Source organism: Streptomyces sp. NPDC059008 (assembly GCF_042749045.1).
Classification (GTDB): domain Bacteria; phylum Actinomycetota; class Actinomycetes; order Streptomycetales; family Streptomycetaceae; genus Streptomyces.
The window spans coordinates 373,385-431,055 of sequence record NZ_JBHYJC010000003.1; the positions used below are offsets into that span (position 1 = coordinate 373,385).

Consider the following 57,671-nt stretch of genomic DNA (forward strand, 5'->3'; position numbering starts at 1 on the left):
GCCAGCTCGGATACCCGATCACCACCGTCCACGGGCCCGATGGCGGTTACCAGCTCGGCGCAGGGCACACCCTCCCTCCGCTGATGTTCGACCACGATCAGGCCCTTGCGGTCGCGGTGGCCCTACAAACCGCGCCCAGCACGGTGTTCGGCCTGAGAGACGACGCGGCGCGGGCACTGGTCACCCTGGAACAGGCCATGCCCTCTGCGCTGCGGGAATCGATGAAATCCCTGCGCCTCACCAGGTTGCAGAACTACTGGGAGTTCTCGGCACCCCCCATCGACTCGGCCGCGCTCACCGCAGTGGGGGCCGCGGTACGCCACCGCCACGTACTCGTCACCGAAATGCTCCGCGCCGACGGCTCACGCCCCGAAACCGGCGACGACGACTTCCTGCCCGCCCGCCGCATCGAGCCCCACCATCTGGTCGTCTGGGCCGGGCGGTGGTACCTGGTCGCCTACGACCTCGGAGACCACCAGTGGCGAGTGCACCGTGTCGACCGGCTCCGTCCTCGTCCCACGACCCACCGCTTCAGTCCGCGCCAGCCTCCCTACGACGACCTCGCCCACTTCGTCATGAGCAGTCACGACCGCGGCGACACCCCCGCCGCCTGGCAGTGCACCGGCAAAGCCCGACTCAACTTGCCGGCCGGCATCGTCGCCCGCTGGGCACCAAGCGGTTCGGTCGTGGAACACCTCGACAGCGAGCACTGCCGCCTCACCCTCGGCGCCTGGTCCTGGGCCGGCATCGCCGGAATCCTCGCCACCTTCGATACCGAACTCACCGACCTCCACCCGCCCGAACTCGCCCATGCGTGCCGCCGACTTGCCGACCGATTGGCATTCGTCGCGGACACCGAAGGAAAACCGTAGTCGTCTCTCATAGACGGTCCCTTGCCCGAGCGAGATGAAGAAGAGCCGTGCGGAGATCGCGAGTGCCGGATTCGTGCGGAGATCGCGAGTGCCGCATCCGTTCGCAGAACTCGTTCTCGCCGAGGCGAGTTCGGCGCACCTCAGAGAAATGTTCGTAACAGCTTCGTCCGTGGGCATGACGGCCCCTCAAGGAGTTCTCCCGCTACTACGCCGTCCGATCGATCAATCCGGGCTCGGTGTTCGCGAAGCCGCACCGCCAAGGCGCGGAGGCACCTCTGTCGGATCGGGCGGCGATCGGTTGCGGTAGCGGACGTGCTCGTTCTGGCGCCGGAACCCCACGCTCTCGTAGAGGTCGTAGAGGTCGTAGGGGCCGTAGGGGCCGTAGAGGTCGTAGGGCCGGAGCGGATTTGCGGTCCCGGTGTCCAACCGGGCGGTCTCGGCACCGTGCTCGCGAAGGCATCGCAACCCCACCTTCCACAACCGAGCGGGCGTCGATCCGGTCCCGCTGTGCACAGCCCAGCCGCACAGTGGCCATGGCGCCGTGGTCTTCGTGGCCGTGATATGGCCGGAAGACGTAGCCAGACATCCGTTCCCACGATGCAAGGCCGTTGTCGCTGTTCACGCCCGCACCAAGACCCCCGTTACTGGATATGCGGTGTCGTCGATCACGGGAGCGTAGGCCGTGCGCTCGGTCGAGGCCCTGTTGCCGGTGCGGGCGATCTCATCGGGCGCGGCGATGCAGCGGTTTTCCGGAGCTCGATGCGCTCCTACGTCAGCGTCATCATGGATGCGCGCGTGCCTCTGGGAGTGTCCCGCTCCTCAGGCAGTCGACAGCAGGTGCGCGAGCCGGTCCAACTCTTCTCTGATCAGCTGCCCGTATTCGTCGTCACCGAGTTCACCGACCGCAGCACGCCCGCGCGCGAGGTGATCGCGGGCACGGTCGAGATCGCCGACCCGTCGGTAGACGTCCCCGAGGTTGAGGTGCAGAGACGGATAGAAGATCGCGACTGTGCCGCCGACACCCCCCTGCCGCGCCCGCTCGTCCGATATCAGGTCCGCCGCCTCCAACGCCCGCAAGTCCCAGACCAGTTCCTCGCGCGGATCGTCCTGGACATCGGCCATCGAGTGGGCGAGCACGCAGCGATGGAAGGCGTCGCCGGTGGCGCCGATCGCGTCCCAGAGGCCGGCGAACACGCGGTGGGCCGCTTCCCGTTCGCCGCTGTGGCTCAGGTCGATACCACGGCCGATCTCGGCCATCACCGGGTCGGGCTCGGTCATACGGGTCCTCCTCGTCAGCGTGGACGGCAGCGCACACGAGCGTAGGTGGCACGGCGGGCCGTCGAGCCGTCGACCGGTGTTGATCGGACAGCGGGGTCGCGCCACTGGATGTCGCAATGACGGCGATCACGGCGAGCCTCCGAGGAGCGTTACGTTGGCTGGCGATGTCGTCGCGGTGGGGGAGTGGACGGGTCGGCGTGGTAGAGCCCCTAGGCGGTTTCGTTTGGATCACGTGATCGTCGGTTCGGGTGTGCCGTTGACTGACGCACCAGTGGATGCGGATCGAGCCGTTGCTCCGGGACCGGACGTCGAAGCGGGGCGGCCGGTGGCGGGACCATCGTGAGGTGATCGATGCGCCCGCCTGGAAGATCCAGACCGGATCGCAGTGGGTCCATGGGTCCACCTGCCGGAGAAGTACGGCAACTGGAGAGGCGTGTGCAACGGGCTGCGGATGTGGGCTTTTGACGGCACCTGGGAGCGGGTATTCACTGCGCTGATGCCCCAGGCCGACGCTGACGAGGATCTGAACTGGGCGGTCGCGGTGGACTCCACGTGGGTGAGGCGGCCGAGGCGCTGGGTGCGAACTGCGCGACGTCGGCAACAGAGAACCGGCAACAGAGAAGGCGAGGGTTGTCGTCGTGCCCGCCGCTGCTGTCGAGCGTTTCACGTTCCTCTCCTGTTCTCCTTCGACTGGCGGAGGTCGTGATCCACGGTCACGGTAGGAACCGGCGAAGTGGCCTCGACACTTGTATTTCAGCCCCGTGTGGCTGAGACCTCTCGCCAGGAGCGCGTCGTGTGGTCTCGTTCCACAGGCCGGCGGACGACGTCGGTCGAGCTGGTGCGGACAAGTCCGCCGGCTGGCCGGTGCCGGAACGTCATACCTGGTCAGGGCCTCGTAAGTCCGAGGGAGTTCGCGCGGTCGGTGAGACCTGTGTGACAGCGCGGGAGACACACAGGCACCGCTGGAACGCTCCGACGGGGCCTCTGCGCGGTGTTGATCGACGTGGGAACTCCGCTCTACTGTCGGTGGGCGCTTTGAGCTCGTGTGGGCGCACCGGGTGCCGTATGGGGAGGTTGATGTGTCGTCTGCTTCTGTCGGACCGTCGGAGCACGAGATCGCGGTGCTGCCGGAGCCTCGGGGGCCGGTCACGGAGGACTTGTTTCACGCGCTGACGGGCCGTCCAGGAGATTTCGCCTGCGCCGAGGCCGTCGAGGGCGACGCGCTGGTCGACGACGATCTGCATCTCGCCCTCTATACGTGTTACGAGCTGCACTACCGCGGGTTTTTCGGAGTGGACGACCGTTGGGAGTGGCACCCCGCGCTGATGCGGCTTCGCGGACGGCTGGAGGAGAGGTTCGAGGCCGCGCTCCGGGAGCGGTTCGGCGGTTCCGAAGCGCTGGACAAGCCGGACGTCGTGGCTGCCCTGACGGCGATCGCCAACCAGTCCGGGCCGCCGCTGTCGCGCTACCTTCGCGACGACGCCGGCCTGGCGGAGATGCGCGACTACGTCATTCTGCGCTCCGCATATCAGCTCAAGGAGGCCGATCCGCACGCCTGGGGCATTCCCCGTATGACGGGCAAGGCCAAAACGGCCCTGCTGGAGATCGAGTTCGACGAGTTCGGCAGCGGACGGGCCGAGCGCATACATGCGGTGCTCTACCGGAACACCATGGACGCGTTGGGGCTGGACGGCCGCTACGGCGCCTATCTGGACCTCGTCCCCGGCCCGATCCTGGCGACGGTCAACATTATGTCGATGTTCGGGCTGCACCGGCGGCTGCGCGGAGCCCTGGCGGGTCATCTCGCGGTCGCGGAGATGACCTCGGCGCTGGCGAACAAGCAGGTCGCGGAGGGAATGCGCAGGCTCGGCCTCGGCCGGCAGGCCACCGGCTTCTTCGACGAGCACGTGATCGCCGACTCTGTGCACGACATGATCGCTCTGCACGACCTGGTCGGCGCCGTGCTGGAGCAGGACTCCTCCCTTGCGACGGAGGTGCTCTTCGGCGCGTCGGCATGGACCGGCCTCGACGGTATGTCCGCCGAGTACCTGCTCAACCGCTGGGCGGAGGGCGATCCCTCCCTGCGGACGCCCGGCCGTGCGGCCGGGACGTCCTCAGTGGGTTGAGCGGGTTGAGTAGGTCGATCGGGTCGATCGGGTCGATCGGGTTGAGCGGGTCGAGCGGGTCAGCGGTGTCCGGTGGTCGCTAGGAGACCCCCGGGCACCTTCTAGGACTTGTCCGGTCGATCACCTGCCGGTGATCCGGTGATCCGGTGATCCGGTGATCCGGTGAACGTCCACCGACCGCAACGCCTGTTGCTCACCGGCAGTCGAGCGGCCGCAGCCGTTCCCGCTCCGCGTCACTCAGATTTCCTCGCTCCGTGCCCAGAACAATGATCTGGGCTCAAGGCAGTCAGGGCGGCGGTCAATGGCTAGGCCCTCGGCTCTGCCAGTCGTTGCGGACCACGTGTGTGATCTTGAGACCACGAGCAGCCCATGGCAGGCTCATGCCGCATGATCGATGACTTCGCGAAAGACAACCTGCACGGGAGACTGCGGCGGGACCGCAAGGCGCTGCTCTGGAAACTCGACGGCTTGTCCGAATACGACGCCCGCAGACCTTTGACGGCGACCGGGACGAACCTCCTCGGCCTGGTCAAACACGTGGCCACCGTCGAGGCCAGGTACTTCGGCGAGGTCTTCGACCGCCCTTCCCCGGAACCGCTGCCCCGGTGGCAGGACTCCGACGGCAGCGATCTGTGGGCGACCGAGGACGAGACCCGTGATCAGATCATCGGGTTCTACCGGCGCACGTGGGAACATTCGGACGCGACGATCAACGAGCTTCCCCTCGACGCCCCCGGCCACGTGCCGTGGTGGCCGGAGCCTTCTCCCAACACGAACCTGTTCGCCGTCATGGTCCATGTCCTCGGCGAGTCCATCCGGCATGCCGGGCACGCCGATATCCTGCGCGAGGGCCTCGACGGCCGGACCGGGTTGCGTGCCGAACACGAGAAGCAGATCGACGAGCAAGCCCGTGCGGCCTACTGCGCGAAGATCGAGCAGGCCGCTAGGTCGGCCGCACCAATCAAGGCTTAGAGGCTGTCTCACGTGACGTGATGTTCGGGCGGCATGATGCCGGTCGTGGGTGTGGGTGCTGATTATCGAAGCGTCTGGTCCCTGATGAACTCCGGGAGCCGGCCGCCCCGTTGCTGCCGTTGTTCGCTGATCGTCCGCAAGGTGGCCACCATGGGACCGCTCCGTGTGACGCGCGGACCGTGTTCACGGCAGTGGTGTACGCGCTGACCAGCGGCTGTGCCTGGCGGCATCTGCCGCCGACGTTCGGCACGTCGCCCGCCACCGCGCATCGCCGCTTCACGGTAGGGACCGGGGCCGGCCTGTGGCGTCGACTGCACCGGGCGGTGCTGGACGAACTCGGGGCCCGGGGCGAGGTGGACTGGACCTCGGTGATTGTCGACGCGGCCTGCGTTCGCGCCAAACGGGGGGATCGCTGACCGGGCCGAACCCGGCCGATCGCGGCAAGAAGGGCAGCAAGCGCCGACCCTTCAAACTCCTCGACCGGGTGCTCCTGAGTGGTGCCGTGGCCGCAGTACGGCCACAACGGTGGGGCGCTCAAGGGGTGCTCGAGGGGAGTTCGGACGCCTTCTAGTCCGCGTCGCGTCGGCGGCGGTGGGCCGGGTCACGGAAGCGGGTCAGCTTGTGTGTGCTGTCGCACCACGGCTTCTGGCCGGAGTGTCCGCAGCGGCACAGTGCGACTATCGGCTGGGTGACCTCGATCTCGTTGCCGTCGACGTCGACGATGCGGTGTGCACCGCGTACCAGGAGCGGCCCGTCCGGGTAGGCGGTGATCACACATTCGGGCAGGTTCGGCATGGCGTTTCCTCCTTGCTCGTGATCCCTCAGCGGGACTCGGTGGCCATGGTCTCGGTGATCAGCAGCTCGACCACGTCGGCGACGCGGCGGCTGCGGGTGAGGGCGCGACGTTGGCGGTCGGCGGAGTTGCCCCGGCGGAGCGCTCGGCTCACCAGGCCGGTGGTCTCGGCCCAGTCGCCGGCGTCCGTGAGCGGGACTCGCACGTGGTCGAGGAACCGGTCCACGAGCACGGCGGCCGGGACGAGTTCGGCCGCCAAGGGGTCGACCAGTTCTCCGCTGAGCCCGAACCTGGCCGCGCGCCACTTGGCGATCACCAGCAGTTCGGGGTCCGCCGGCGGAGCCGGTTCGCCGCGTGCGATCTCGGTCAGGCAGCGGTGGACCAGGGCCCGGGACAGCCCGGCCTGGAGAACGGCTTCGTCGACCGTGGTGCAGGCGTCGGCTATGCGGAACTCCACGGTGTCGTAACGGGTGCCCGGTCGGACGTCCCAGAAGAGCTGACCGGCGTCGGCGCTGATGCCCATGTCGATGAACCGGCGCACCCGGGCGCGGTGGTCGGCGTAGGAGGACAGGGTCGGCGGGATGCCCGCCATCGGCCAGCGCGCCCAGAGTATGGTTCGGTAGCTCGCGTAGCCGGTGTCCTCGGCTGTCCAGAACGGTGAACTCGCTGCCAGCGCCAACAGCGCGGGAAGCCATGGGCGCACCCGGTTGATCACGGCCACAGCGGTGTCGCGATCCTCCACACCGACATGGACCTGGCAGGCACAGACCAGATGCTCGGCAGCGAGCCGTGCGTAGGTGCCGGCGATGTGGTCGAACCGGGGTTGGGGCGTGAAACCCACCTGCCGCCAGTCACCGGACGGGTAGGTGCCGGCGGCGACGATCGCGCACCCTGCCTCCGTGGCGGCCCGCACCAGGGCGTCGCGCCTGGTCTGCAGATCGGCCCGGAGCCCGGACAGGCTCCAGCAGATCGCGGTGCGACTTTCGATTATGCAGGATCGCAGCTCCGTACCGTAGTGCTCGGTGCCGTGCCGGCTGCGGTTCCCCGCCATCGAGTCGAGCAGGGGCGTGATGTCGCACAGCTCGTGAGTCCTCGCGTCCGCCACGAAGAACTCTTCCTCGACCCCCACCGACAGCGGTCGGCTCGGGGTCCACGAGCCCGTGGCGCCCTGTGGCGCCGGATCAGACATGGCGGCGCCGGGGGTCGTCGGGCAGGTTCACGATCCGCACGGGAACGCGCCCCCGGAGCGGGTCGGTGTCCAGCGCTTCCAGCATCGGTGTCCGCGAGCGGCAGGCCGTCTGAAGCAGCGGCAGCAGGTCGTCCGGTGGGAGCGCCGCGGCGGCCGGTGCGCGGTCCTGACGGCGGCAGGACAGCCCGAGGACGAGGTAGTAGGGGGTGCCGTCGTCGAGTCTCAACAGGGGACCCTCGCCATCGGCCTCCAACTCGCGGACTCTGGCGATGTTGTCGCGGGTGTGGTCACCCAGGCGCAGCGCGCCGAGCGTGAGGGCGGAGAGCCGGTAGCCGTGGTCGTGCAGCAGGGCCGCCGCACGGCGCGGCGATGTGTAGCTGCCGATGGTGATCGCGAGGTCGGACCGCAGGGCCGCCGCGTGCCCGACCACGTACCTGACGAGTTGAAGCCCGTCGCTTCCCCCGTCGATGGTCGTTCTGCTCGCTTCCTCATGGGAGGGCAGCGGTACGTAGGGCGGATTGCTGGTGATCACGCTCGGCGGTGCGGAGAACGGGCAGGTCTTGAGGAGTTCGGCGGATGAGAGCGCGGTGTAGTCGGCGCGGCCGAAGGACACACGGTTGTCGCCGTCCGCCCCGGCGTGGTGCTCGTTCGCCCACGTCAGGCTGTCGTCGGAGATGTCGACGCCGTGCACCTGGCGGGCGCCTGCCCTGGCCATCGCCGCGGCCGCCGCGCCGCTGCCCGAGCCGAGGTCGAGGACGGTGCAGCCGGGGCGGATGAGGTCGGTGGTCGCCCACACACCGATCTCGGTGTCCACCGGATCGAAGAACACGTGGGGCCGTCCCGGCGGAACCCGGTCCGCCGGGCGGAGATGGTGATAGGCGGACACCCGCAGCGTGGGGGCGTCCGGTTCGGGTGATGGTGCGTGGGGCGCTCCGGCGCCGCGCCCTTGGCGTTCATCAGTGGCCGACTCTGCGGTGAGGTGTGTCGCGTCGTTCGACAGCGGGACGCCCACCAGACCTCCTATGGAGATGTGTCAGGACCGAGCTATGGAGACGTGTCAGGACCTAGCTATGGAGAGTGTCAGGACCGAGCTCCTCATGCTAAACCGCGAACAGGCCGGACCCGAGAGGAAAACCCCCGTCGAATGACATCAGACGGAATTGGCGGAACGGAAGACGGCGGCCGTGTGCCGGAAATTTCTCGCACCGCTCGACCGACACGGCGGAAGGGCCGAGTCGGGCCGAACAGTCGTAGAGGAGAAGGCGGCGTCCGGCGCGGTCGTACTGCTCAGAGGTGATCCGCAGGGCATGTTCTGCGGCACGGCCGGTTCGGTCGGCAGCCTGACGGACGGGGTCAGTGGGGCTGAAGAAGCAACATGTGGTCAGCCAGGCCCCATTGGCGTGAAATCGCGGGCAAGATCGGCCCGGCTTCGGCCGGCCGGCATCAGTGGGTACCCGTTTCCCTCGCGGTGCAGGGAGTTTGGCCTCGGCGAGTAATGCGTTCATGGTGAGAAATTCGCCGTTTCGGTGTGCGTCCGGCTCATTCTGCTTTCGTCAAGGGCAGGGGAGGGGCCAGGGGCCGCGGGACCATGATTTCCGGTCATCACCAGCTGGTCCAGCAAGGCGAATTCACGCTGATGACCGCGTGGCGGCGCGCTGAGATGCTCGAGCCTGAGCGCGTTCGGGTGCCACCGGCATTCGATTCGCCCCAGACCGCGAACGGCAGCAAGGAGCGGCCATGTCCACGTCCGGCCGGCACGAGGAGAGCGCTTTAAAGGACCCGCGGCGTCCAAAGTGTGCCGCCGTCGACTGGGCACCCACCCCCGTTGTTCCCGTCCGGCTCCGGATCGACGGCGTGCCGCGGACCCTGTGGCTGAAGCTCGAGGCGTACAACCCGTACGGGTCGATCAAGGGCCGTACCGCTCTGGCGCTGTGGCAGGACGTCGCCCTGCGTATCGATGCGCATGCCGGGGTCATCGAGTCGACCTCCGGCAACCTCGGTCTGGCCCTGGCCGCCATCGCGGCGTCGCGCCGGGTTCCCTTCACGGCGGTGGTGGACCCACGCGTCAGCGGCTCGCTGGTCCGTGAGATCCGGGCCCTGGGGGCCCGGGTGGTGAGCGTGGATACCCCCGACCACGCCGGCGGGTACCTGCTCAACCGCCTGAAGTACATACGGGACCGACTGCGCCACGACCCCCGGCTCGTCTGGACCGACCAGTACACGAACCCCGCCAATCCAGCCGCCCATGCCCGCTGGACGGCACCCGAACTGCACCGTCAGACCGCGGGTGCCCCCATGAGCGTCCTCGTCGCGGTCTCCACGGGCGGCACGCTCGCCGGGTTCCGCAGCTACGTCTCAGGGGCCGAGCCCGACTGGGAACTGATCGGCGTCGATGTCAACGGGTCGGCCGCCCTCGGCGGTGTCCCGGGCAGGCGAGTGCTCTCCGGGATCGGAGCGAGCTGCACCTCGTCCTTCCTGCCTCAAGGGCACCGTCCGACGCTCTATGTCACGCCACAGGAGGCCGTGCGGACCTGCCTGTGGCTGCGCGAGCAGACGGGCCTTGGTATCGGAGCGAGTTCCGGGGCGCTCGTCGCGGCGGCGCTGCGCCTCTTCCGTACCGACCCCGGGCGAACGGCGGCGGCGTGCGTCTGCCCGGACGGCGCCGACCGCTACGAGGAGACCGTGTACTCCGGAGACTGGCGGCGCAGCCAGGGAATCGGCGACCGGGACGCCGGCGACGAGGTGGACGTCGTCTCCGCACCACTCCTACGGCCGCCCAGGGCCGCCTCCGCCGGTTCGCTCCTCGGCGAGCCGAGCCCGTGAGCGACCACATGTCGAAAGACCCGCGCATGCCGACCGGCGCACGCGACACCGTGCGGACCCATGAGCCAAAGGAGTGCGGCACGTGACCGAAGAGCTGCTCTTTCTCGACCGCGCGGCCATGCTGGCGTGCGCGAGCGACGTGGAGGTGTGCGACACGATCGCCCGGGCCCTCCGGCACCACGCCGAGGGCGCCATCCGGATGCCGCCGGAAGGATACCTGCCCTGGACCAACGAGGCGGGCGCCTACTGCCGTTCGCTGGCCATGCTGGGGGCGGTGGAGGCGGACGGCGAGCCTCCGGTGCGCGGCGTGAAGCTCATCAACGCGGCCACCAGCAATCCCGGACTCGGCAGGGAGCGCGCGGCGGGCATCAGTCTGCTCTTCGACCACGAGACGGCCCGCCCTGTCGTGCTCGCCGAAGCCGGCTGGCTCAGCGCCGCGCGCACCGCCGGGTACACCATGGTGAGCCTGCGCCACCTCGGACCGGTGGAGTGGGACACGCTCAGCGTCATCGGCTGCGGCACACTGGCCCGCCTCCACCTGGAGATGCTCGGTACCGCCTTCCCCCAGGCGAAGACCGTACACCTGTACGACTCCGATCCCGCGCGTGCCGAGCGCCTGGCGCAGTGGCTCACGCGGCACTGCCCGCAGTTGGTGCCGCACATCGCGCCGAGCGCGCGGGCGGCCGTGGGAGCCGCACCGGTCATCGTGACCACGACGACCGCGGACGCCGGGTATCTGCCCGCCGCGTGGCTCGAACCGGGCACCTTCGTCGCTCATGTGTCCCTCGCCGACCTGCTGCCCGATGCCTTCCTGACGGCCGAGGCCCTCTACGTGGACGACATCTCCCTGGTGGCGGACAACCCCCGGCGCGTCCTGGGGGCTCTGCTGCGGGACGGGCTGGTCGGCGCGCCCGGCATCGAGCCCGGAGTCGGCCATGCCGCCACCGGCGCGGACAACACCGCGCGCGTGGTGAACGGGACACTCGGCCAGGTGCTGACCGGCCAGGTGCCGGCCGTTCGGCCTCGTGGCGGCCATGTCATCAGCAACCCCTTCGGCATGGCGATCCTGGATGTTGCCCTGCTGGACGCCGTGCACCAGGTCGCCGTGCGCCGCGGGCTCGGACAGCGGCTGCGTTTGTACTGACGGATGTTCCCTCAGACCTGACGGATGACGGATGTGCTCGCACGCCTGACGGAGGCGCTCTGGCGCCTGACGGATGTGCCTGAGACAAAGGGAGAGACCCTGTGAACGACCTCTACGGCCGACCGGGCCCTGCACACGAGCGCGGGCTGTTCTCGCTCACGGACCTGGAGCCCGCCGCCCTGCGCAAGCTCGTCGCGAGGTCGGTCGAGCTCTTCCACAATCCGCAGGCGCACGACCGGCCCCTGCGCGAGCGCGTCGTCGGTCTCCTGTTCAGCTGTACTTCCACGCGCACGCGGACCGCGTTCCAGGTGGGCGCCGCACGGCTCGGCGGCACCCCGATCGCCTACGGCCCGCACGACCTCCAGCTCAACACCGGGGAGTCGGTCGGTGACACCGGGCGCGTGTTCGGGGCCATGCTGGACCTGCTCGTCGTACGCACCGCGAGCCCCGTCGCCGAGTTGCGGGAGCTCTCCCGCGCGGGCGGCCTGCCGGTGATCAACGCGATGGCGGCCGAGGAGCACCCGACCCAAGGGGTGTGCGACCTCGCCACGCTCACCCTCGCCCACGGCGATCTCGACGGAATCCGGGTGCTGTACATCGGCGAAGGGAACAACACGGCCACCGCCCTTGCATACGGCCTCGCCACGGTGCCCGGAGCCCACGCCACGTTCGTCACGCCGCCGGGGTACGGCCTCCCGGCCGGCACGCTGACGCACGCCCGGCGGCTGGCCGACAGCACAGGAGCTTCGCTGGCCGAGTCACACGACCCGGCCGACCTGCCCGACCAGGTGGACGTCGTCTACACCACCCGGTGGCAGACCACCGGAACCAGCAAGGCGGACCCGGCGTGGCGGGAGGTGTTCCGTCCCTTCCACGTGGACCCGGCGCTGATGCGACGGTGGCCCGGAGCGTCCTTCCTGCACGACCTGCCCGCCCATCGCGGTGACGAGGTGGCGGGAGAGGTACTGGACGGGCCGCGCTCCCTCGCCTGGACCCAGGCCGCGATGAAACTGTCCAGTGCCATGGCCGTCCTGGAGAGCACCGCCGGCCTCCTTCCCGACTGACCCGACACCGGCCTGGCCTGGGCAGCGGCAGCACTGCCCAGGCCATGACGACGCTCCAGGGGTGTCCGGTCGGTCCCCTGCGCCCGACGTCACCACAGCGTGGACCGCACGGAATTGTGGGCCTGAGCCCTCTCCTCAGAGGGGAGCGATGTTCCTCACAGTCTTCGAGTCGGGCGCGTGCCGGTTGTAGAGTGAAGAGCGCACTTGACCTGCAAAAACGCAGGCAGGGAGCCTAGATCCAGGAGTTCCTCGATGCTGCGCACGATGTTCAAGTCCAAGATCCATCGGGCCACGGTCACGGAGGCCGATCTGCACTATGTGGGGTCGGTGACCATCGACGCCGCGCTGATGGAGGCCGCCGACCTGCTGCCCGGCGAGCTGGTCCATATCGTCGACATCGACAACGGGGCCCGGCTGGAGACGTACGTCATCGAGGGCGAGCGGGGCTCGGGTGTCATCGGAATCAACGGGGCGGCGGCGCATCTGGTGCACCCGGGGGATCTGGTCATCCTGATCAGCTATGCCCAGGTGGACGATGCGGAGGCCCGTGCGCTGCGGCCGAAGGTCGTCCATGTCGATGCGGACAACCGGATCGTCGCCCTGGGCGCCGACGCCTCCGAGCCGGTGCCCGGGAGCGGTACCTCGCGCAGCCCGAGGGCCTCGGTGGTCAGAGGGGCCTGAGGGGCCTGGGGCGAGCCCCGGGCCTGAGGTCGGCCTCTGATTTGGCGCCGGCCCTGCTTCGGCGGAACGCCAGGCGGAGCCGGGCTCCGGTGAGTGTGACGGGCCCGATGAATGATCGCGATGTGCCTGATACAGGATCTTGGGACGGCTGAAACCGGCGCTGCCTAGCGTGCCGGGCACGGGTGCTTTTCGGCGCCCTCTGCACCGAATGTCCCTCTGTGAAGGAGCAGCCATGCCCAAGCAAGCCATGTCAGACGCCCCGCGCGCCAAGCGCAACGGACTGCGTGCCGCCCTCGCCGTCGCGGTGACCGGTGCCGCCCTCGCCGTACCGACCGGTGCGGCGTTCGCCATGCCCACGGACTACGTCAAGGAGGTCAAGGTCGACAGCGGCGAAACCCTCACGCTGGACGGCAACACCGGTACCGCGACCGTCAAGGACCCCGAGCACGGCGTCACGGGTGTCATGAACGAGGACAAGCCCGGTCCGGTGCAGAGCCGGATGGACCCGAACGGGACGTACACGTTGACCTACCCGAAGCCTGCGGCGCAGGCCGATGCCACGCCCAAGGTCGTCTACAAGCACGACGGCAAAACGGTGAAGACCTTCGCCCTCCCGCACGGCCCCGGCTGACGACGGCTGACCGTCCCGGACGACAGGCGGCCCCCGGCTCCGCTCAGCGGCCGGGGGCCGCCCGCCTCTGGACGGACACGTACCGCAGCTGCGGCCCGTCTCCCGCCGGCTATCGGGCAGATCGGCCGAAGAACTCCAGCTCGGCGATGGCTACTTGCCTCTTGTCCGTCGCGCCGTACGCGGTGTGCAGCACCAGCCGTCCGGTCATCGCATCCCGTACCGCCACATCGATCTTCTGTGCCCCGCCGTCATTGATCCGGAGGTGCGAGACGTGCTGCTTGCCCGCGGAGTTGGTCACGATCAGGTCGAACTCGTGCGGACGGGCCGGGTCGGTGGCCTGCGGGGTGCGTGCGGAGGCCCCGGGGGTGATCAGAATGTTCAGCAGATCGGTGGCCTGGCCGAATCCGGCCTCCAGGTACTGGCCGTCGGAGTTGCCCGAATAGCCCGACCCCCACCAGGTGTTGGAGTAGCTGTCGAACGCGAGCTTCGCGTCGTGCTTGCTCCGGCTCGCGCAGATCCCGGGCAATCAGTACCACCCGCTGCTCACCACCCCGTACGAGCCGTCTCAGTTCGGTCGCCGCCATCTCGTCGAACTGGTCGATGGGCATGATCGCCACACTCCCGACCGCCTCCCCACCGTCTTCCTTCCCGGTCCCGCGTTCCGCCTGTTCCGCCCGCCTTACCGCCGCCCCGCCCTGGTCCTGGACGATCTCGACGGTGGGCTGGTGCTGTAAGTGACTGACGACTCCGGCCCGACTGAGCGGGTCGGTGGCGTGCACCGACACCGTGACACGTGTATCCAGCACTTATGTTCCTCGTCTCGCCCCCGTTTTACCGACTGCCGCAGAATGAGCGAAGGCAATCAGCAGACGCTTACCGGGTGCTCAACGCCGGAAGCGAACCCTTGAGCGATCCGGGCGAGAAGAGCCACGACCGCTCCTGCGACTCCGTACGGTGCGCCTGCCGTACGACCAGTGGTGTCCATCCGCCCGCCGGCGGGTTACGGGCTCCCCGTGTCCGGGAACCCGTGGTGCGGGCGCCGGGTCGGCCGCCGCCCATCGCCGCGAGGAGGCGGCACGGCATGAGCCACGGCGAGGATGCCACCGCGGAGCAGTACGACGCCACCCCCTACCTGCCCCGGCGCGGAGGGCTCGCGGCCCATCGGCGTGCGGCAGCGGACTGCCAGGGCTGTCCGCTCTTCCAGGACGCGTCGGGGACCGTGTTCGGAGCGGGCAGTTCCTCGGCACGCCTCATGCTCGTCGGTGAGCAGCCGGGCGATCAGGAGGACCGCCAAGGAGAACCGTTCGTCGGGCCGGCCGGCGGCCTCTTGCGGAAGGCGATGCGGGAAGCCGGCCTCGACGAGGGGCAGAGTTATTTCACCAACGCGGTGAAGCACTTCAAATTCACCACCGCGGCAAAGGGCAAGCGCCGGATCCACAAAGCCCCCAGCCTGCGGGAGATGACGGCCTGCCGCCCTTGGCTGACCGCCGAATTGCGGCTGGTCGACCCGGAGGTGGTGGTGGCACTCGGTGCGACCGCGGGCAAGGCACTGCTGGGGACCTCGTTCCGGGTGACGCACGACCGGGGCACCCTCATCAGGGCACCGAGAGAGGGGGCCTTCGCGGCCACCGGCAGCAGCGGACTCATCGTCGCGACACTCCACCCGGCGGCGATCCTGCGTGCCGAAGACCGTGCGGCACCCTACGCGGGATTCGTCTCGGACCTGCGGGTCGCGGCCCGGGCCCTGGACCGAGAGGCGTAGTCCCCCTCCGTACGACCGGTCACCCTCCCCGCCCTCGGCCGCTGTCAACGCGGAGCGCCGTTCAGGACTGGCAGTGCGGACACCAGACGGTGCGGCGTCCGGCGGTGCGACCGGAGCTGAGCGGCCGGCCGCAGCGAGGGCACAGCGGCTCGCTGTCGTCGCGTCGTCCCGTGAGCCAGGAACGCCGCGGCGGTACGCACCCGTCGCTCACGGAGGTGCGCAGCACCCGGCCCATCGCCGCGTGGAGGTCCCGGTACGCCGTCTCGCCCAGGTCCCGTGCCGCGGCCCGGGGGGCGACGCGGGCCCGCCAGAGGATCTCGTCGCACAGCAGATTCCCCAGACCCGCGATGACGGACTGGTCCATCAGCGCGCTCTTGACGGCACCCCGCCGCCCGGACAGCAGATCCGTCAGCTCCGCCCGGTCCACGGCCAGGGCGTCGGGCCCCAGCCGGTCCAGGATCCGGTCGACGGCGGCATCGTCGGCCAACTGCACGCCCTGCAACTTGCGTTGATCGCGATAGCGCAGGCTACGGGCATCGTCGAGGGCCAGCACGAGGCGGTCGTGCACGGCGAACGGTTCATCGGGCGAACAGCACCACAGTGCGCCCGTCATGCCGAAATGGAAGACGAGGGTCGGGCCGCCGTCCGTAGGCGCGAACAGCCACTTGCCGTGCCGCCAGGCCCTCCCCAGCCGTTTTCCCTCGCACTCCTTCCGCAGCCGCTTCTCGGTGACACCCCGCAGCACCCCCGCGTCACGCACTTCGATGCCGGTGACACACCGCCGACCACAGCCGATCAGCACCCGGCGGAACCCTTCGACATCCGGCAGTTCGGGCATCATTCCTCCGCGACTCTCCGCTGTGCGGGAGCATGGCGCGCCACCGGACGTTCCCAGGGGCCGCCCCGCCGACCTTCCGGCAGGGTGACCAGCCCGAAGGCCAGAACTCCGTTCCACACAGGCCGGGCCATGGCGAGATCGCCTCCTTCCCTTTCATGACACCTTCGCGGCGCGGAGATCGCATGCCGTGGCTCGGTTCGCTGCTCCGGGGTCCCAGGGGCGCCGCCGATGACCTCGCCGTGTGCGTCGAATCGTGTGATGCGGCGATGCTCTGCGTGTTTCGTAGCGGTGCGGACCTCGGTGCGCGACCATACGGACGCCGACCCAGGCTCGATCATCGACGTCGTGCACGAGGGAAGGTTCTCGCTGGCCGCCAGCCCGCGTTGACTGCCGCGGGTCTGGCCGGGCATTTCCAGCCGGCGGGCGCCATGGCGCACTACGAGCGCGGGTCGCAGTGCTCGACGCCGGCAGAGCGACCGCCGGCAAGAGCAAGCAGCCAGCAGAAGGAAACACCGCGACAGGAAGAAGGACGGACGTGTCCGGCAGCGAAAGCGAGAACCCGGTAATCCCCTCCCCGGCCCCCACGCCGACCCGGCCCCGGACGAACCGGGACTGGTGGCCGAATCAGCTGGACCTTCAGATTCTCCACCAGCACTCGTCCCGGTCGAATCCGATGGACGAGGACTTCGACTACGCAGAAGAGTTCGCGACCCTCGATGTCGACGCGCTGAAGCAGGACGTCTTCGAGGTGATGACGACATCGCAGGAGTGGTGGCCCGCCGACTACGGTCACTACGGGCCGCTCTTCATCCGGATGAGCTGGCACGCCGCGGGAACGTACCGCATCGCCGACGGCCGGGGCGGTGGCGGCGCCGGTGCTCAGCGCTTCGCCCCCCTCAACAGTTGGCCGGACAACGCGAGCCTGGACAAGGCACGCCGTCTGCTCTGGCCGGTCAAGCAGAAGTACGGCCGGAAGATCTCCTGGGCCGACCTGCTGATCTTCGCCGGCAACTGTGCCATGGAATCGATGGGGTTCAAGACGTTCGGGTTCGGATTCGGGCGCGAGGACATCTGGGAACCCGAGGAAATCTTCTGGGGGCCCGAGGACACCTGGCTCGGAGACGAGCGCTACAGCGGCGACCGGGAACTCGCCACTCCTTTCGGCGCCGTGCAGATGGGACTGATCTACGTCAATCCGGAGGGACCCAACGGCAACCCGGATCCGATGGCTGCCGCCAGGGACGTGCGCGAGACGTTCGGACGGATGGCGATGAACGACGAGGAGACCGTCGCGCTCATCGTCGGCGGCCACACCTTCGGCAAGTGCCATGGCGCGGTCGATCCCTCGTACATCGGCCCGGAACCCGAGGCGGGGCCCCTTGAGCAGCAGGGCCTCGGCTGGCGGAACACCTACGGCAGCGGCAAGGGCGCCGACGCGCTCACCAGCGGGCTCGAGGGCGCATGGACCACGGAGCCGACGAAGTGGGACAACGGGTACCTGGACAACCTGTTCCGGTACGACTGGGAGCTGACGACGAGCCCGGCCGGCGCGAAGCAGTGGACTCCCAAGGACCCCTCGGCCCAGGGCACCGTGCCCGATGCCCATGACCCGTCGAAGCGGCACGCGCCCATGATGCTGACGACGGACCTCGCGCTGAAGCTGGATCCGGTCTACGGGCCGATCGCCAAGAGCTTCCACGAGAACCCGGACAAGCTCGCGGTGGCGTTCGCCAAGGCCTGGTACAAGCTGCTGCACCGCGACATGGGGCCCATTTCGCGCTACCTCGGCCCGTGGATTCCCGAGCCGCAGCTGTGGCAGGACCCCGTCCCCGAGGTCGATCACGCACTGGTCGCGGACGAGGACGTCGCCGCCCTCAAGGGCGGGATCCTCGCCTCGGGGCTGTCCGTCTCCCAGCTGGTCACCACCGCTTGGGCGTCGGCGGCGAGCTTCCGCGGCACCGACAAGCGGGGCGGAGCCAACGGAGCACGGATCCGCCTCGCGCCGCAACGGGACTGGGAGGTCAACGACCTGCCCCAGGTGGCCGAGACGGTGCGGGCCCTGGAGCAGATCCGCCAGGACTTCAACGGCTCGCAGACCGGCGGGAAGAAGGTGTCCCTCGCCGACCTGATCGTGCTGGGCGGCTGCGCGGCCGTCGAGCAGGCCGCGAGGAACGCCGGGTACGACATCACCGTCCCGTTCGCACCGGGGCGCACGGACGCCTCGCAGGAACAGACCGACGTGGAGTCGTTCGCCGTGCTCGAACCCAGGGCGGACGGGTTCCGCAACTACCTCCGGGCGGGGGAGAAGCTGTCGCCGGAGACGCTCCTGCTGGACCGCGCCAGCCTGTTGACGCTGACCGCTCCCGAGATGACGGTTCTGCTCGGCGGCATGCGGGTCCTGAACACCGGCTTCGCGGGATCCTCACACGGCGTCTTCACGCACCGGCCGGAGACCTTGAGCAATGACTTCTTCGTCAACCTGCTCGACATGGGCACGGAGTGGAAGGCGTCGACCTCGGCCGAGAACGTGTTCGAAGGCCGGGACAGCGCCACGGGCGAGCCCAAGTGGACCGCCACCGCCGTCGACCTCGTCTTCGGTTCGCACTCCCAGCTCCGAGCCGTCGCGGAGGTCTACGCGTCCGAGGACGCGGCAGAGAAGTTCGTGCGGGACTTCGTGGCAGCGTGGGACAAGGTGATGAACCTCGATCGGTTCGACCTGGCCTGAGTCCGATGTCCCGGTCGGCCGCTCCTCGGCCGACCGGGACGTCCTCGGGATCGGGCCACGGAGGTGACGAGCGCCACCGGCAGTCGGGCCGTCCGGGACGCTCAGGTGCTCACGTCCGCCGGCAGCGTCTGCTCACACCAGATGACCTTGCCGGTGGGGGTCTGCCGCGTCCCCCAGCGCTGGGTGAGCTGTGCGACGAGCAGCAGACCCCGGCCGCCCTCGTCGAACACGCGGGCCCGGCGCAGGTGGGGTGCCGTGTTGCTGCCGTCGATCACCTCGCAGATCAGCGCGCGGTCGCGGATCAGTCGCAGCCGGATCGGCGCGGCGCCGTACCGGACGGCGTTGGTGACGAGCTCGCTGACGATCAGTTCGGTGACGAACGCGCTGTCCTCCAAGCCCCATGCCGACAGTTGGCGGACGGCGGCCGCACGGACGCCGGCCACCGCCGAGGGGTCGGCGGGCACGTCCCAGGTCGCGACCCGCTCGACGTCGAGGCGTTGGACCCGGGCCAGCAGCAGGGCGGCGTCATCGGCGGGGCGGTCGGGAAGCAGGGTGGTGACCACCTCGTCGCACAGGGCGTCCAGCGGGAGGTCCGGGGCCGTCAGCGCCTGCCGCAGCGCGTCGATCCCCGCGTCCATCCCACGCTGTCGGGACTCCACCAGGCCATCGGTGTAGAGGGCGAGCAGGCTCCCCTCGGGCAGTACCGTCTCCACCGCTTCGAAGGGGAGCCCACCCAGCCCGAGCGGGGGCCCGGCCGGCAGGTCCAGGACGGCAGCGGTGCGGTCCGGACGGGCCACCGCGGGCGCCGGGTGTCCGGCGCGGGCGAGGCAGCAGCGGCCCGAGACCGGGTCGTAGATGGCATACACGCAGGTGGCGCCGACGTCTCCCGGGGCGGCGGACTCCCCGTTCGTCTCGGACTCGGCGGCCAGCCTGATGACGAGGTCGTCGAGGTGGGTGAGCAGCTCGTCAGGCGCCAGGTCGACATCGGCCAGGGTCCGTACGGCGGAGCGCAGTCGGCCCATGGTCGCGGACGCGTGGATGCCGTGGCCGACCACGTCACCGACGACGAGTGCCACGCGTGCGCCGGACAGCGGAATCACGTCGAACCAGTCGCCGCCCACCCCCAGCCGGGGATCGGCCGGCAGGTACCGGAAGGCCGCCTCCACGGCGGACTGCTCCGGAAGCCGCCGTGGCAGCAGGCTGTGCTGCAAGGTGAGAGCCGCCGTGCGCTCGCGGTGGAAGCGCCAGGCGTTGTCCAGACAGACAGCGGTCCGGGCGACCAGCTCCTCGGCGAGGGCCAGATCGTCGTTCTCGAACGGCTCGGGGTGCCGGGACCGGGCGAAGTCCACCATTCCCAGCGTCGTACCCCGGGCGATCAACGGCACCTCGATCCACGAGTGGAACCCGTACTCGCGGCCTTTGGCCAGCCGCGCGGGGTCCGTCGCCAGCCATGCGTCGATGGCCGGGTCCGCCACGCGATGCAGCTCCGACTGCCCGGTTGCCAGGCAGCGGGTCTGCGGCGAGTCCTCGGGGTAGAAGACCACGTCGCCCACCCCGACCAGAGCCTCCGGTGTGCCCTCCAGAACGGATAGGTGCTCCACCCGGCGCAGCTCGGCGCCGGTGACCGGTCCCGGGGGCAGCTCGCTTCCGGTCAGCAGGGTCTCCAACAGGTTGACGCTGACGAAGTCGGCGAGCCGGGGTACCGCCACCTCGGCCAGTTCCTGCGCCGTGCGCTCCAGGTCGAGGGTGCTGCCGATGCGCGTGCTGCCCTCGTTCAGCAGCGTCAGCCGCTCCCGGGCCTCCTCGGCACGGCCGGCCAGCGCACTCAGCTCGGTGGTGTCGCGCAGCGTCGCGACCCATCCGGCGGAGCCACCGTGAACAGCGGTGGGCCGGAGATTGACGGCCAGCAGGCGACTCCCGGACGGATGCACCTCGTCGGTCACGGAGCGCCTGGTGCCCAGCAGGGCGGCCATTTCCGGGTCCAGGCCCAAGGCGTCCAGCGGCAGTCCCTCCGCACTCGCGCGCATGCCGAGCAGCTGCCGGGCCTCGTCGTTGGCCAGCACCAGCCGACGCTCCGCGTCCAGGATCAGCACACCTTCGCGGACCGAGTGCAGGACGGCGTCGTGGTGCTCGAACATCCGGGTCATCTCGACGGGCCCCAGGCCGTGCGTCTGACGCTGCAGCCGGCTGCTCACCAGCGCCGCCCCGCCCGCGGCGAGGACCAGAGCGCCCGCCGCGACGCCCACGAGGACCGGCAGCTGACGGCTGACCGTGGCGCCGACATCCACGGTCTGCACGCCCGCGGTGACGATTCCGATCACCGTGCCCCGTGCGTCGGTGACGGGCACCAGGGCCCGGACCGCGCTCTGCGGCTCGCCCTTGAAGAGCTCGGTGAACGACCGGCCGGCCGCGGCCCGCCCGATGTCGCCCTCGGCACGTCGGCCGATCAGACCCGGCTCGGGGTCGGTGTAGCGGATCCCGCTCTTGCTGAGCACGGAGAGGAAACCCACGCCGGAACCCTTCCGGGCGGCCTCCGCGAGCGGCTGGAGCGCCGCGGTGGGATCGGGCGACTGCAGCGCCTGCACGACGCCGGGGGAGTGCGCGAAGCCCTCCGCCACAGCGAGTGAGCGGTGGCGGGCGTCGGTCTGGGCGTCGTTCGTGGTCTTGAGCACCAGGACCACCATCGCGGTGGCCGCGAGCAGGAAGAGCACCGTCAGCTGCCATACGAACGCCTGGCCCGCGACGCTCCGCAAGCTGAAGAGCGACCTCAGGTACGTCCTCCAGGACCGGCCTCCGGCGCGGTGCGACGCAGCGCCCACCTCTCCGGCGTCACGCCCATGGCCGGGGCCGTCGTGACCTCGCTGGTGGCCTCGGCGTCTGTCGGCCCACAGACGGCGCGGTGCGCGCCAGAGTGGGCGACCCGGTACCGAGCGCCGGCCAAACCTGTGCATATCACTATTTTCCATCACCCTCTGCTAGGGCGAACCATGACTTCGGGCACCCAGTCGTGACCATGGACATGGCCGTGAGGGGCGCGGGCAAGTGCCGGGCCCGGGCCCGGCGGGGCCCGTCTACACGGCCCTCGGCGAGGGGGCGACGGTCGCCGAGCGCGGGGGCCAGGACTGCGGGACGAGGATGCCGAGGGCGTAGGCGCGAGCGACCAGCGCGCACCTGTTGGGGGCGCCCAGGAGGTCCCGGAGGCGGCTGAGGTGGTAGTCGACGGTCTGACGGGAGAGGTGCAGCGAGACGGCGATGTCCGCGTTGCTGCGGCCGACCGCCAGCAGCGACAGGATGCGCTCCTGGCTCGCCGTCAGGTCGGGGTGGGACTCGTGGGCGATGCCCTGGTGGGTGACGACCGCCCAGACACTGGTGGCGCGGGCCGAGCCCCGACCCACCGTCGTCAGGTGCAGCCGGGCCCTGCGCTGCCGGCCGTGGGCGTCGACGAGCACGGCGGAGGTCTGGATCCGCCGGCTGCGGCGGACTATCAGATCGCGCCAGCCGCGCCACAGCCCGGCCGACTCCGAGGCGGGCGCCAGCACACTGTCGGCCCGGCGGCCGACCAGGTCGGACAGCCGGATCTGCAGCATTTCGGCGGCCGCCGCGCTCGCCTGCTGGATCCGGCCGCCCGCGGAGATCAGCGCACACGGCAGCCCGCTGTGGTCGCGCAGCGCGCACAGGCTCTCCTCGGCCTCCCGGCGCTGGTGGAGCGCGCGGGTGTAGTCGCTGATGTCGACGTAGATGCCGGCCACACAGGTCTCGGTGCCCTCCTGTACGGGGAAGCGATGGCCGGCCGCCTGTCCGCTGCTGCCGTCCGGGCGGTGATAGGTGAGCGTGTGCCGCACCGGCTTCCCGCGGGCGAGCACGTCCTCGTCGAGGGCGAGGACCCGCGCCGCGTCGACGGGGGCGTCGACCTCCGCGACGTGTTTGCCGATCACGTGCTCCGGTGTGGTGCCGTACAGGTGGGCGTAGGCGTGGTTCGCCCAGAGGTAACGGCCGCCGGCGTCCCGGATGAAGGCCGCGGCGGGGGCGAGGTCGGCGAAGGCGTCGTAGCGGCGGTCGGTGGCCGGGCCCGTGCCCACCTCCACGGCGAGCCCGCGGGAGCGGCCCTGCCGTGGCGCGCCGGGGCACCAGTGCACATCGAAGAGCCGGCCGTCGAACTGCGCCTGCCCGTGGCCGACTCCGGAGGCGGAGGGGCCGGACGGCTCCCGGCGCACGGCGTCCAGGAAGCGCTGCGCGGTCCCCGTGTCGCCGAACGCACCACCCCCGCTGTCGATCACCCGTAGTTCACCGTCGGCCTCCCACCAGGACACCGGAAGGCGTTCGAGCAGCGACTTCAGACCGGTCTCGTCCACAACGGCCCCTCTTTGGCGAAGAGTTCAACGAGTTCCACACGGCGCGTAGGTACGCCATCGCCATGCGTATCCGGAGGCCCCCGGCCACATGCCCGCTTCTCGGTCGTTCTGGAGGCATGAGTCCCGGCCGCCGGCCCGCTCTCCTCACCGCCATACAGCATCACGGAATCTTCACGGGCTGTCGGCGAACTCCACAACTCTGGCGTTTGCCTGAGTGCGTGAAGCCCTCAGAGCCGCATCGGACGGCGTTCGGATGCTTCTCTTGAAGTACGGCGCACGGACAGCGGATCCGGGCCCGTCGGCCGCCCCGGTCCACCGGTAGGTACGGCCCCACCCCACCTGTAGAGGAGTCGAATTCCAGTGAGCACGGTGCTGTTCGTGTATGCCAAGGGCGGTCCGCCCCTGGGGTATGCCCTGTCACGGGTCGCCGCGCGGTCGGCAGTGCACCTGCTGGCGCTCAGCACGCTTCCCCCCAGCGCGGCCCCGGTCGCCGAGCGGCTGTGCGCCTCGGTGCTGAGCCCCGCCGGGACCGAAGGCGACGATCTGGTGTCCCTGATCGTCTCCCGGGCCGAGGCCGTCGGCGCCGACGCGGTCGTCACCTTCTCCGAGTACGCGGTCGTCGCGGTCGCCGAGGCCTGTGTGAAACTCGGCCTCGCCGGGGCCGGCGGCCTCAGCGCGCTCGCGCGCGACAAGCGGCTGATGCGCCGCACCTGGATGCAGCGGGGCATCTCCCAGCCGCGGTTCCGTCCGGTGGCCGACGAGCAGGACCTCCGCGACGCGGCCGCCACGCTCCGCCTGCCCCTCTTGCTGAAGTCCGCCTGGAGCGCGGGTTCCACCGCACACCAGATCATCCGCTCCGCCGACGAGATAGCGGCGGCGTGGGACCGGGCGGGCGCCGTGATGGCCGAATCCGCGGAGCTGGGCTACGCCGAGCTCCACGTGGCCGGTGCCGGCGGGGACTTCCTCGTCGAGGAGATCGTCCCCGGCACCGCCGACGGCTGGTTCGAGCAGGGCGGCTGGGGCGACTACGTCAGCGTCGAGGGCGTCGTCGCCGACGGGGAGTTCCGCCCGGTGTGCCTCAGTGGCCGGATGCCGACCGTGGCCCCTTTCACCGAGCGCGCCGGCATCACCCCCGTGCCGCTGCCGGACGACACCCAGGCGCGCATCGTGGCCCTCGCACGGGACGCCGTCGACGCGCTGGGCCTGGAGAACTGCGGTACCCACACGGAGATCAAGCTCGGCGCGGACGGCCGGATGTGGGTGATCGAGACCGCCGCACGGTTCGGGGGCGCCATGACCATCCCCCAGATCGAGGAGGTCTTCGGCCTGGACCTCATCGGCATGCTCGTCGACCAGTTGCTGGGGCGGCCGGTCGCCTGGCCCGCCCGCGCCCTCACCTCCCAGGACGCGTCCGGTGCGGCCGGCTCGCTCGTCGTGCTGGCCGTCGACGCCGCCGGTGACGCCTGGCCTGACCACCGCCTCTGGGATTTCCCGACGGTACGGGACGCGCTGCCGCTCAGCGCCGGCAGCCGGCTGTCCGTGGTGGCCGAGAACTCGCTCCCCGACGGTGCTCCGGTACCGGTGTACGACCCGACCGCGGGCGCCAACACGATGGCGGCGCTCTGCCTGCTGTCCGCCACCGACCCCGGGACCGTGCTCCACGACTTCCAGGCCCTCGTGCACGCCCTGCCGAAGATCCTCCCCCTCGCCGGCGCCACGGAGGCCCGCTCATGAACACCACCCTCATCCCGCCGGTCGCCGCTCCCCGTCCCGCCACCGATCGCACGGTCGTCGGCGAGCACCTCGCACTGCCGCTGTTCCACCGCCTTTCCGGCTCCCTCGCCGGCCACCCGTACCTCAAGGTCGTGGTGGACCGCGCCGAGGACACCTGGCACCTGCTCGACACCGCCGTCCACCCCTTCCACGTCGACTACATCGCCACCCGCGTCCTCGGCATGGAACCGGCGGAACTGGACTCCTGCCTGGACGCCTTCAACGCCTCGGTCTACATGGCCCCCGACCGCCGCTTCCTGCTGGGAGTGCTCTCCTTGCACACCGACCAGGACACCGAGGGCCGCCACCGGCCCTTCCTCGTCCTGGAGACGACCGAGGCCGACACGATGGACGGCCCCTTACTGGAGGAGTTCTACTCCTTCGTCCGCCACCGGCTCGACGGCCGGCTGTCACTGCTGCTGAAGCCCGCGAACCACGGTCAGGAGCACGCCCTCGCCGCCATCAGCGACGTCCGGGTGCCGCGGATCCTCAGCCATGAGCTCTTCGGCCACCGCACCCGCACACCGCTCAACCCCGGCGAAGCCGTCGGCCGGCTCCGCCACTTCCGCACCACCGATGAGTACGCGGCTGCCGCCTCCCTGGTCGGCGGGTCCGACATCCTGGCCATGCCGTGCCTGCCGGACGATGTGCCGCGCGTCGCGGGCTTCATCAACACCGCGACGACCACCCCGCTCTCGCACACCAACGTCCTCGCCGCCGGCTGGGGCATCCCCAACGCCATCGTCCGCGACCTGGACCGGCTCATCGAGCCCGACAGCCTGGACGGCGGCTGGGTCCGCTACCGGGTGACCGAGGACGACATCAGCCTCGTCCCGCTCGCCGCGGCGGCGGTGCCGACCGCACCGACCCCGCACCGCCCGCGGATCCGGCTGCGGACCCCGCTGCTGGACGACCTCTCCGCACGGCCGTTGCACCGACTGCGCCTCACGGACCAGAACCGCTACGGCACCAAGGCGGCCAACCTCGGGGAACTCCACCACGTCCTGCACGCCCGCACCGCCGACCTCACCGCCTTCCACGGGAAGCCGCGACCGCCCCGCCCCGACCTCCACCGGCATCTGGCCGCCCGCCTCGGCACCACCTACCCCGCGGCCCCCGGCGAACTCCGCGCCGCGGCAGCCGACTTCGTGGCCGGGACCGTCGGCGCGCCGGACGGCATCGCCCTCCCCTTCGGCCTGCAGCACCGCTTCCTGCTCTCCTCCCCGGCACTGCGACAGGGCATCCTCCGGCTCAAGGCGGCCCTCGACCGCAGCGCTGCCGAGGCCGTGGAACCGCTCTGCCTGAGGCTGCAGCAACTCGTCCGCACCACGCCCCTCCCCGAGGAGGTGGCCCGCGAGATCCTCCGGGCACTGCCCACCGGACCGGCCGCCGGAGACCGTCTCGTGGTCCGCTCGTCCGCCAACGCCGAGGACCTGCCCGGCTTCTCCGCGGCGGGCGTCTACACCTCGGTCACCTCCGTGCACGGCGCGGACCACCTCCTCGACGCCGTACGCGAGGTGTGGGCCTCCCTGCTGTCGCCGCGCAGCGTCCGGCTCCGCCAGCAGGCGGGCATCTCCCTCGACGACACCTACATGGGCGTGATCGTCCAGCCGTACCTGCCCGCCACCCTCGGCGGAGTACTGGTGACCTGCAACCCGACCAGGCGCTCGGACTTCCGCAACGTCTGCCTCAACTGCTCGCCCGGATCGCCCGAGGCCGTCGTCGACGGCACGGCACTGCCCCTGCAGTACCTCTACAACACGGTCGAGGGCGGTGGCCGCACCGTCGCGCTCGGTTCCTCCGGCAGCGACCTGCCCGCCGCCACGCGGGAGAGGCTGGCACACCTGGCCCTGGCCGGCCGGCTGCTCCAGTCGCACTTCAGCGCACCGGACGTGGACCGTCCGCTCGACATCGAGTGGCTGATGACCGATCAGGGCGCGTTCCACCTGGTCCAGATCCGCCCCTACGCGCGATGAACCGCCGCAGCGCCCACCCGGGCACCACCGGCACGCCCCAGCCCCTGGCCCCCCGGGCCCGCCGGACCATCCGCCTGAACAACACCTTCCAGCTGCTGTTCAACCTCCTGTGGTGGATGCCGGTCTTCTACGCCTACCAACGGCAGGCGGGCCTCTCCGACGGACAGATCTTCGGCATCCAGAGCATCTACTACATCGCCTTCTGCCTGTTCGAGATCCCGACCGGGCTGGTGGCCGACCGCATCGGGGCCCGCAACTGCCTGCGCGCCGGCGCCGTGGTGATGACCGCGGCGAACCTGGCCCCCCTCCTCGCTCCCACCTACACCGGCTTCCTGGCGCACTTCCTGGCGATCGCCGCCGGTCGCTCCCTGACCTCCGGCGCCGCCAGTGCCTACCTCTACGACAGCCTGCGCGCCCAGGGCGCGGGCGAGCACTACCTCAAAGCCGAGGGACAGGCGAGGGCGTGGGGCCTGGGCGCGAAGGTGCTGTGCTGGCCGCTGGTCGGCCCCCTTATGGACCTCGCGCACGGCGCGCCGTACGCACTGAGCGCCGTCAGCGCCGCCGGCTCCCTCCTCTGCGCCCTGGTCCTGCCGGGCCGGGCCGCCCCCTCCCCGCACGCGGCCGGCCCCCGCCGCCGGTCCACGGCCCTGCACGACGCCACCGCCGCGCTGCGCACCCTGCGCGCCACCCCGTGGCTCGCCCTGGTCATGGTGCAGGGAGTGGCGGTCTTCACCCTCTCCCGCATCTGCCAGGTCAACCTCTTCCAGCCCGTTCTGCTGGACCACGGCATCGGCGAAGGCTCGCACGGCGCGGTACTGGCCGCCATGACCGTCGCGGAGGCGGTGGCCTCGGCCCGCCCGCAGTGGCTCACCCCACGGCTGCGGCCGGCGTCATGGGTGACACTGCTCAGCCTCGCGATGGCTGCGACACTGGCAGGTCTCGCCCTCGGCGGCCCGTGGACCGTCGTCGTTCTGCTCTGCCTGTTCGCCGCCGTCTGCGGCTTCGTCTACCCGCTCCAGCGCAAGCTGGTGAACGACGCCATTCCGCACGGCGCACCGCGTGCCACCCTGCTCTCCGTCGAGAGCATCGTCGACCGCGCCGTTTGCGCGCTGGCGGCCGTGGCCACGGGCGCCTACCTCGCGGCCGGCCACCTGGACGCCCTGCTGTGGCACAGCACGTTGCTGACCGCTGCCCTGCTGACCGTCTGGCACCTGGCAACCCGACGCTCCCGGTCCCGTGCCCACACCGACCCGCCACTCGCCTCGACCACGGCCCCTATCCGGGAGCACGCCGGCTCCCCGCGAGAAGCCGCCACGGCCCGACACTGACACCACGTCCCGGCCAAGCGCCCGAACCGTCGGCGACGGTGGTTCCGTGCGACGGGGAGCCAGGCGATCAGTCCGCCAACTCCCGTGCGTCGAGCGGGAGCCGCCACGCATTGCGGCGGTGCACGGCATCGAAAGCGCGATGGAGAGGAGAGGGCGGCACGGACAGTACCGGGCAGCAGGCGTGTGCGACGCAGTAGCGGGCGACGGACGGCCACATCGCCCGGCGCACCCGGCCGCGGGCCCCGGCCCCGACCACCAGCAGATCGTCCGGCCGGTCGGCGGCAGCCAGCAGGACCTTGCCCGGCTTGCCGAGTACGACCAGGCACTCCAGCGGTACCCCCGGCTCCGCGCTGCCGAAGGCGGTCTCCAGCGCACTGATCAGACGCTCGGCCGCCAGCTGACGCCAATCGGACACCGGCGGTGGGCAGAGCCCACCCCGGTGTCCCATTTCCCCACCGGGCGGCTCCCAGGCCAGTACGGCCCGCAGGGTGGCTCCGGCGACGCGAGCCTCGGCGGCGGCCCGGTGCAGAGCGGTCAGACTCCCCAGCGAACCACTCACACCGGCCACCACGCGCCGGTCACCGGGTCTGCTCAAAGGTGCACCTTCCTCGTCCTGCGGCGCGTTCACATCCCGCCGGTCCCCTGCATCCCCTTCATCGAAGTACCGGCGAGGCAGCGATCCTGCGACGTTGGCGCTTCCCTTACAGGGGGAGGTGCGCCCCTGACGCCTCCATGACGAGGGCAGGCCGACGGCCGCCACGTCGTCACCCGTGCGCGGTGCCGTCCGGCCTGCCGCTTCGGCCGGCAACACCACCCACCGGACAGCCCCTGACCCTCTATTCCTCCAGCAGCCGGCGGACCGCGCCCGTGCCCAGCGTGACCACGGCCCGGGGCCGCATGGGTCCCTCGCCGCGCCGGGAGAGCAGGACCACCTCCTCCACCACGGCCGACGATGCGCCGAGCCGGCCGGCGCACGCGGCGGCCAGCGGACGCGGATCCCGAGTGCGGCCGAGAGACAGATGCGGGGTGAAGCGATCGCCGCGCCCACGGCAGAGCGGGAACCGCAGCCCCAGTTCCCGGTGCAGACGGGTCCACGGCCCCAGGCCCGCCGCGGCCGGATCGAGCCACACCGTCGCGTAGTGCCGGTGCCGGAAGTACCGGACGCCGCCCAGCCGCGCCGTGAACGCCGCGCACTCCGCCGCCCCGGCGGAGAGCAGCGGCACAGCCCGTGCGAACTCCTCCTCCGGTACGAAGCCGAACAGCAGGTTCACATGTGGCGGCCACCGCCGTACCTGCGGATCATGCTCCCAGCGGATCTCCTGAATCGCCGGCCACAGCTCCTGCGGCGGCAGCCACGCCACCGCGGTCCGGGCCGTCGGCGCCACCTCGAGCACGTCCACCGGCCCGGCCCCGCCGCAATCCGGATTCCATCCCACACCCCCATGGTCCGAGACGCGCCCGAGTCGCACGAGCCGGCGCGCCGAGATCATCGATGGTCCGCGGACCTCCCGCCATCAGTGACCTCTCGCAGCGAAGGTTGAGCGGTGCCAGCGAAGGTGGGTGACCGCTAGGTTTCTCAGCGAAGGTTGAGTGGATTTTGGGGCCCGGCTGTCTGGGGAGACGGTCTTCCGAGAGCGAGAGCCGCCTCGCCTGCCCCAGTACTGTGGCTTCGTATGACCGACTTCGAGATCGAGATCACCACAGACCTGGTCCACAACCTGCTGCAGGAGCAGCATCCGGACCTTGCAGGGCTGGCTATCCGTGAGGTAGCGGGCGGATGGGACAACCAACAGTGGCGTCTTGGTGACGAGTTGGCCGTGCGCATGCCGCGTACAGAACGTGCCCCGGATCTCCAACGCAAGGAGTGCCGATGGCTGCCTGTCCTGGCCCCGCGCCTGCCGCTCCCGATTCCGAACCCTGTGCGGATCGGTGAACCGTCCACGCGCTTCCCGAGACCCTGGACCATCATGACGTGGGTTCCTGGCGAGCCACTGGACTGCACCACGATCAGCCACGGCGACCACGCGGCCGACACGCTGGCGGGCTTCCTCAGGGCGCTCCATGTGGAGGCGCCCGCCGAGGCGCCGACCAGTGCGGACCGCGGCGCTCACCCCAAGAAGTGCACGGACGGCTTCGACCACTTCTTTCAAGCCGTTGTCCCCAACGGCATTGCCGACGAGGTCCGGGCCGTCTGGGATGATGCCGTTGCGGCCCCCGAGTGGGAGGGCCCGCAGGTATGGGTGCACGGTGACCTTCATCCCGCAAATGTCGTCGTCTCGGACGGCACGCTGTCGGGCGTGATCGACTTCGGTGACATGTTCGCCGGCGATCCGGCATGGGACCTCGCGGCCGCATGGGTAGTCCTTCCCGCAGGCGCCGCCTCGCGGTTCTTCGACGTGTACGCGCATGCGGACGAGGCGACGATCCGGCGCGCCCGCGGGCTGGCTGCTCTGAAAAGCCTGTTCCTCATGCTTATGGGCCAGAACGGAGATCGGGGCCTTCCTGGCGGCAAGCCGACGTGGGGACCCGCAGGCCAGGCGGCGCTCGATCGTGTGCTGAGAGGCGATTTGCTGTAGACACGGAGCGACGAGCCTCAGAGGCCCACCCGACTTCCATCCGTTCGGTCTCGCGCGACTCGGTGCTCGATCTTCGGTGAGAAGGCTCAGCCTCCGCCGCGACAGATCAATCAGGACCTGCGCACCGTACCTTCGTCCGAGGGCGGCGCAGCGGGCGAGTTGGCCGACCGGACTTCCGATGTTCACCCGCGGGATCGGCCCTGGCCGGTGAACTCGCGTTCGCTGCGGTGGAAGTGGAGCTCGCCGCGCATGCCCGCGCGATCCGAGCGCCATGTCATCCGTGCAGGCCGCCTGTGCCCGGTCAGCTGCGCACGCGATGTCCGACCGCGACCCAGGAGTGCCCGTGACCCTCCCACGCCGTCCGTTCAGAGTTGCCGTGAAGGCGTCGGTGATCGCCGTCGCAGCGGTGGGACTCGTCGTCCCCAGTGCCGTCGTCGAGCGGTACGGAGACACCGCGGCCGCCGCTTCGACGGCCGCTGTCCCTCGGCCGATCGCCGGCTGGCAGCACGATCGGCTCGCCTCCGGTGTCGATCTGTACCAGGGGAGGATCTCGGGCCGCTCCGGCGCGGACCACTGGACGGTCACGGTACGCGCCGACGGAGCTCACCTCGCCACCGAGCAGCGCGCGCAGGCGCTGGCGCAGCGCCTGCGTGAGGCCGGGTTCGACCCTCGTAGCGAGCAGGTCGCATGGCCGCGCGGTGCGGACAGAAGGGGACTGATCGGTGTGCGTGTCCGGGTGGGGGAGTACGACACCCGGACCGAGGCCGACACCCGGCGCCAGGCCCTCGCCGCCGCGGGGTTCGACGCGGTCACCGAGTGGACCGGCGCGGACGGTGTGCCCGGTACCGGACTTGCCCAGGTCAAGGTGGCGATCGTCGACCCGCGGCGTTACCACGGTGCGCTGAGGGCCACGTATGGCACAGGTGTCGCCGGCCGGGAGAAGGTGAGCGACCTGGCCATCGCCGACGACGCCCTGCTCGGCGTCAACGCGGGCTTCTTCGTCATGGAGGGCAAGGACGGTATACCGGGCGCCGCGGCCGGGATCGCCGCGTACGACGGGGAGCTGCAGAGCGCGGCGACCAACGGCCGGATCGCGGCGGTGCTGCGCGGCGACGGACTGCGCCCGGAGTTCACCAAGCTCCGCACGGAGCTCAGGGTCCGCGCGGGCGGAGCGTCCGCGATCGTGGACGGCGTCAACCGCGTGCCCGGTCTGGTGCGCAACTGCGGTGGCGTCGGCGGCGACTCCCCGACCGAGCGACCGCAGCACGATATGACCTGCACCGACCCCGACGAGATCGTGGAGTTCACCGACGAGTTGCGCGCGAGCACCCCGGTCGGCGACGGTGTCGAGGCGGTGCTCGACGCGAGCGGCCGGGTGCGGGAAACGCGTCCGCGTGGCGGTGCCGTCCCGGACGGCGGCAGCGTCCTGGCCGGCGTCGGCGAAGGCGCCTCCTGGCTGCGTACGCACGCGAAGCCGGGCCGCGAACTGAAGGTGCGGCAGCGGATCCTGGACGAGCGTGGCCGCGAGCTCGACCTCGGCCCGCAGGACGACATCGTCAACGGCGGCCCCGAGCTGGTGCGCAACGGAGAGGTCGCGGTGAACTACGGCGCGGACGGCATCGAGCGGACCGCGGACCCCTCCTTCGCGTACACCTGGGGCATCAAGCGCAACCCGCGCATGCTCCTGGGCGTCGACCGGCGGGGCCGGATACTCCTGGTCGCGGCGGACGGCCGCCAACCCGGCTACAGCGACGGACTCGGGCTCAACGAAGGGGCGGAGCTGATGAAGTCGCTCGGTGCGGTGCGTGCCATGGCCCTCGACGGAGGCGGTTCGGTGAGCACGGTGGTGAACGGCAAGTTGATCAACTCACCGTCGGACGGCACCGAGCGGGCGGTGGGCGACGCCCTGCTGCTCACCCGCTGACGGGGAGCGCTGTCCAGGCTGTCGGGCGGACGGACTGGCAGCCGCCCTGTAGGTGTGCAGGCGCGCAGCCCCCGAAGGGTGGGTGGCTGCCGTCGCGCGCCGGGACCGGCCATCCGCTGTGGTCGGCGGGTGTCGTCGCGGGGCCGAGTCATGGCTGCGGCACCGCGCCACGGGGCGCGATCACGCGATCACGCGAGTACGCCCGCGTCTTGGACCGGCCGGCACCGCTCCATGAGCAAACAAACGTCGAGACACATTCCGCCGTGCGCTGCGCGACTGCGCCCGGGGCCGATTCAGGTGTGTGCGGCGTGTGCAGCCCTTTCACCTGGGTCTGCATATTTGTGAACCGTCGAGTTCGCTTCCCCGCCCCGGCGTAAATATTGGAACACACGTTCTGTGATTGCGGAAATATCCGCCAAGTGACTCCCGACAGCCCCGACAGCCCCGAAGGGCCCGACGTGCTGAACCGCGGGTCGCATGACGCCACGCCCACGGAATCAGCCACATTCGAAGTGGCGTAGTTGCTTCATCGCCACCAAAGGCGTGGTTGAGGGGCCTCACCTCCTGCTCCAGACTGAGTGGCCATGAGCCTCGTGATCTGCTCAGCGCAAAAGGTCTACGTATTCGACACCGACGATCCTGATTGGAGAATTCCGCTCTGGTCGTGGGGGCCATCGGATTGGGGCGGCCCCACTGATGTCAGGCTCCGGGAGGACGCCGACGGAATTCGCTATGTCGTCGCGGCCGGCAGCGGAAAGGCATACGTCGTCGGATTCCCTCAAGGGGAGGTGGCGCTGGAGGTGACGGTCCAGAGCTCCACGCACTCCGTGGAGCTTCTGCCCGATGGGGCTCTGGTCACCGCGGCGCCGCACGGTACGGCCGATGGCCACGGTGCTGACGGTGCCCTCACCGTGCACCGTCAGCACCTCGGCGACGAGGGCGCTGCCCTGACCGACTGGAGTGATCATCTCCTGGAGCCCATGGCGTGCTGTGGGACCAGAGCAGTAACACGCTCTGGGCGGTCGGCCGTCGAGGAACCGGTCCCCGGCAGCCAGGAGGCACGGGTGTGCTCCGCAAGTACACCTGGAACGGGTATGCGGCCGCCGAGCCGCTCAGTCTGTCGGCCGAGTTCGATGTGCCGACCAGCCCGGAGCCTCTGGACAAGATCTCCGATCACTTCCATGCGTTCCCCGACTGGTACGAGTCCCCGCACGACATCGCCCCCATTCCCGCCACCCGTAATTTCTACGTCACCACCGATGTCAAGGTGGTCGAGTTCGACGTGACGGGCGATCAGGGGAAGGGGCAATTCGGCCCGGCACCCGAGGAGATCTCCGGACTCTTCGAAGTGAAGGGACTCGGCATTCATCCGCAATCGCATCAGATCACTCTCCTCAGGCACGACCTGGCGAACGACGGCTGGTCATCCGACCATGTCGAGTTCTACCGACCCAATGGCCGTCGCACGGTCGGCTGGAAGGGCTTCTACAAGGCGCGTTGGGTCGAAAACGACCCGACCTGGACCGCAACATTCCCCAGGAAAGGGAAAGTGCAGATGGACAAGATCGACGCAGCGTTACTGCACAACGGCAATCCCCGCTTCTTCGGTGGGGCGTCCTACGTCGAGCTGGACTGGTCGAGTGGTGACCGGGTCGGGTACACGCGGGAGATCTCCGAGGTCTGGCCCGGTCTGCCCGCGGATCTGCACAGCGGCATCGATGCGGTCTTCCTCGGACCCGACGGGGACCCGCGGTTCATCAAGGGCGACCGGTACGTCCAGTGCAGGTGGGACGACGGCAGCTTCGTCGAGGACCTGAAGCTCTCGGAGGTCTGGCCGGGTCTGCCGCCGGAGATTCAGAACGACGTCGACGCGGTCTTCCTCGGGCCTGACGGAGACCCGCGCTTCTTCAAGGGCGGCAAGTACGTCCAGTGCAAGTGGAGCGACGGCAGCCGCGTCGGCTTCACGCGGGAGATCTCCGAGGTCTGGCCCGGTCTGCCCGCGGATCTGCACAGCGGCATCGATGCGGTCTTCCTCGGTCCTGACGGAGACCCGCGGTTCATCAAGGGCGACCGGTACATCCAGTGCAGGTGGGACGACGGCAGCTTCGTCGAGGACCTGAACGTCTTCGAGGTCTGGCCGGGCCTGAAGTCCTAGAGGCCCGAGGGCGGTCGTGGCGGCCTCGCCTGCCACGACCCCCCGACGCGCATCGCCATGGTGACCGGTCCGCATCGCGCCCCGGCGCGGGATCGCCCGGGGGGCGGGCGCTACGCGGTCAACGTGCCTCCCGCCACCGGCTACCACCGCTGGCACGCCCCCGTCGACGGGGGCGTGCGGCACGTGGAGGAACTCGGCTACTTCAGTTACGGCGGCTCCGACATCGTCGTGGTCCTCCAGAAGGAGTCCCGGGTCCAGTTCCCGATACCGGCCTCCAGGCGTCCGTCAGTAAATGGAGGAGCTGTACGTTCCGCCAAGCCGGCGGATTTTCTCCAGCGGGTATGGGGTCTGTCTGCTCTGGCGCTGGAACTTGCGGTTGAAATCGGACATCACTGCGGCAATCGGCGCGTGCCGGGCGATGATCGCCGCGGCCTCCTCCGGGATTCCTGTGGGGCGCTTGCCCTCTGCGCAGGCGCGCACCAGCGCGTAGCGGCCCTCCCGGTCCTCCCTCTGGTACCCGTACAGAGCGGTGACCAGCCAGTTCACCAGATACGTGGCGGTGTAACAGTGGTCGTAGGTCTGGTGCCGGTCGAAGAAGTCGGCCTCGTCCGGCGACAGCTCGAACCCGGAGGACAGGGCGAGGCCGTAGTCCGCGAAGTAGAGGCGCCGGCCGTCGGTCAGGATGTTCTCGAAGTGCGCGTCGAAGTGAAGGAGCCCGCGGCTGTTCATGAAGGAGGTGCCGGCTGCCAGTTCCCTCTCCACCATGGCGAAGGCTCGGTTGGCGGTTTGGTCTTCCGCTTCGACCTGGGTGCCCAGCCACTGGTGCAGGTTCTGCGGGATGTACTCCAGGAACAGCGCGACGCTCGCCGAGGACTGCTGGAGAGCCAGGATCCGGTTGCGCACCTGCGATCCGTCGCCCCAGTAGGCCACGGCCCGTTCGACGTCGGCGAGTTCCTCGGGCAGGGGCGTCGAGTCGGGCAACACCCGCCAGTGGTACATCAGGGGGAAGCCCTCGTACTCCGCCGCGAGCACCCAGTTCGTCGTCATGACGTGCACGGCGAGTTCCCTCCAGGCCCCGAAGCCCGGCCCGCCGATGGTGCCGACACCGTACTGGCAGAAGGCGGGCAGATCGAACAGATTCGCCGTGGACCGGACGTGCTCAGGTTGCCTCTCCGGATCGGTGAGGGGCACCCGTTTCACGAAGACCGGGGTACCGCCGGCATCCAGCAAGGCCGATTTCCCGCCGATGCCGGATCCGATCGGCACGGCCGCGTCCACAAGCTCGCGCAGGGCGCGGTCACTGCACAAGGCCAGGGATGTCGAGACAGCGCTGTGGGCGGACAGGCGCGCACCACGCGACATGTCAGGGCACTTCACTGCGGCCTCCACCTTGGTGCCGACCTCGATTCTGCAATGGTTACGCAGTCCCGTCGAGCGCAACGACGCCGGCTCTGCGGTTTGCCTCCGGAGCGAGCAGAGGGCGTCCAAGTCCGTGTGCGACGACAGACCTGAACACCCTCCTGACCGCACTCTACGTAAAGATCGACGACGAAATTGGAGGAACCCGGCGCCTCGGTAGACCGCTGCACCGCTGCACCGCCGCTGCCCAGTAACTCCGAACTCGTCTGTCCTGCCGTGGCCCAGGCCCTGCACGGCGGACGGACCTTCGAGAGCGTGACCGTCCGAGTGCCCCAGCGGGTGCTCGCAACGGCCGTCGGCATCCGGCACAACAGTCTGACCGGCGCAGCGGCTACCCGCTCACTGACCGCCTATGACCACTGATCACATCGGAACTACTCGTCTAGGCCGCGGGGGCCGGGGCGAATTCGTCCGGCAGCCGCGGAGGAGGGCCCTGGGTCCACACCACGCGCAGTGCCGAGGCGGAGATCCGCCAGCCGTCGGCCGTCCTGACCAGTTCGGTGTCGGTGTGGCCGGCGGAGACGAAGACGCTCCCCGAGCCGTCTGCCAGTACGTGGGTGCTCAACTGGGCGCCACGGGCAGTGGCTCGGGCACCGTCGATCTCGATGATGGCGTTGGTGCCCAGATGCACGGTGCGGTCGAACAGCGCCATTCCTCGCCGGATATGGGCCAGCAGGGCATCGCGGCCATGGACGGTGCCTATGGGCATCTCCGCGGTGACGTCTTCGGTGTGGAACGCGCGAGCCCACTCCTCGTCGAATACCCCGTCGTCCAGGGAACGCAGGTAGCGGTCCATCAGGTCGGTGATCTCGGCGCGGTCGGTCAGGGCCTGCAACTGTCGCTGCATCTCTTCGGTGTCCATGAGGAAAGACTCCTACCTCAAGCGCACTTGAGGTCAAGGTCGCAGATCCGGAGCGACCACGACGGTCACGTCGGCGACGGCATCAAGCGCTGCCAGGCTCACGCCACTGCTAGGGCGCCGTCCTGGGGTCAATCCACAGCGCCTCGGAGACGGCGGACAGTTCGCCCTCCGCCGTAGTGAGCGCCACCCCCATCATGTGCTTGCGGCCGGACTCCGACAGCAGCCACGCATAGGCAATGTACGGCTCACCTGCGGTGACCGGCCGCAGAATCGTGCCCGTGAGGGCCGCGGTGACCGCGCCCGCACGCTGGGTGCCGAGAAGGCGGCCCGCCCAGAGTCCCGGGCAGTCCAGGGCACCCCAGACGAGTCGGGCCGGGAGGCGACCGTCCGGGTCCGCGAAGGCGGGGGACGGGACCCAGGCCGTGGCCACAAGGTCGCGCCCCGGCACCGGCGTGCAGTGCATACGCAGCCCGCGGTCGGCAGTACGCAGTCCGCAGCCGAAGCAGTCGACCACACCCGACGGCGGCGCCGCACGGAATGCCTCGGTCGCGGCAACCGCTTCGTCCCAGGAGGGCGCGGCCGGCGCGTCAAGCTGCAGCTCGGCGGGGCGCGCAGCGGCAAGGGGCTGCTCGGCCTCGCCCAGCTCCACGCCCCCTCCTGCCGTTTCGGCGATCCGTACGGGCGCGTCCGTCGGCACCGGCCCACGAAAGTCCACCCGTACCGTCTTCGCCTCGGACCGCTCCGCCAGCACACCGGCGACGTAGCCGCCGAAGGCCACCCCGGGATAGCCGACGTACAGTCCCGGCACCACGATTGCGTCAGTCCTCATCATGATCCCCATCCCACCATCTCCCCGGGGCGGATGCTCCGCCGGATTCGCTTTTTCCGCGCGCGCCTTTCCACGGCCGTCCCGGCGGGAACTGGTGGTGGGACGAGGCTGTGCGTGACCGACCGACCGGTGCCCCCTCTGCCCCGTCGATGTCAGTCACTGTCAGTCGCTGTCAGTCGATGACCGCGGTGGCTTCGACCTCGACCAGGTGGTCGGGTACGTCCAGTGCCGCGACGCCCAGAAGCGTGCCCGGTGGGACCGGAGTGACTCCCAGCTTCGCGGCAGCCCGAGCGATCCCCTCCAGGAGCAGGGGCATCTTGTCGGGGGTCCAGTCGACGACGTAGACGGTCAGTTTCGCCACGTCGTGGAAGGAGCCGCCGGCCTCGGCGAGGGCGGTGGCGATGTTGAGGTAGCACTGCTCGACCTGGGCTGTGAGGTCGCCTTCGCCGACGGTGACTCCGTCGGCGTCCCAGGCGACCTGCCCGGCGACGAAGACCAGCTTCGCCCCAGACGCGATCGACACCTGCCGGTAGGCATCGATCTTGGGCAATCCGCTGGGGTCGACCAGGGTGATGGCCATGCTGTCCGCCTCCTTGTCCCGAGAAGCCGTGGACGCGCTTCCGCTGCCCGTCCCAAGTCCCTCTCGGTCTCTTGTGGTTACTCGGGAACCGTAGGAGAGTTACCGTCTACCTGGAAGAACGCACTTTTCGGTGACTGGGGAACCTGATGGTGACCAAGCAGTTCAGCGGCTCGCCCGAGGACGCGGATGTGACGCGCGCGGACTCCCTGGCGCGGGAGATCTTCTCGGACGTCGCCAACAAGTGGGCGCTCCTGATCATCGAGGGGATCGGGGAACGTACCCTGCGCTTCAGCGAGTTGCGGAACGGGATCGGAGGCATCAGCCACAAGATGCTCACCCAGAACCTGCGCATGCTGGAGCGCAACGGCCTGGTCGCGCGGCGGGTGTACCCCACTGTGCCGCCGCGGGTCGAGTACACCCTCACCGAGCCGGGCCAGGCCCTACGCGTGACGATCGACGGCATGTGCGACTGGACCCACCAGTACCTCGGCCACATCGAGGCGGCTCGCCGCCGCTTCGACGCGTGACGGGTGGTACGCGCACGCGAAGCCCGGGTCCCCCGTCGGCACGCCACGGCGAGCGTACGTCTTCCATGGCACCGCGACCGTTGCCGTCCTACGTCTCCGGCTTCACTCGTGCGTCTCTGGCTTCACTCGTGATTTCCCAGGAGCGTGAAATTCCCTGGAGCCCGCTGAAGGCTGGCTAGAGGTTTTCCCGTAACTGCAGGCCGTCCCCCTCGATGAGGGTCGCTCCGTGCTCCCGGATCAGCCGAAGATGAGCTCAACGTTCTTGTCGACGCAGAACCGCAGGACGGTGACCAACTGACTGACGTCTTCGATACGCCGACGTAGGACGGGGTCGCTGTCGTCCGGCAGACGGTGGTCGCGGATTGCTTCCAACCGGGGCAGCATGGCCGCGCATTGAGCGGGCGTGAGGTCGGGGCCGTCGTCGTCTGGATGGTTGAGTAGTGGCTCCAGCCTGGTGGAGACGCTGGACCACTGCCGGTCTCCGCCGAAGCCGTCCATCTCGGCGAGCGCAAATCCCTCGGTCTGGGCCAGCCACTTTCTGAACGTGCCGAAGCCGGTGTAGGACCAGGAGACGTCCGGACTCGCCACGTCGTCGTCACCTGGGAAGAGCATCAGCCCCATCTCGCTCCCTTGCTTGCTGGGTGCCCAGCATCAGCTGAGAGGCGGCCTGTCGGCAATTGAAATGATCTCCGGGTGGCTGGTGTGATCACGGCGTCGGAGCCGTCCTGGATAGCCCCGTTCGCCGGGCTCAGCCCGCGGCAGTTCGGGAAGCTGATGACGGTGCTGCGGCGCGAGGGGGCGGACGCGATCCGCAGGGGCCGACCGTGGATTCTTCCGTTGGAGGACCGGGCCCTGCTGGTCGTGGCCAGGAGGAGCCCGGCGCCAAGACCGCCGCCGGCAACACCCTCACGATCGCCGACGGAGGCTACCGGGCACCGGACTCGTCATCCCTCACCGCCGCGAGCGCGGTCAGACCGAACTGCCGACCTGGAAAGAGGAACACAACCGGTCTAAAAAGCAGGTCCGAGCTTGCGTCGAGCACGTCTTCGCCCGGACCTGAAAAGATGCTCCGCGACTGCCGCCTCAAAGGCGACGGCGTCCACCATGCCATGCTCGGCATCGCCCGGATGCACAACCTCGCTCTCGCCGGATAGGGAAGCGGGCCGCACGGCGGCCCATCGTGCCCGAGGCAACCAGAAGATCCTTTACGGGACAGCCCTTAGGTGACTTGACGCCCGGGGCGGTCAGGTGATCTTCCAGGTGATGGCCTCGCGGAACTGCGGGTTGACGGGGTCGATCACCTCGCCGTTGCCGGAGGCGCCCCTGCCGGGGAGCTTGCCCGGGGCCCCGATGAAGCCCAGCAGACCGACGACCACCTTGCCGGTCGCACCGTCGCTGAGGAAGGCGACTTGCTGCCCCGGCCTGCCGTCCCAGTGGAAGTTGCCCCCGGTGGAGGGGACGAACACGGACGCCCCGCGCCATGTGCCGTCCAACTGGTCGGCGCCGCCGGGAACGGTGCCGATGGTCATGTTCACGAACTGGACCTTGCTGGGGTTGGCCTTGACCGTGAGTTTCACATCGACGTTGAAGTCGAAGGCGTCCGTCGCCGTCTCGGAGGCTTCGATTCCCTCACTCATGCCACCACGTCTCCTTCTCCCATCGCCCTCCGGCATATGGCGGGCGCCGCTTCCATCATGCGGCAGGGCCGACGCTGCGACGTATCCTCCGGAAGAGTGTCGTTTGCGGTACGGCTCGCCATTTGCAACGACGACTGTTCGCTGGGAGACGGTCGCGAGTGTTCGCGGGGAGACGGTCGCGAAGGTCGGTCGTAGCGTCGGCCCATCGGTGGCCTGCAGCCGATCACTCGGGGGATACTCCCCTCGTGTCTCACCCGACCTCGATTCACAGGGCATGAGCCGCTCATGACGCGCTTCACGGAATACCCGGTGGGCCGGTGAGCGGCTGGTGGACCTACCTGGAGGGTCAGACCCGCCAGGAGGTCGACGCGAACGTGCTGTGCGATCGCCGGCTCATGGCGGTCAAGGCGGTGTGGGAGGCCCTGCGTCCACTGGGGCTGGGTCTGCGCGAGGCGGAGCAGGTGGTTCACGCGCGCTACGAGGTCCTCGGCGAACGCGTACGGCACAGGCGGCCCGATCCGCTCGACGTCTCCTCACTCGCAGCCCGTGCTGCCGCCCATCCGGGTCGGGTGGCGGCGGTCGAAGCCCTCTGGGACGGCGACACCGTCCACGACTGGTTCGTGCTCCTGGTCGCGGTCCTGGACAACCCGTCCGGGGAGGGCCACCTGGCGACCGTCCACCAGCGCCTTGACGGTCCCCCGCCGGGCACCGCTGCCGCCGAGGCAGGGCAGGCTTTGGCCCACCACCTCGGCGTGCCGTTCCACTTCGGTTCCCCGGACGTCCCCGACGACGAGGCCCCACGCTGGCGGACGGTCCGGTCTCGTTCGGGGGGCCCATGAGCGGTGTCGTAGCGTGACGGTTTTGATCATCGGTGGTAGCGGCTTCCTGGGCTCTGAGGTGGTTCGACAGGCGGCAGCGACGGGGCACAGGACGGCCGCGACCTACGCGACCCGGCCCGGCAGCATTCGCGACGTTGCGTGGTACGCCCTCGACCTGCGCACTCCCGGGCACATCGAAGCAGTCATGAGCGAGGTCCGCCCGCATGTCGTCGTCAACGCGTCGAGCGGCAAGGCCGACTGGACGGTCACGGCCGAGGGGCCGGTCCGGCTGGCGATGGCCTCGTCGTCGTCGCCCGTACCTCGCTGATCATCGGCGGCGGTCGGTCCGTTCACGAACGGGCCGTGCACGAACTCGCCGCCGGTACGTGCGAGGGCGCCCTGTTCACCGACGACATCCGTTGCCCGGTGCACGTGGCCGATCTGGCCGCGGCCCTCCTGGAGCTCGCGTCGCGCGACACCAGCGGCATCCGCCATCTCGCGGGAGCCGACGCGGTGAGCCGTCACGCACTCGGCGTCCTCATCGCCAGGCGTGACGGGCTCGACGCTGCCCGCCTGCCCACGGGGCTGCGGGCCGACAGCGGGCTTCCCGGCGCCCTCGACGTCCGCCTCGACAGCCGCGCCACCCAGCGCGAGCTGCGCACCAAGCTGCGCGGCACCCACCGGTTCGTCACCGCGGCGGCCTGAACGCCCCGCGGAAAACCATTCGCCACCCCGGGCTCTGCGGGCCGAGACTGATGGCCCTATTGGAGCAGACAGAAGAGCGGGTCTGGCGCTGACGTACAACCGAGACACCTTGCCCTTCCCGGAGAACCGCGTGCCCTCCCCCTCCTACAGGGCCATGCTGAGCTGGGACGATCTCGACCCGGGCCGGCACCCCTTCACATGGGACGAGGACGAGGAGGCCCGCCTGTGCGCGCTGGTCCGTGAATGGGTGCCGCCCGTGCTCTCCGGTATGGCGGGCTGGTGGGAGGGCGAACGCTGGTGCGAGCGCCAGGTGGACGCGATCATCCGGGAGCGCTACGGGAACTGGGCCCAGGGATGGAACTGGTGCTACCGGTACGGCGGGGTCATCGGCAGCTGGGTGACGGGAGCAACCTCGGTGACGACCCCCGAGGAGACCGCTGCTCGTGTGGTCGCCGCGCTCCTGGAGTGGCGGGAGTGGTTGGAGAGACTGGCGCAGCGATTTGCGGAACTGGCGCCGCCGTCAGACGCCTCTCCCGAGGATCGCAGCTGGCACCTGGAGCGGGCCGCCGTCCGGCTCGTGACACACGCACTGGACTCGGGTGCGGAGGGCGGCTGGCAAGGGCAGGCCGCACTGGTCCTGGGCTGGTTCCTCACCACCACCGGTATGAGCCAGGCCGACGCCGCACAGGCGGTGGAGGCCGCGATCGGCGGCCGGTTCGAGAGCTGGGTCACTCCCGGGCGGTCACTGATCGAATCGGTCGGTGAGGACCTCGCCGTCGCCCTCACCGGTCATGTCCCTTACCAGGACCACCGCGAGCGGGCCGCCCTGGAGGAGTTCCATGACCGCTACTGACAGCCTCACGACCTGGCTGCGCGTGCGCCGCGAGACCGAATGGCACCAAGCACCCGGCTTGCGGCCGGGGCCGCCTGCGAGCGACGGGTTCCGGGCCTGGTGCGAAGGGCCGGTCCGCCGGCGCGACCCCGTCCGCGCCGAGCGGCTGCTCTCCGCCCACACCTTGTCCCGCGCCGACGCCGCCCGCCGCGCCCCGCTGGACTTCGCCCTGCTGGCTGGTTGGCAGCGGGAGGTGCTCGGCGGGGCGGAAGTGTCGTTCCGTACGGGGGACGCCTATGCGAAGGCCGGGCGCGAGCGCTACGGCCTGACCCCGCGCACCCAGGCTGAGTTCGCCGCCTGCCTGCGCGAGGCGACCGCGCCGGGGGTCCCGCTGGCGGCCCGGGCGGCCCGTGTGTACCTCGACGTGGCGTTCTTCCACCCCTTCATCGACGGCAACGCCCGCGCGGCCCTGCTGACCCTGGTCCACGTCCTGGCTCGCGAGGACATCGTCCTTCCGGAGGTCGGCCCCCTCCAGACCACCCGCTACGCGGACGATCCGGCGGGCGCCGCCGACCTGGCAGCTCTCATCGGCGTGCTCAACCGCAGCCGCCGATACTGAGGTCCTCGGGGGGGAGGGCGGTTCAATCCTCACGGACGAACGTCGCACAGTCCGGGCAGTCGTCGAGATAGCGATGACGACACTCAACGGTGTGTTGCAGGAAGGTGATTGCCTGCCGTCTGCGGACGACTTCGCTTTCGAGCGCGGCGATCTTCGCCCTCACCACCTCCTGTGCCGCCGACTTCTTCGGTGACATGGCGGCGGTGACCTCGGGCAACGAGAGCCCGACGCGTCGCAGTTTCAGCACGGTGCGTGCCTGTTCCAGAGCATTGTCGTCATAGACGCGGTAGCCGTTGCCATCGCGGCGCACGGTGAGTGCCCCGACCTGTTCCCAGTGGCGCAGCACGTGGGGTTCGACACCGAGTTCCGCGGCTACTTCTCCGATCGTCTTCACCACACGCTCCTTGCCTTCATGTCGACCTGAACCCTTAGCGTCCCGATCATGCCTGATACCCCTCGCATGCCTGATACCGGTCGTATACCTGATGCCGGTCGTATGCCTGATGCCGGTCGTATGCCTGATAACGCTCGTGTGTCTGACATCGCTCGCCCCGCGGGCGCCCGTCATCGTTCATCGATCCTGGTGACCGGCGCGGCCGGCAACCTCGGCCGGGAGGTCGTCGACCGCCTCCAGGCGCACGGGGCGCGCGTGCGAAGCCTTGTGCGTCGTCAGACTGGTGCGCGTCCCGGAGGCGAGTCGGTGGTCGGTGACCTCACGGACCCCGCGGTCCTCCGCGCGGCGCTCGTGGGCATCGACTCCGTGTTTCTGATCTGGCCACTGCTCGATTCCGCCCCTGCCCACGACCTGGTGGCGGAACTCACCGCGGCGGCACCCCGCGTCGTCTACCTGTCCTCGACGGCTATCGATGACGAAGCCGCTCGGCAGAGTGATCCCATCGTTCAGGTGCATGCGGACATGGAAGCCCTGCTCCACGGTGCCGGTCTGCTGCCCATGGTGCTGCGCAGCGACACCCTGGCCTCCAACGTCCGCGGCTGGGCGCCACAGTTGCGGGCGGGCGACGTGGTGTCCGGCCCTGACGTCGCACCCACCGCCGTCGTCGACGAGCGCGATGTCGCCGATGCGGCCGCGGCCGTATTGCTCGCACCTCACGACCAACTGGACCACGAGCCGTATGTGTTGACGGGGCCTGAGGTGCTCGGTCGCGCCGACCAGGTCGCTCTCCTCGGTGCCGCACTCCGGCGCCGACTGCGCTTCCAGGCGCTCCCCGCCGACCTCGCGCGATCTCGCATGCTCGCGGACGGGCGCCCCGAACGACTGGTGGAAGCGCTGATCGCGGCCTCGGTGTGCCGACCGGAGTCACGCCGCGCCACCGATCATGTCGAGCGCCTCACCGGCCGACCGGCCGGCACCTTCGCGCGGTGGGCCATCGACCACGCTGCTGAGTTCGGCTGACGGGGGACCGTGACCGTTCACCGGGTACCACAGCCACGGTAGTTGCCCTGGCATCAGGCGCTGAGGTCGTTGTCAGTGGGTCCTGTCATAGTCGACGGCATGACGACTCCGCTTGTGTGGGTGTCCGCCTCGCGCGGTTATGAACTGGCGCTGGACGGAACGACCCTGAGGTGCCGCAGGACGGATGGACGGGACCTGAGATCCATACCGAAGGGCGTTCTGGCCGGCCCGGTCGGTGAGCGGTTCGCCGCGCTGAGGGACCGGCTGGTGCGGCATGAGAAGGAGTGCCGGGACACGGTGGAGTCGTGGCTGCTGAGCGGGGTGCCGGTGCCGGGCGGGCTGCTTGCCCGGATATGGCCGGATCCGGGGTGGCGGACCTGCCTGGAGCATCTGGTGGTGGACGCCGACGGGCGCACAGGACTGCTGGTGGACGTGACCGAGGACGGGCGGGTGTCCCTACGGGAGGAGGACGGCGCCCCGTACGAGCCGCCGGCCGGGACGCTCGTCACGCTGCTGCATCCCGTCCTGCTCGGCGATCTCGGGCCGTGGCGCAGGCTCCTGGAGGCGCGCGGGGTCACACAGGAGTCGGCGCAGCTGGACCGACGGGTGCACCGGCGGCCGGAGGGGACGGATCCGCAGGCGACCGGTATCGAGGCCTATGAGGGCGAGCCCTTCACGGCGCAGTGGCGCGCCAGGGCGAATGCCCTTGAACACGGCTTCGCGGTCCGGGGCGGCTTCGCGGTCGCCGAGATCGCCGAGCGGCTCGTACGGACGGAGGCGCGCTGCTGGGTGGGGGAGACCGGCTCCGGGGCGACCGAGGAGGCCGGGCGGCTCCTATGGGTCGATGAGGACGAACGCCCGGTAGCCGTGGGCACGTTGGGGCCGATCGCCTGGTCCGAGGGGTTGCGGATGGCGGAACTGATCTACGGGGGAGCGAAGAACGATGACGAGTGAAGAACACGTGACGAGCAGCGGGGGCGGCGCAGCGCCCATGTCCGATGCGGCCGGGACGCTGGACGCGGCCCTGGCGGCGGGGCTGGCGCCCGTAGGGGCGCCGGGCGGAGAGCCGATCACCGCCCGGCGCTACGCCCATCCCCATCTCGGCACGCGGCCCGTGGTCCGACTGACGGGGCATGCAATGGCGCCCGTCGAGGACCGGCTGCTGGCCGACCTCGGCTTCTCCACCCCGGAGGCGGGGGACCCGGTGGTCTCGGGCAAGCGCCCGGAGCCGCACTACCCGGCGTGGGCGCTGGTGCACGACCTCACGAACGCCGAGGTCGCGCTGGCCGCGGGGGTGGAGATGGCGCGGGCCGGGCGGCTGGCCGCCCCCAGGCCGGGGCCCGCGCTGGAGAGGTTCCAGGAGATCGCCGCGACGCTGCCCGATGACCACCTTCCCGTGTACTGGGAAGAGGTCGCCCGGATCTTCCTCGCCGCCGGGCGGGACAAACAGGCCGCGATGATGTTCGGCCGGGCACGGACGGCGGACCGGCACGCCACGGGTGCCGTCGCCGCCCCGGCCCGGCGGCGCGCGGTGTTCTTGGAGTTCGCGCTGGCCGGGGCGCTGTCGGCCAAGGACATCAAGGCGTATGTCGCCGAGCTGAGTCGACGTTGCGACCCTGTCGAGGCGTACCGCGAGCTGTGGGAGCTGGCCGTACGGCGGACGACGGGCGGGCTCGTGCCCTGGCCCGAGATGCTCAAGCAGATCGCCAAGCTCGCCAAGGCCGCGGGGCGCGACGTCGTCACCGAGCACCGGCTGCTGCTGGAGGGCCTGGTGGACGCCCCGGCCTTGTGGCGGGTGGCGGACGGGTTCTGGACGGCGCAGCGCAAGCTGCTGGTGCCCGTGGTCGCCGGTTCCGTCGTGCTGAAGCGGCGGTTGCTGTGGCGGCTGCCCGGGGTGCCGCGCTCGGGGATGGACGCGTGGTGGTGCGGTCTGCTGGAGGAGACCGGCGCGCTGGACGAGCTGGCCGGTGACGCGGGGGAGTGGCTGTCCGCGATGCTCGGACGGTACGGCGACCACCGTGCCGCCGCCCCCGAAGAGCTGCTCCGGCTGATGCCGGTGCTGGCGGACCGCATCCGGGACGCGGGGATGCCCGTGCGGTTCGACGCCGGCGAGCCGGATGAGTACCACAGCATCGACGCCGTCGCCCTGAGCCGCTGCCTGGCGCTGGGGGTCCCCGTGGCGGACCCCGGCCCGAAGACCTCGCTGACCAACTGGCAAGGGCCCGCCCGAGTCGATCTGCGGGCCCTCCTCGACGACCCCCGATTCGGGCCGGTGCTGGCCCGGTCCGTGCCCACCCACGGAGGCGAGTTCCGCTCCCTGTGGGGGACGAAAACCCTGCGGCCTCTTCTGGGCGCGACCGTCGGCGCACGGATCGAGCAGGCGCGGTCGGGCGGGCTGGAAGGCGCGAAGACGGCGCTGCGCTGGCTGGACGAGAACATCCGCGCGGACATGCTCAAAGAGCTGCCGGACCTGTCCGCCCGGATCGCGGGACTCGACATGGTGACGCCGCTGACCCGCACGCTCCGTGCGGGGATCCTCGACGAGCTGGGCTGGGCCGCCTTGGACGAGGCCGCCGCCGAGCTCAAGGGCGACAGCTGGTGCCGGGCGAGCTGGCCCGTCCTGGTGGTGCACGACCGTACGAAGGCCCTCGCGGTAGGGCCCGGCGGCCGCATCGCCGAACACCGGCTGCGGGTGCCGCCCGGAGCCAACAAGTTCCACTACGACGTCAAGGTCTTCTTCTCCGACGGACAGTTCCTGGTCTGCCACCTCGTCAACGGCCGCCAGACGCACTACTGGTCGGACGCACCGGACGAGCTCTTCTCCGTACGGCCCAAGATGTGGGAGTCGCTGTATTACGAGCGGGAGCAGCTCGGCTACACCTTCATGGCGCCGAGCGGACGGCGGTTCATGGGCCACAAGGTGCTCGGCCCCCACGAGAAGCGGCTCGGCCCGAACGGCCAGATGTTCCACGACGGCCGGGACTTCTGGTGGCACGCCACCGACGGGCTGGACTCGCAGGTGCACCGCGTCGACCTGGAGACAGGTGAGCTGACCGACGGCGACCTGCCGGAGTTCTTCGCCCCGTCGCTGCTCGGCAAGGACGAGCGCTGGCGCTTCGACTCCTCGTGGCTGGCGCCGCTGCCGTACGGCGTCACGGGGTCGCCGCTGGGCAGCGACGGCACGCACGTGGGGCTGCGGGTCGCCGAGGACGGGGCCACGGGGCAGGTCCGCTATCACCGCATCGACGGCGTCCAGGGCGCGTTCGACGGGTCCGGCGTCACCGAGGTGTGGGGGCTGCTCGACATCCCGGGGGCCGAGCGGCCGCTGGTGCTCAGCGGCGGGATCCGACGGTACGACCCGGTGGTGGCCCGCGACGCCGACACCGGCGAGCGGTACTGGGCGGCGGAACGGACGAACCACGGTTACACACGCCACGATCCGTCCCCGGTGGCCGCCGGGACGCGGCTCATGCCGCCGGCCGCCTTCTGGCACTTCCTCAAGCCCCGCGATCCCGCCGGGTCGACGGCGCTGCGGGAGATCTCCGAGGCCACGGTGCGGCGTCTGGTGAAGGCCGCGGCCACCTCCGAAGAGGCGCTGCGGACCGCCGTCGGAAAGTTGCTGCCCGAGATCGGTCATCCGCTGCTCGTACGGGGCGTCGTCGGGTGCGTCCAGGAGGCCGCCGAGACGGCCCGGTCCCGTACCGTGCTACTGCGCAGCCTGAAGCGGGTCGAGTACCCGCGGCTCAAGGTGCGGGAACGGGACCTGGGCGGGGCGCTGGAGGGGCTGCTCAGCAGATACACCACGGGGGACGAGGGCGGTGTGGCGCAGGTCGAAGTCTCCGCGGCGTTCCTCTCCGGCACGATCGGCGGCGAGAGCGCCAGGGAACAATGGCGGGAGCGCCCGAGCGCGGTCGACTGGACCGAGCTTCCCGGCCGGATCGGTGGTCTCGCGGTGCGCGCGGTCAGCGCCGTCACCAGCCCCGCGCACAGCCGGGCCCTCCTGCGGCTGCTCGGATTCTGGGCCGCCTCGCCCCTTGCCGAACCCGGCCTGCAGCGTGGGTTGTTGACGGGTGAGGAGCCGGACGCGGTGTCCGGGGAGAACGGCAGACTACTGCCGCTGCACAGCGCCGTCCGCAACGGCTCCTGGGCCCGCTCCCTCGGCGTCGCCGACGAGGACCTCTGCGTGTTCCTGCAACGGGGGACCGTGCCGCACCCCGACGGTGTCGTCGACATCCGTCCGGTGCCCGACGGCTGGGCCACGCCCGAGCGGCTCCAGCGTCTGGTGGACGAGGCGGAGCGCAGTGGCCCGGTTCCCTTCGAGCCCGACGTGGCAGACCGGCTCGCCGACGCCACCGGCCTTGACCGCGGCGCGGCCGCCCTCCTGCTGGCCGGTCTGCCGCATATCGAAGACGAAGGCCACGACTTCCTCCCCACGACAGTCCGCAAGGCCCTGGGCCTGAAGGTGACGGAGGCCCAGACCGGTCGCGACCGGCTGCTGCGCATACGCGCGGTCGCCAGGCTGGAGCTCTACGACAGGGCCATGCCCGACGACCCCGCCGACCTGTGGGACCAGGTCGCGACGGCCGACCGACTGGCACAGGCATGGAAGGAGGTGGGTGTGGGTGCCTGAAGGCGGCTGGCGTGAGCGCTGTTGACACGGGGGCTGTACGTGGTGCTCTGCCGCGGCTGGGCAGCGACGGGCTCTCGACCCGGTGACGGCCGGAGGGAGCGGGGCCGCGGCGAGCTTCCCGCTACGCGCTGGTGGCCACGCAGGCCCACGCGAGGGCCGCGGTCGCTCGGGTGGACGGGCAGGCTGACGCCGATCCGCTCGCCGTGCCGGGCGATCGCCGCGGCGCACCAGCGGAGGCCGGTGAGGGCGCTGCGGCCGAGGTTGAAGCGGGCGCATCCGGTGGCGAGGACCCGTTCAAGAGCGGCCTCGTCGTCGACGCCGGCCCGGCGCATCAGCTGGACATGGCTACCACCGTGGCGGCCGGCAGCCCATGGATCGTGTCAGATTTTGACGGCCGTGGTACTCGTCTCTCCGGGCCGATGCCCACGGCGGTAGCGGCCCGGGATGGTGGCGGCCCGGGGTGGTGGCGTAGGCCGCGACGCAGTGCTTGTGGAAGTGCGCCTGGTCGGCGAAACCCGCAGGAGAAGGAGCGTCAACCGCTCGTCGAGCAGGTGCTGGTCCTGTGCCCGGAGGTCCCGCGCCACGGCCAGCAGTTCCGCGAGCAGGGGCGCGGATATGACGACCGGGGGGTTCGAAGTTCACCGAGGCACCCGCGGTCAGCGATTCCATCAGGGCCGGCGGGACGTACCAGCTCACGCGGGCCCAGGTCAGCCGTGGCCGGTTGCCGTCGCCTCTCCACACGAACGGCATCGCAGCGGTGTGAGACTGCCGCCATGACCGCTCACCTCATCTCCGTCATCGGGAGCAGCCCTGGTGTCGGCAAGTCCACCCTGTGCCGTGCTGTGGCCGAGTGGCTGACCGGCACCGGCGCGTCGGTCGACCACTTCGAGGAAGCCGATATTCTCACCCGGCCGGCCTTCCGGCCTGTGGCCGAGGAGTTCGCCGGCGGGGCTGCCGGCGTCCGGCCCGAGACCCTCGTCGAGTCCACTCGCGCCTACGTCGCGGAGTCACTCGCGGCAGGCAGGGACTACTTGGTGACCGATGCCCTCCTGCCCTTCATTCCGTCCCTCGTGGCTTGGGGCCACGACGAGAGCGATCTCGTCCAGATCATGGGAGAGCAGGTCCGGGCCGTGGAGCCGGCCCGGGTCGTCGTGGTGTACGTCCACGACGACCCGGAGACGGCACTGCGACGCGCCGTCGAGCGAGAAGGGGACGCATGGGAAGACTGGTACGTGCGGAGACTCGCCGGCTCACCGGGCACCCAGGCTGTCCATGACCTCTCGTCGGCGGCCGTTCACCTCCGCTTCGAGGCGAACCTGACCTGTCGCCTCCTCGCGCAGACCCCGTGGCACGTTCTGACCGTGGATGTGGGGACACTCGATGCTCAGGAGGCCTACGTCTACACCCGGCGCCACCTGACAGACCTGCTGGGGCCGGCAGGCTGATCGTCGACGTGGCGAGTGGCCGCTGTCGAACCAGCGGTTTCGAGGCGACCGCTGCCCCCGCGACGTCACCATCAGCAGTGACCAACGGAGACGGCGAGGACGGACTCACACGATCAGAGGACGGACTCACACGATCAACAGAGCGGGCCGGGGCATGACGGCGCTTCGTCCGACGCCGGAAGGAGGACGGCACAAGTCCCCGTGAGGGGGCAGCGGCTGGCATGGCGTCAGCAAGGCGGGGTTCCGCCTGGTGTATCCAGGAGCCATGGACCTTCGGCGACCGAGTGGGGCTGATCGCCGGCCGTGGTGGACGAGCCATGCGCTGGTGGCGGTGCCGCTGCTGCTCATCCTGGTCGTCACGGTGGCCGACATCCTGGCTCCGCCCGATGTCCACCTCGGTCCCTTCCTGGTCGCGGCCCCCGCCATCACGGCGTCGTTCGCCGGCCCGCGGATGACGGCCTTCGTCGGCGTGATGGCCGTACTGGCCCAGGCGGTGGTCGCCGCCGTGCGCACCAGCCTGACGGACCTCAACCACTCCCTCCAGATCACCGCCCTGATCCTGATCTCGGCGTTCGTGACCTTCATCGCGTATCGCCGAGAGCGGCACGAGCGGGAACTGACGCGGCTCAGGACGGTGGCGAAGGCGACCCAGGAGGTGCTGCTGCGGCCGCCGCCAGAGCGGATCGGCCCGCTGCGCATCGCCTCGGTCTACCTCGCAGCCGAGGCCGAGGCGCAGATCGGCGGCGATCTCTATGCCGTCGCCCGCACCGTCCGCGGTACGCGGATCATCATCATCGGAGACGTACGGGGAAAAGGGCTGGAGGCCATCGGGGACGCCGCCCTCGTCCTCGGCGCCTTTCGCGGTGCCGCCCATCGGCAGGCGGAGCTACCGGCCCTGGTCGAGCACCTCGACGGAGCGGCCTCCTCCGACCTGACGGACCCCGGTGGTCCCCAGGACGAGCGCGCCGACCAGGGCGAGACGTTCATCACCGCGGCGGTCCTGGACGTTCCTGACGCCGAGTCGGCGCTGCACCTGGTCAACTGCGGACACCCCCGCCGCTGCTGCTGAGGGACGGCCGGGTCACGCCGCTGGAAGTGAGCCGGCCCGCGCTTCCTCTGGGGCTCACCGAATTCGTCCGGTCCGAATTCGCCGTCGAGTCCTTCCCCTTCGAGGACGGTGACGTCGTCCTGCTGTACACCGACGGTGTCATCGAAGCGCGCGACACGTCCGGCGCGTTCTACCCCCTGACCGAACGGATCACCGCCTGGTCGGACAAGGGCGACGGCGACCGTCCCCAGGCCCTCCTCCGATTCCTCTGCCGCGATCTGATGGCTCACTCCGGCGGATGCCTGGGCGACGACGCGGCCATGGTCGCCGTCGAACGCCTCCCGGCCGCAGGAGCCTGAAGCGATACGGAACGTCCGCTCTGGAGGGAGGAGAAACCCCTTCCCGCCGTCGAACAACCAGGGCAGCACATCGGCTTCGAGGGCGGAGCCGCCCGCAACGCCCATGCTGGCGGGTGCCACGAAGGAAACCCGCTGAGGAAGGATCCGACATACTCGATCCGCAGGGCTGGCGCGCCATGGCGACGCGCGGGAGGGGAAGGCCAGGATGGATCTGTCGGTCATCGGGGCGCGGCTGGGCTCGGCCGCACTCAAGCCGCTGGTGCGGAAGCTGCTCGTCGCGGAGGGGGCCGGAGCGGGGCTCGTGGAGCGCCCTTTACGGATTTCGGGGTGGCTGTCGTTCCGTGGCGAGAAGAAGAGCCTCAGTGAGCAGGAACTGCACAAGCTGGCGGCGGAACTGCTACGGCGGGTGGTCGAGCCGCTGCCCGCAAGCGATCGACTGGCCGCACACGAGGAGGCCGCCACCGCTCACGCACTGGCCCTCACCCTTCACGCGCTCGGCGATCTCGACATGGACGACGTACAGGCCGTCGAGCTGGGAGAGGAGAGGCTCGCGCAGCGGCTGACGGAGGTCGTGCCGGCGAATACGTTTCTGTTCCTGTCGGAGAGCGCCGTGGCCCTGCACGACGCCGTCCTGCGTGTGGCATGCCGACACATTCTGCACTTCTTCACCCAGCGCTCCACGTTCGTGGCGCGCACGCTGGTGGAACAGACACGGCGGCAGGGGCGTATGCAGGCCGACATGTCGGCACTGCTGGATCGCGTCCCCAGTGTCAACGCCCAGGACGTGGCGTTCGAGGCGCGTTACGCGGAGCAACTGATCCGTCGGCACAGCGAGTTGACGATCTATGGGCTGGACCTGGGCCACGCACGCGAATGGCAGCTCGACGCCGCGTACATCTCCTTGGAGGCCGAGACCAGGCAGGGCCCGGCGGTCCCCATTCCCACCGAGCGCATCCTGGCCGGGCGGGACCGGGCGCTGCTGCGCGGCCTGGCGGGCTCCGGCAAGACGACGCTCCTTCAGTGGCTGGCCGTGTCCACCGCCCGTGGCGACTTGCCGGACGAGCTGGGGGCGTTGCGCGGACGGGTGCCGTTCGTGCTGCCGCTGAGGACCATCGCCCGCCAGACGCTTCCGCGACCGTCGGAGTTCCTGTCCGCGGTCGGATTTCCCCTCACCGAGCCCGAGGGCTGGGCCGAACGCGTGCTCACGGCCGGCCGCGGGCTCCTGCTCGTCGACGGGGTGGACGAAGTCCCCCACGACATGCGGGAGATCGCGCGGCAATGGCTGCACCGGCTCATCGCCGCCTTCCCGAAGAACCTGTGGCTGGTGACGACGCGGCCCTCCGCGGTCCAGGACGACTGGCTTCAGGCCGACACCTTCGCGGAGCTGTCCCTCATGCCCATGTCGGAGGAGGACATCGCCGCGTTCATCCGCCGATGGCACGCCGCAGCGAGGGCCGGGGAGGAGCCCGGAGAAGCCCTGCTGACGGCCGTTCGCACCAAGCCCGATCTCGGGCATCTTGCCGTCAACCCACTGATGTGCGGACTGCTGTGCGCCCTGCACCGCGAACGTCGTGGCTTCCTGCCCGAGGACCGCAAGGAACTCTACGACGCCGCCCTGGCCATGTTGTTGGAGCGCCGCGACCTCGAACGCGGTATGCACCAGAAGGGCGATCTGCGGATCGGGAAGGAACCCCAGATCGCGCTGCTGCAACGCATCGCCCACTGGATGGTCCGCAACGACCGGTCGGAGATGGACCGGGACGATGCGCACGCTGTCCTCGCCGAGCAACTTCCGTCGATGACGCACATCGAGGCCGACGCGGAGACGGTCCTGCGCTATCTGCTGGACCGCAGCGGAGTGCTGCGGCAGCCCACGACCGACACGGTGGACTTCGTTCACCGCACCTTCCAGGACTACCTGGCGGCCAAGGCCATCGTCGAGGCCCGCGACTTCCCGTGGCTTCAGGACAACGCCGAGAACTCCCAGTGGGAAGACGTCATCCGCATGGCCGTGGCCCACGGCCGACCGGATGAACGGGCACGCATTCTGCGCGGTCTCGTCCCCGTACTCACCGACGAGCAGCCTCACGACGCGACGAGTCCGGGCCGGCCGCAGCTCAGGTTCCACCGGGCACGGATGTCCCCTCCCTCGGACAAGAACGGGCGGCGCAGGCTCCCCCTGCGCCGCGTCCTCCTCGCGCGCTCGTGCCTGGATCACGCCCCCGAGGTGGATTCCGTGCTCCAGGAGTCCATCCTGTCGCTGACACGTGACTTTCTGCCGCCGAGCAACCTCACGGCGGCCCGCCGCCTGGCCGAGTACGGTGGGCCGAACGTGGTATCGATGTTGCCCGGCCCGGAGCACCTCGACGAGGACCAGGCCGAGGCATGCGTCATCACCGCCACCCGGCTGGCCTCCAATGCCGCCATCGCCTATCTGGCCCGGTTCCGGACGCACCCGTCGCTGGCGGTTCGCCGCCAACTGGCCTGGTCATGGCACCGGTTCGACTGCTCGACCTATGCCGAGGAGATCATCTCCCACCTTCCGGAGGACGGCGGGCTCTACTTCACCGCCGCGAGTACCGAACATCTCTGTGCCCTGCGTGCGATGGGTGGCCGTGCCCGCATCCAGATTCTCGGCACACACCACCCGAGCGACCTTGCGTCGCAGATTCCCGCGGAGCGGCTGACGCACCTGTGGCTGCGCGAGGGCTACACCTCCGTGTTCCACGGCATGAACTGGCTCGGCCGCTTCCCGCTCCTCCACACGCTGGTGCTCCCGAAGCCCCCTCACCCGCTCGACGCCCGCACCATCCCGGACCCCGTGGAAATCGTCATCGCGGAGAAGGGCGAAGCCGAGACCTTGGGGTGGTAGCCCGAGGCAGCCGGCCCGCAGCCACACGTCAGCGCGGGCAGTCAGCGGCCCTGTTCGGCAGCCTTCCCTCGACGAGGTAGGTGTCGACGGTTCGGTCGGTGCACGTGGACGGATCCTCCGAGGCGTACGCCCCGTGCCCCTGGCCCTTGCGTACGAGCAGTGAGCTGTTGTCCAACTGCCGGTGCACCGACCGCGCGTTCGTCAGCGGAGTGAGTGGATCGTCGGTGTACGACACCAGCAGCACCGGTGCCGCTCCGGAGGCCTTGATCGGCTCGACCGCACCGGTGGGGGCGATCGGCCATGTCGCGCAGTCGATCATCTGCCAGGCGTAGTAGCGCCCGAAGAGCGGCGACTGCCTGGCGAACGCGTCGGCGGTGTCGAGCATCTCCTTCGGGGACTTCGGCGCGGACGGGGAGTCCAGACACAGCACCGCCGGCATGCTCGAGGACTCGTTCTCCTCGGCCTGCTCCTCCTGCGGTGTCAGCTCCTGGTCACCGCTCTCGCCGGACATCTCGTCCTCGAGGCGTTCGAAGGCGGTCCCGTCCCCGTTCAGAGCGGCCACCAGCGCCTTGGTCAGGCCCTTCCAGCTCTCCTCGGTCGTCACGGCCGTCGCCAGATACGCGGACAAGGTGGTGTCGGTGAACTCCTGTCCGTCGGTCCCTCGCAGCGGCTTCCGCTCCAGTTTCCTGCCGAGGTCGGTGAGCCTGCGCAGAATCTCCGCGGTCGTGGCTCCCAGACGGTCGTCCCCGCGGGCGACGAGGTGCTGGGCGTACCGCCGCATCGCGTCATCGGCGGTCTTGACGTCGAGCCGGGCCACCTGCCGCATGTCGGCGGCGGGGTTGACGACGCCGTCGAGCACCATCCGGCCCACCTTGCCGGGGAACAGCTTCATGTACTGCTGCCCGATGAAGGTGCCGTAGGAGACGCCGGTGTAGTTCAGCTTGGCGTCCCCCAGGACCGTACGCAGGACATCCAGGTCGCGTGCGACACTCACGCTGTCCATGTGCCCGAGGACGGCGCCGCTCGCCTTCCGGCAGGCCTGGGCACGCCTGGTCGCGTCGGCGAACGTCTTCTCTGCCTCCGCTACGGTGCGCGGCGGGTTCTCGGGCCCCTGCGCCACGCCGTCGGGACACTTGATCTGCCCGGAACCGGCTATGCCTCGTGGGTCGAAGCCGACCAGGTCGTAGCGGGCGCGAGCCTGTCCGCCGGCCTGCCAGTTGCCGTTGGCCACGTCGGACGCACCGCCCGCGCCGGGCCCGCCGGGGTTGAAGAGCAGCGACCCCAGCCGACGACCGTGGTCCTTGGCCGGAACCCGCGACACCCGCAGCTTGACGGTCTCCCCGTTCGGGGCGGCGTAGTCGACGGGGACCTTCACCCAGCCGCACTGCGCGCCGGGCACCGCGTCGGGGGTGACGTCCGCGCCGCAGGCCGCCCAGTGGACCTTCTGCTGCGTGAAGTGCGCGGGCAGCGCCGGGACGGACGTGTTCATGCCCTTGACGTCGTCGGGCTGGGACGCGGCGGCGCCGCCGGCACCGCAGACCGTCACCACCAGCGTGGCGGCTGCCAGTGCCGCACCGGCGGTCAGGGGTATGGACTTGCGGGGAATGGGAATCACCGTTCTCGCTCTCGTCGCTCCCCCTGGGAAGCATGCGCCCAGGCGAGACCAGCCCGCTATCGGCTCCGTCACAGTCGCGGCGGTGGATATACGCAGCGCGGTCGGGCAATCGCGTATCGCCATCGCGGGGGCGGTGTCCGGCGGCGGCGAAGGCCGGGTGGCGGTGGCGGTGGCGCGGTTGTCGTCGGCGGGCCCACGGTGAGTGGCGATCGAGGACCCATTGGTGACGAGCTGGGGGCCATGGGGGCGGGGCACGGCGGCCCGGGGTGAGCGGCCGGTCCCGCGCGGCGTCCCACGACGGCGTCCCGGCTGGTGCTGTTCGCGCTGGTCAGCGGGTGGGGCGTCCCAGGATTGCGGCAGTTCTGCGGTGGGGATGGCCCTCGCGGTGGTCCGACTCGCACGCTCGACGGCGTAGCTCGGGTGGCGTGGCCCGCCGCCCTCCCTCACGTCAGGGAACGCCAGAGCACCAGAGGAAGGG

At 70.2% G+C, this 57,671-nt stretch carries 46 protein-coding genes and 3 pseudogenes (1 of these 49 cut by a window edge); 31 read left to right on the plus strand and 18 right to left on the minus strand.

The features are described 5' to 3' along the window. A protein-coding gene (locus ACFWZH_RS07050; protein WP_384426515.1) for a helix-turn-helix transcriptional regulator crosses the window boundary here: on the plus strand, positions 1–872 show its 3' portion. The gene continues 133 nt to the left of window position 1, outside the view; the window shows 872 of its 1,005 coding nt (coding positions 134–1,005); its start codon lies beyond the left edge, outside the window; it ends in the stop codon at positions 870–872. Positions 873–1,691: 819 nt separating this feature from the next. Here ACFWZH_RS07050 and ACFWZH_RS07055 read toward each other — a convergent pair. After that, entirely contained in the window at positions 1,692–2,150 is a 459-nt protein-coding gene (locus ACFWZH_RS07055) for a hypothetical protein (RefSeq protein WP_384426517.1), read from the minus strand. 275 nt (positions 2,151–2,425) lie between these two features. On the opposite strand from ACFWZH_RS07055, the gene ACFWZH_RS07060 reads away from it, so the two are divergent. From ACFWZH_RS07060 to ACFWZH_RS07075, 4 genes are all read left to right on the plus strand, one after another. Beyond that, a complete protein-coding gene (locus ACFWZH_RS07060) occupies positions 2,426–2,647 on the plus strand; it encodes a hypothetical protein (RefSeq protein WP_384426519.1) in 222 nt (73 codons plus the stop codon). Between the two features lie 582 nt (positions 2,648–3,229). Beyond that, positions 3,230–4,276: an iron-containing redox enzyme family protein gene (locus tag ACFWZH_RS07065; protein ID WP_384426521.1), complete on the plus strand. Its 1,047-nt coding sequence runs from the start codon at positions 3,230–3,232 to the stop codon at positions 4,274–4,276. Positions 4,277–4,663: 387 nt separating this feature from the next. After that, positions 4,664–5,248, plus strand: coding sequence for a DinB family protein (locus ACFWZH_RS07070; protein ID WP_384426523.1), 585 nt, complete (start codon positions 4,664–4,666; stop codon positions 5,246–5,248). Positions 5,249–5,322: 74 nt separating this feature from the next. Continuing rightward, positions 5,323–5,664: a transposase gene (locus tag ACFWZH_RS07075; RefSeq protein WP_384426797.1), complete on the plus strand. Its 342-nt coding sequence runs from the start codon at positions 5,323–5,325 to the stop codon at positions 5,662–5,664. Positions 5,665–5,815: 151 nt separating this feature from the next. Here ACFWZH_RS07075 and ACFWZH_RS07080 read toward each other — a convergent pair whose 3' ends face one another. The 3 genes from ACFWZH_RS07080 to ACFWZH_RS07090 are packed head-to-tail and all read right to left on the minus strand — an operon-like array spanning position 5,816 to position 8,059. Next, positions 5,816–6,043: a CDGSH iron-sulfur domain-containing protein gene (locus ACFWZH_RS07080; protein WP_384426524.1), complete on the minus strand. Its 228-nt coding sequence runs from the start codon at positions 6,041–6,043 to the stop codon at positions 5,816–5,818. 26 nt (positions 6,044–6,069) lie between these two features. Next, entirely contained in the window at positions 6,070–7,230 is a 1,161-nt protein-coding gene (locus ACFWZH_RS07085) for a glutamate--cysteine ligase (protein ID WP_384426526.1), read from the minus strand. Next, positions 7,223–8,059 carry a methyltransferase domain-containing protein gene (locus tag ACFWZH_RS07090; RefSeq protein WP_384426528.1) on the minus strand — a complete coding sequence of 279 codons (837 nt, stop codon included), beginning with the start codon at positions 8,057–8,059 and terminating at the stop codon, positions 7,223–7,225. Before ACFWZH_RS07090 ends, ACFWZH_RS07085 begins: the two co-directional genes overlap by 8 nt. 908 nt (positions 8,060–8,967) lie before the next feature. Here ACFWZH_RS07090 and ACFWZH_RS07095 point away from each other — a divergent pair. From ACFWZH_RS07095 to ACFWZH_RS07115, 5 genes are all read left to right on the plus strand, one after another. After that, positions 8,968–10,053 (plus strand): pyridoxal-phosphate dependent enzyme, encoded by a 1,086-nt coding sequence (locus ACFWZH_RS07095; protein ID WP_384426530.1) that lies wholly within the window; start codon positions 8,968–8,970, stop codon positions 10,051–10,053. An 82-nt stretch (positions 10,054–10,135) separates the two neighbouring features. Next, the gene (locus ACFWZH_RS07100) at positions 10,136–11,197 is read left to right on the plus strand and encodes an ornithine cyclodeaminase (RefSeq protein ID WP_384426532.1); all 1,062 of its coding nucleotides are present in this window, start codon (positions 10,136–10,138) and stop codon (positions 11,195–11,197) included. A 101-nt stretch (positions 11,198–11,298) separates the two neighbouring features. Continuing rightward, a complete protein-coding gene (locus ACFWZH_RS07105) occupies positions 11,299–12,261 on the plus strand; it encodes an ornithine carbamoyltransferase (protein WP_384426534.1) in 963 nt (320 codons plus the stop codon). Positions 12,262–12,513: 252 nt separating this feature from the next. Continuing rightward, positions 12,514–12,942 (plus strand): aspartate 1-decarboxylase, encoded by a 429-nt coding sequence (gene panD, locus ACFWZH_RS07110; protein WP_384426536.1) that lies wholly within the window; start codon positions 12,514–12,516, stop codon positions 12,940–12,942. Positions 12,943–13,174: 232 nt separating this feature from the next. Next, positions 13,175–13,573, plus strand: coding sequence for a hypothetical protein (locus ACFWZH_RS07115; RefSeq protein ID WP_384426538.1), 399 nt, complete (start codon positions 13,175–13,177; stop codon positions 13,571–13,573). A gap of 109 nt (positions 13,574–13,682) precedes the next feature. Here ACFWZH_RS07115 and ACFWZH_RS07120 read toward each other — a convergent pair whose 3' ends face one another. Then, positions 13,683–14,099, minus strand: a complete 417-nt coding sequence (locus tag ACFWZH_RS07120; protein ID WP_384426540.1) for an NADase-type glycan-binding domain-containing protein — start codon at positions 14,097–14,099, stop codon at positions 13,683–13,685. Here ACFWZH_RS07120 and ACFWZH_RS07125 point away from each other — a divergent pair. Both ACFWZH_RS07125 and ACFWZH_RS07130 read left to right on the plus strand, forming a co-directional pair. Beyond that, the gene (locus tag ACFWZH_RS07125; RefSeq protein ID WP_384426542.1) at positions 14,071–14,307 is read left to right on the plus strand and encodes a hypothetical protein; all 237 of its coding nucleotides are present in this window, start codon (positions 14,071–14,073) and stop codon (positions 14,305–14,307) included. The genes ACFWZH_RS07120 and ACFWZH_RS07125 overlap by 29 nt on opposite strands. A 347-nt stretch (positions 14,308–14,654) precedes the next feature. After that, entirely contained in the window at positions 14,655–15,335 is a 681-nt protein-coding gene (locus ACFWZH_RS07130) for a UdgX family uracil-DNA binding protein (protein ID WP_384426544.1), read from the plus strand. Positions 15,336–15,396: 61 nt separating this feature from the next. Here ACFWZH_RS07130 and ACFWZH_RS07135 read toward each other — a convergent pair whose 3' ends face one another. Further along, the gene (locus ACFWZH_RS07135; protein ID WP_384426546.1) at positions 15,397–16,173 is read right to left on the minus strand and encodes an Fpg/Nei family DNA glycosylase; all 777 of its coding nucleotides are present in this window, start codon (positions 16,171–16,173) and stop codon (positions 15,397–15,399) included. Between the two features lie 535 nt (positions 16,174–16,708). On the opposite strand from ACFWZH_RS07135, the gene katG reads away from it, so the two are divergent. Further along, on the plus strand, positions 16,709–18,898 hold the full coding sequence (gene katG, locus ACFWZH_RS07140) for a catalase/peroxidase HPI (RefSeq protein WP_384426548.1): 2,190 nt from the start codon (positions 16,709–16,711) through the stop codon (positions 18,896–18,898). A gap of 101 nt (positions 18,899–18,999) precedes the next feature. Here the strand turns inward: katG and ACFWZH_RS07145 are convergent, their stop codons facing one another. Both ACFWZH_RS07145 and ACFWZH_RS07150 read right to left on the minus strand, forming a co-directional pair. Further along, a complete protein-coding gene (locus ACFWZH_RS07145; RefSeq protein WP_384426550.1) occupies positions 19,000–21,651 on the minus strand; it encodes a SpoIIE family protein phosphatase in 2,652 nt (883 codons plus the stop codon). Positions 21,652–21,969: 318 nt separating this feature from the next. Next, positions 21,970–23,250 carry a helix-turn-helix transcriptional regulator gene (locus ACFWZH_RS07150; RefSeq protein WP_384426552.1) on the minus strand — a complete coding sequence of 427 codons (1,281 nt, stop codon included), beginning with the start codon at positions 23,248–23,250 and terminating at the stop codon, positions 21,970–21,972. Between the two features lie 360 nt (positions 23,251–23,610). Here ACFWZH_RS07150 and ACFWZH_RS07155 point away from each other — a divergent pair, with 360 nt between their 5' ends. The 3 genes from ACFWZH_RS07155 to ACFWZH_RS07165 are packed head-to-tail and all read left to right on the plus strand — an operon-like array spanning position 23,611 to position 28,327. Next, the gene (locus ACFWZH_RS07155) at positions 23,611–24,984 is read left to right on the plus strand and encodes an acetyl-CoA carboxylase biotin carboxylase subunit family protein (protein WP_384426554.1); all 1,374 of its coding nucleotides are present in this window, start codon (positions 23,611–23,613) and stop codon (positions 24,982–24,984) included. Next, positions 24,981–26,999 (plus strand): PEP/pyruvate-binding domain-containing protein, encoded by a 2,019-nt coding sequence (locus ACFWZH_RS07160; RefSeq protein WP_384426556.1) that lies wholly within the window; start codon positions 24,981–24,983, stop codon positions 26,997–26,999. Before ACFWZH_RS07155 ends, ACFWZH_RS07160 begins: the two co-directional genes overlap by 4 nt. Then, entirely contained in the window at positions 26,996–28,327 is a 1,332-nt protein-coding gene (locus ACFWZH_RS07165) for an MFS transporter (RefSeq protein ID WP_384426558.1), read from the plus strand. Before ACFWZH_RS07160 ends, ACFWZH_RS07165 begins: the two co-directional genes overlap by 4 nt. 67 nt (positions 28,328–28,394) lie before the next feature. Here the strand turns inward: ACFWZH_RS07165 and ACFWZH_RS07170 are convergent, their stop codons facing one another. Continuing rightward, the gene (locus tag ACFWZH_RS07170) at positions 28,395–28,922 is read right to left on the minus strand and encodes a universal stress protein (RefSeq protein ID WP_384426560.1); all 528 of its coding nucleotides are present in this window, start codon (positions 28,920–28,922) and stop codon (positions 28,395–28,397) included. Positions 28,923–29,163: 241 nt separating this feature from the next. Beyond that, positions 29,164–29,727 carry a 2'-5' RNA ligase family protein gene (locus ACFWZH_RS07175; RefSeq protein WP_384426562.1) on the minus strand — a complete coding sequence of 188 codons (564 nt, stop codon included), beginning with the start codon at positions 29,725–29,727 and terminating at the stop codon, positions 29,164–29,166. 273 nt (positions 29,728–30,000) lie between these two features. Here ACFWZH_RS07175 and ACFWZH_RS07180 point away from each other — a divergent pair, with 273 nt between their 5' ends. From ACFWZH_RS07180 to ACFWZH_RS07190, 3 genes are all read left to right on the plus strand, one after another. Further along, on the plus strand, positions 30,001–30,903 hold the full coding sequence (locus ACFWZH_RS07180; protein WP_384426564.1) for an aminoglycoside phosphotransferase family protein: 903 nt from the start codon (positions 30,001–30,003) through the stop codon (positions 30,901–30,903). Between the two features lie 388 nt (positions 30,904–31,291). Continuing rightward, a complete protein-coding gene (locus tag ACFWZH_RS07185; RefSeq protein ID WP_384426566.1) occupies positions 31,292–32,827 on the plus strand; it encodes a phosphodiester glycosidase family protein in 1,536 nt (511 codons plus the stop codon). 1,066 nt (positions 32,828–33,893) lie between these two features. Beyond that, complete coding sequence (locus ACFWZH_RS07190; protein ID WP_384426568.1) at positions 33,894–34,982, plus strand: hypothetical protein; 1,089 nt, start codon at positions 33,894–33,896, stop codon at positions 34,980–34,982. A 285-nt stretch (positions 34,983–35,267) separates the two neighbouring features. Here the strand turns inward: ACFWZH_RS07190 and ACFWZH_RS07195 are convergent, their stop codons facing one another. The 4 genes from ACFWZH_RS07195 to ACFWZH_RS07210 all read right to left on the minus strand — a co-directional run bounded on the left by ACFWZH_RS07195 (position 35,268) and on the right by ACFWZH_RS07210 (position 38,672). Next, positions 35,268–36,344, minus strand: a complete 1,077-nt coding sequence (locus ACFWZH_RS07195) for a protein kinase family protein (protein ID WP_384426799.1) — start codon at positions 36,342–36,344, stop codon at positions 35,268–35,270. 439 nt (positions 36,345–36,783) lie between these two features. After that, entirely contained in the window at positions 36,784–37,263 is a 480-nt protein-coding gene (locus ACFWZH_RS07200; RefSeq protein ID WP_384426570.1) for a nuclear transport factor 2 family protein, read from the minus strand. 109 nt (positions 37,264–37,372) lie between these two features. After that, positions 37,373–38,092, minus strand: a complete 720-nt coding sequence (locus ACFWZH_RS07205) for a hypothetical protein (RefSeq protein ID WP_384426571.1) — start codon at positions 38,090–38,092, stop codon at positions 37,373–37,375. 172 nt (positions 38,093–38,264) lie between these two features. After that, positions 38,265–38,672, minus strand: coding sequence for a RidA family protein (locus tag ACFWZH_RS07210; RefSeq protein WP_384426573.1), 408 nt, complete (start codon positions 38,670–38,672; stop codon positions 38,265–38,267). Positions 38,673–38,818: 146 nt separating this feature from the next. Between ACFWZH_RS07210 and ACFWZH_RS07215 the strand changes: the two genes are divergently transcribed. After that, positions 38,819–39,199, plus strand: a complete 381-nt coding sequence (locus tag ACFWZH_RS07215; RefSeq protein ID WP_384426575.1) for a winged helix-turn-helix transcriptional regulator — start codon at positions 38,819–38,821, stop codon at positions 39,197–39,199. 237 nt (positions 39,200–39,436) lie between these two features. Here ACFWZH_RS07215 and ACFWZH_RS07220 read toward each other — a convergent pair whose 3' ends face one another. After that, positions 39,437–39,820, minus strand: a complete 384-nt coding sequence (locus ACFWZH_RS07220; protein WP_384426577.1) for a hypothetical protein — start codon at positions 39,818–39,820, stop codon at positions 39,437–39,439. 72 nt (positions 39,821–39,892) lie between these two features. On the opposite strand from ACFWZH_RS07220, the pseudogene ACFWZH_RS07225 reads away from it, so the two are divergent. After that, positions 39,893–40,353, plus strand: a pseudogene (locus ACFWZH_RS07225) (hypothetical protein). A gap of 90 nt (positions 40,354–40,443) precedes the next feature. On the opposite strand, the gene ACFWZH_RS07230 reads toward ACFWZH_RS07225, so the two are convergent. Beyond that, on the minus strand, positions 40,444–40,836 hold the full coding sequence (locus tag ACFWZH_RS07230) for a hypothetical protein (protein WP_384426579.1): 393 nt from the start codon (positions 40,834–40,836) through the stop codon (positions 40,444–40,446). Positions 40,837–41,153: 317 nt separating this feature from the next. Between ACFWZH_RS07230 and ACFWZH_RS07235 the strand changes: the two genes are divergently transcribed. From ACFWZH_RS07235 to ACFWZH_RS07250, 4 genes and pseudogenes are all read left to right on the plus strand, one after another. Beyond that, positions 41,154–41,675, plus strand: coding sequence for a hypothetical protein (locus tag ACFWZH_RS07235; RefSeq protein WP_384426581.1), 522 nt, complete (start codon positions 41,154–41,156; stop codon positions 41,673–41,675). 13 nt (positions 41,676–41,688) lie between these two features. Beyond that, positions 41,689–42,359 (plus strand): annotated as a pseudogene (locus tag ACFWZH_RS07240) (sugar nucleotide-binding protein). 130 nt (positions 42,360–42,489) lie between these two features. Continuing rightward, positions 42,490–43,212: a hypothetical protein gene (locus ACFWZH_RS07245; RefSeq protein WP_384426583.1), complete on the plus strand. Its 723-nt coding sequence runs from the start codon at positions 42,490–42,492 to the stop codon at positions 43,210–43,212. After that, complete coding sequence (locus ACFWZH_RS07250) at positions 43,199–43,810, plus strand: Fic family protein (RefSeq protein WP_384426585.1); 612 nt, start codon at positions 43,199–43,201, stop codon at positions 43,808–43,810. The genes ACFWZH_RS07245 and ACFWZH_RS07250 overlap by 14 nt, the downstream gene beginning before the upstream one ends. Positions 43,811–43,832: 22 nt before the next feature. Here the strand turns inward: ACFWZH_RS07250 and ACFWZH_RS07255 are convergent, their stop codons facing one another. Beyond that, positions 43,833–44,204 (minus strand): MerR family transcriptional regulator, encoded by a 372-nt coding sequence (locus tag ACFWZH_RS07255; protein ID WP_384426587.1) that lies wholly within the window; start codon positions 44,202–44,204, stop codon positions 43,833–43,835. Between the two features lie 120 nt (positions 44,205–44,324). Here ACFWZH_RS07255 and ACFWZH_RS07260 point away from each other — a divergent pair, with 120 nt between their 5' ends. From ACFWZH_RS07260 to ACFWZH_RS07285, 6 genes and pseudogenes are all read left to right on the plus strand, one after another. Next, positions 44,325–45,224 (plus strand): NAD(P)H-binding protein, encoded by a 900-nt coding sequence (locus ACFWZH_RS07260; RefSeq protein ID WP_384426801.1) that lies wholly within the window; start codon positions 44,325–44,327, stop codon positions 45,222–45,224. Between the two features lie 99 nt (positions 45,225–45,323). Continuing rightward, the gene (locus ACFWZH_RS07265) at positions 45,324–46,178 is read left to right on the plus strand and encodes a DUF4132 domain-containing protein (protein ID WP_384426589.1); all 855 of its coding nucleotides are present in this window, start codon (positions 45,324–45,326) and stop codon (positions 46,176–46,178) included. Next, complete coding sequence (locus ACFWZH_RS07270) at positions 46,168–49,854, plus strand: hypothetical protein (protein WP_384426591.1); 3,687 nt, start codon at positions 46,168–46,170, stop codon at positions 49,852–49,854. The genes ACFWZH_RS07265 and ACFWZH_RS07270 overlap by 11 nt, the downstream gene beginning before the upstream one ends. 773 nt (positions 49,855–50,627) lie before the next feature. Then, complete coding sequence (locus ACFWZH_RS07275) at positions 50,628–51,299, plus strand: hypothetical protein (RefSeq protein ID WP_384426593.1); 672 nt, start codon at positions 50,628–50,630, stop codon at positions 51,297–51,299. Positions 51,300–51,564: 265 nt separating this feature from the next. After that, positions 51,565–52,706, plus strand: a pseudogene (locus ACFWZH_RS07280) (PP2C family protein-serine/threonine phosphatase). Positions 52,707–52,911: 205 nt separating this feature from the next. Next, entirely contained in the window at positions 52,912–55,578 is a 2,667-nt protein-coding gene (locus ACFWZH_RS07285) for an NACHT domain-containing protein (RefSeq protein ID WP_384426595.1), read from the plus strand. 28 nt (positions 55,579–55,606) lie between these two features. On the opposite strand, the gene ACFWZH_RS07290 is transcribed toward ACFWZH_RS07285, so the two are convergent. Continuing rightward, entirely contained in the window at positions 55,607–57,193 is a 1,587-nt protein-coding gene (locus ACFWZH_RS07290; RefSeq protein ID WP_384426597.1) for an alpha/beta hydrolase, read from the minus strand. Positions 57,194–57,671: the final 478 nt, after the last annotated feature.

Bases quoted from the DNA above. Each gene is read 5' to 3' on its own strand.
- ACFWZH_RS07265 (WP_384426589.1), top strand. From the start codon at position 45,324: ATGACGACTCCGCTTGTGTGGGTGTCCGCCTCGCGCGGTTATGAACTG.
- ACFWZH_RS07215 (WP_384426575.1), top strand. From the start codon at position 38,819: ATGGTGACCAAGCAGTTCAGCGGCTCGCCCGAGGACGCGGATGTGACG.
- ACFWZH_RS07160 (WP_384426556.1), top strand. From the start codon at position 24,981: ATGAACACCACCCTCATCCCGCCGGTCGCCGCTCCCCGTCCCGCCACC.
- ACFWZH_RS07260 (WP_384426801.1), top strand. From the start codon at position 44,325: ATGCCTGATAACGCTCGTGTGTCTGACATCGCTCGCCCCGCGGGCGCC.
- ACFWZH_RS07220 (WP_384426577.1), bottom strand. From the start codon at position 39,820: ATGGGGCTGATGCTCTTCCCAGGTGACGACGACGTGGCGAGTCCGGAC.
- ACFWZH_RS07210 (WP_384426573.1), bottom strand. From the start codon at position 38,672: ATGGCCATCACCCTGGTCGACCCCAGCGGATTGCCCAAGATCGATGCC.
- ACFWZH_RS07200 (WP_384426570.1), bottom strand. From the start codon at position 37,263: ATGGACACCGAAGAGATGCAGCGACAGTTGCAGGCCCTGACCGACCGC.
- ACFWZH_RS07285 (WP_384426595.1), top strand. From the start codon at position 52,912: ATGGATCTGTCGGTCATCGGGGCGCGGCTGGGCTCGGCCGCACTCAAG.
- ACFWZH_RS07080 (WP_384426524.1), bottom strand. From the start codon at position 6,043: ATGCCGAACCTGCCCGAATGTGTGATCACCGCCTACCCGGACGGGCCG.
- ACFWZH_RS07055 (WP_384426517.1), bottom strand. From the start codon at position 2,150: ATGACCGAGCCCGACCCGGTGATGGCCGAGATCGGCCGTGGTATCGAC.
- ACFWZH_RS07060 (WP_384426519.1), top strand. From the start codon at position 2,426: ATGCGGATCGAGCCGTTGCTCCGGGACCGGACGTCGAAGCGGGGCGGC.
- ACFWZH_RS07195 (WP_384426799.1), bottom strand. From the start codon at position 36,344: ATGTCGCGTGGTGCGCGCCTGTCCGCCCACAGCGCTGTCTCGACATCC.
- ACFWZH_RS07135 (WP_384426546.1), bottom strand. From the start codon at position 16,173: ATGCCCGAACTGCCGGATGTCGAAGGGTTCCGCCGGGTGCTGATCGGC.
- ACFWZH_RS07165 (WP_384426558.1), top strand. From the start codon at position 26,996: ATGAACCGCCGCAGCGCCCACCCGGGCACCACCGGCACGCCCCAGCCC.
- ACFWZH_RS07095 (WP_384426530.1), top strand. From the start codon at position 8,968: ATGTCCACGTCCGGCCGGCACGAGGAGAGCGCTTTAAAGGACCCGCGG.
- ACFWZH_RS07250 (WP_384426585.1), top strand. From the start codon at position 43,199: ATGACCGCTACTGACAGCCTCACGACCTGGCTGCGCGTGCGCCGCGAG.
- ACFWZH_RS07275 (WP_384426593.1), top strand. From the start codon at position 50,628: ATGACCGCTCACCTCATCTCCGTCATCGGGAGCAGCCCTGGTGTCGGC.
- ACFWZH_RS07085 (WP_384426526.1), bottom strand. From the start codon at position 7,230: ATGTCTGATCCGGCGCCACAGGGCGCCACGGGCTCGTGGACCCCGAGC.
- ACFWZH_RS07270 (WP_384426591.1), top strand. From the start codon at position 46,168: ATGACGAGTGAAGAACACGTGACGAGCAGCGGGGGCGGCGCAGCGCCC.
- ACFWZH_RS07115 (WP_384426538.1), top strand. From the start codon at position 13,175: ATGCCCAAGCAAGCCATGTCAGACGCCCCGCGCGCCAAGCGCAACGGA.
- ACFWZH_RS07130 (WP_384426544.1), top strand. From the start codon at position 14,655: ATGAGCCACGGCGAGGATGCCACCGCGGAGCAGTACGACGCCACCCCC.
- ACFWZH_RS07230 (WP_384426579.1), bottom strand. From the start codon at position 40,836: ATGAGTGAGGGAATCGAAGCCTCCGAGACGGCGACGGACGCCTTCGAC.
- panD (WP_384426536.1), top strand. From the start codon at position 12,514: ATGCTGCGCACGATGTTCAAGTCCAAGATCCATCGGGCCACGGTCACG.
- ACFWZH_RS07070 (WP_384426523.1), top strand. From the start codon at position 4,664: ATGATCGATGACTTCGCGAAAGACAACCTGCACGGGAGACTGCGGCGG.
- ACFWZH_RS07205 (WP_384426571.1), bottom strand. From the start codon at position 38,092: ATGAGGACTGACGCAATCGTGGTGCCGGGACTGTACGTCGGCTATCCC.
- ACFWZH_RS07180 (WP_384426564.1), top strand. From the start codon at position 30,001: ATGACCGACTTCGAGATCGAGATCACCACAGACCTGGTCCACAACCTG.